Source organism: Streptomyces sp. 17_S59, from assembly GCF_056930295.1.
In genome coordinates this window covers 1-54,438 of the sequence record NZ_JBXOWD010000002.1, presented here as the reverse complement: position 1 = coordinate 54,438, position 54,438 = coordinate 1, and the positions used below count along the sequence as shown (strand labels likewise).

Annotated in this window: 61 protein-coding genes (1 of these 61 only partly in view); 17 read left to right on the top strand and 44 right to left on the bottom strand. The window is 71.1% G+C overall.

The features are described from left to right. The 7 genes in view from AC1Z4A_RS32730 to AC1Z4A_RS32700 are tightly spaced (at most 46 nt apart) and all read right to left on the bottom strand, a layout consistent with a single transcriptional unit that may run on beyond the window. Positions 1-765, bottom strand: the 5' portion of a protein-coding gene (locus AC1Z4A_RS32730) for an NAD(P)/FAD-dependent oxidoreductase (protein WP_483683864.1). 687 nt of this gene lie to the left of the window's left edge; 765 of the gene's 1,452 nt are visible here — the first part of the coding sequence; the start codon lies at positions 763-765; its stop codon lies beyond the left edge, outside the window. After that, positions 762-1,415, bottom strand: coding sequence for a hypothetical protein (locus AC1Z4A_RS32725; RefSeq protein WP_483683863.1), 654 nt, complete (start codon positions 1,413-1,415; stop codon positions 762-764). Before AC1Z4A_RS32725 ends, AC1Z4A_RS32730 begins: the two co-directional genes overlap by 4 nt. Then, complete coding sequence (locus tag AC1Z4A_RS32720) at positions 1,412-2,638, bottom strand: aminotransferase class I/II-fold pyridoxal phosphate-dependent enzyme (protein WP_483683862.1); 1,227 nt, start codon at positions 2,636-2,638, stop codon at positions 1,412-1,414. Before AC1Z4A_RS32720 ends, AC1Z4A_RS32725 begins: the two co-directional genes overlap by 4 nt. Positions 2,639-2,684: 46 nt before the next feature. Further along, positions 2,685-3,800, bottom strand: coding sequence for a Gfo/Idh/MocA family protein (locus AC1Z4A_RS32715; protein ID WP_483683861.1), 1,116 nt, complete (start codon positions 3,798-3,800; stop codon positions 2,685-2,687). Beyond that, positions 3,797-5,041, bottom strand: a complete 1,245-nt coding sequence (aroA, locus tag AC1Z4A_RS32710; protein ID WP_483683860.1) for a 3-phosphoshikimate 1-carboxyvinyltransferase — start codon at positions 5,039-5,041, stop codon at positions 3,797-3,799. The genes AC1Z4A_RS32715 and aroA overlap by 4 nt, the downstream gene beginning before the upstream one ends. Position 5,042: 1 nt before the next feature. Next, on the bottom strand, positions 5,043-5,795 hold the full coding sequence (locus tag AC1Z4A_RS32705; RefSeq protein ID WP_483683859.1) for an HAD family hydrolase: 753 nt from the start codon (positions 5,793-5,795) through the stop codon (positions 5,043-5,045). Then, entirely contained in the window at positions 5,792-6,625 is an 834-nt protein-coding gene (locus AC1Z4A_RS32700) for an ROK family protein (RefSeq protein ID WP_483683858.1), read from the bottom strand. The genes AC1Z4A_RS32705 and AC1Z4A_RS32700 overlap by 4 nt, the downstream gene beginning before the upstream one ends. A 227-nt stretch (positions 6,626-6,852) precedes the next feature. On the opposite strand from AC1Z4A_RS32700, the gene AC1Z4A_RS32695 reads away from it, so the two are divergent. Beyond that, positions 6,853-8,280 (top strand): NsdA family TPR-like regulatory protein, encoded by a 1,428-nt coding sequence (locus tag AC1Z4A_RS32695; protein WP_483683857.1) that lies wholly within the window; start codon positions 6,853-6,855, stop codon positions 8,278-8,280. Positions 8,281-8,383: 103 nt separating this feature from the next. Here AC1Z4A_RS32695 and AC1Z4A_RS32690 read toward each other — a convergent pair whose 3' ends face one another. From AC1Z4A_RS32690 to AC1Z4A_RS32545, 30 genes are all read right to left on the bottom strand, one after another. After that, entirely contained in the window at positions 8,384-9,289 is a 906-nt protein-coding gene (locus AC1Z4A_RS32690; protein ID WP_483683856.1) for a ParB/RepB/Spo0J family partition protein, read from the bottom strand. Beyond that, positions 9,290-10,057 (bottom strand): ParA family protein, encoded by a 768-nt coding sequence (locus tag AC1Z4A_RS32685; protein ID WP_483683855.1) that lies wholly within the window; start codon positions 10,055-10,057, stop codon positions 9,290-9,292. It lies immediately after the preceding gene. A 406-nt stretch (positions 10,058-10,463) separates the two neighbouring features. After that, positions 10,464-10,793: a hypothetical protein gene (locus tag AC1Z4A_RS32680; protein WP_483683854.1), complete on the bottom strand. Its 330-nt coding sequence runs from the start codon at positions 10,791-10,793 to the stop codon at positions 10,464-10,466. A 266-nt stretch (positions 10,794-11,059) separates the two neighbouring features. After that, entirely contained in the window at positions 11,060-11,284 is a 225-nt protein-coding gene (locus AC1Z4A_RS32675; protein WP_483683853.1) for a hypothetical protein, read from the bottom strand. Then, entirely contained in the window at positions 11,281-11,718 is a 438-nt protein-coding gene (locus tag AC1Z4A_RS32670; RefSeq protein WP_483683852.1) for an ASCH domain-containing protein, read from the bottom strand. Before AC1Z4A_RS32670 ends, AC1Z4A_RS32675 begins: the two co-directional genes overlap by 4 nt. Then, a complete protein-coding gene (locus AC1Z4A_RS32665) occupies positions 11,715-12,392 on the bottom strand; it encodes a GGDEF domain-containing protein (protein WP_483683851.1) in 678 nt (225 codons plus the stop codon). Before AC1Z4A_RS32665 ends, AC1Z4A_RS32670 begins: the two co-directional genes overlap by 4 nt. Before the next feature lie 91 nt (positions 12,393-12,483). Further along, positions 12,484-12,789, bottom strand: coding sequence for a hypothetical protein (locus AC1Z4A_RS32660; protein WP_483683850.1), 306 nt, complete (start codon positions 12,787-12,789; stop codon positions 12,484-12,486). A gap of 88 nt (positions 12,790-12,877) precedes the next feature. Then, positions 12,878-13,324: a hypothetical protein gene (locus AC1Z4A_RS32655; RefSeq protein ID WP_483683849.1), complete on the bottom strand. Its 447-nt coding sequence runs from the start codon at positions 13,322-13,324 to the stop codon at positions 12,878-12,880. A gap of 99 nt (positions 13,325-13,423) precedes the next feature. Beyond that, positions 13,424-14,188: a hypothetical protein gene (locus tag AC1Z4A_RS32650; RefSeq protein WP_483683848.1), complete on the bottom strand. Its 765-nt coding sequence runs from the start codon at positions 14,186-14,188 to the stop codon at positions 13,424-13,426. A 40-nt stretch (positions 14,189-14,228) separates the two neighbouring features. Further along, a complete protein-coding gene (locus AC1Z4A_RS32645; protein ID WP_483683847.1) occupies positions 14,229-14,432 on the bottom strand; it encodes a hypothetical protein in 204 nt (67 codons plus the stop codon). Beyond that, complete coding sequence (locus AC1Z4A_RS32640) at positions 14,429-15,100, bottom strand: 2'-5' RNA ligase family protein (protein WP_483683846.1); 672 nt, start codon at positions 15,098-15,100, stop codon at positions 14,429-14,431. Before AC1Z4A_RS32640 ends, AC1Z4A_RS32645 begins: the two co-directional genes overlap by 4 nt. Further along, positions 15,097-15,591, bottom strand: coding sequence for an AAA family ATPase (locus AC1Z4A_RS32635; protein ID WP_483683845.1), 495 nt, complete (start codon positions 15,589-15,591; stop codon positions 15,097-15,099). Before AC1Z4A_RS32635 ends, AC1Z4A_RS32640 begins: the two co-directional genes overlap by 4 nt. An 83-nt stretch (positions 15,592-15,674) precedes the next feature. Next, positions 15,675-15,995 (bottom strand): hypothetical protein, encoded by a 321-nt coding sequence (locus tag AC1Z4A_RS32630; protein WP_483683844.1) that lies wholly within the window; start codon positions 15,993-15,995, stop codon positions 15,675-15,677. A gap of 83 nt (positions 15,996-16,078) precedes the next feature. Further along, a complete protein-coding gene (locus AC1Z4A_RS32625) occupies positions 16,079-16,699 on the bottom strand; it encodes a hypothetical protein (RefSeq protein WP_483683843.1) in 621 nt (206 codons plus the stop codon). Positions 16,700-16,787: 88 nt separating this feature from the next. Further along, positions 16,788-17,468: a hypothetical protein gene (locus tag AC1Z4A_RS32620; protein WP_483683842.1), complete on the bottom strand. Its 681-nt coding sequence runs from the start codon at positions 17,466-17,468 to the stop codon at positions 16,788-16,790. Positions 17,469-17,565: 97 nt separating this feature from the next. Then, positions 17,566-17,949, bottom strand: a complete 384-nt coding sequence (locus tag AC1Z4A_RS32615) for a hypothetical protein (RefSeq protein WP_483683841.1) — start codon at positions 17,947-17,949, stop codon at positions 17,566-17,568. Positions 17,950-18,058: 109 nt separating this feature from the next. After that, positions 18,059-18,628: a hypothetical protein gene (locus AC1Z4A_RS32610; RefSeq protein ID WP_483683840.1), complete on the bottom strand. Its 570-nt coding sequence runs from the start codon at positions 18,626-18,628 to the stop codon at positions 18,059-18,061. 110 nt (positions 18,629-18,738) lie between these two features. Further along, a complete protein-coding gene (locus AC1Z4A_RS32605) occupies positions 18,739-19,203 on the bottom strand; it encodes a Pycsar system effector family protein (protein WP_483683839.1) in 465 nt (154 codons plus the stop codon). 99 nt (positions 19,204-19,302) lie between these two features. Beyond that, complete coding sequence (locus AC1Z4A_RS32600; RefSeq protein ID WP_483683838.1) at positions 19,303-19,959, bottom strand: hypothetical protein; 657 nt, start codon at positions 19,957-19,959, stop codon at positions 19,303-19,305. Between the two features lie 15 nt (positions 19,960-19,974). Next, entirely contained in the window at positions 19,975-20,574 is a 600-nt protein-coding gene (locus tag AC1Z4A_RS32595) for a hypothetical protein (protein ID WP_483683837.1), read from the bottom strand. 148 nt (positions 20,575-20,722) lie between these two features. Then, positions 20,723-21,154, bottom strand: a complete 432-nt coding sequence (locus tag AC1Z4A_RS32590; protein WP_483683836.1) for an RRQRL motif-containing zinc-binding protein — start codon at positions 21,152-21,154, stop codon at positions 20,723-20,725. Next, a complete protein-coding gene (locus AC1Z4A_RS32585) occupies positions 21,138-21,641 on the bottom strand; it encodes a hypothetical protein (RefSeq protein ID WP_483683835.1) in 504 nt (167 codons plus the stop codon). Before AC1Z4A_RS32585 ends, AC1Z4A_RS32590 begins: the two co-directional genes overlap by 17 nt. Before the next feature lie 140 nt (positions 21,642-21,781). Then, positions 21,782-21,952, bottom strand: a complete 171-nt coding sequence (locus tag AC1Z4A_RS32580; RefSeq protein ID WP_483683834.1) for a hypothetical protein — start codon at positions 21,950-21,952, stop codon at positions 21,782-21,784. Next, positions 21,949-23,415 carry a hypothetical protein gene (locus AC1Z4A_RS32575; RefSeq protein WP_483683833.1) on the bottom strand — a complete coding sequence of 489 codons (1,467 nt, stop codon included), beginning with the start codon at positions 23,413-23,415 and terminating at the stop codon, positions 21,949-21,951. The genes AC1Z4A_RS32580 and AC1Z4A_RS32575 overlap by 4 nt, the downstream gene beginning before the upstream one ends. Before the next feature lie 164 nt (positions 23,416-23,579). Next, complete coding sequence (locus tag AC1Z4A_RS32570; protein ID WP_483683832.1) at positions 23,580-25,721, bottom strand: hypothetical protein; 2,142 nt, start codon at positions 25,719-25,721, stop codon at positions 23,580-23,582. Positions 25,722-25,723: 2 nt separating this feature from the next. Next, positions 25,724-26,176 (bottom strand): hypothetical protein, encoded by a 453-nt coding sequence (locus AC1Z4A_RS32565; RefSeq protein ID WP_483683831.1) that lies wholly within the window; start codon positions 26,174-26,176, stop codon positions 25,724-25,726. A gap of 108 nt (positions 26,177-26,284) precedes the next feature. After that, positions 26,285-26,491 carry a hypothetical protein gene (locus AC1Z4A_RS32560; protein WP_483683830.1) on the bottom strand — a complete coding sequence of 69 codons (207 nt, stop codon included), beginning with the start codon at positions 26,489-26,491 and terminating at the stop codon, positions 26,285-26,287. 262 nt (positions 26,492-26,753) lie between these two features. Further along, the gene (locus AC1Z4A_RS32555; protein WP_483683829.1) at positions 26,754-27,011 is read right to left on the bottom strand and encodes a WhiB family transcriptional regulator; all 258 of its coding nucleotides are present in this window, start codon (positions 27,009-27,011) and stop codon (positions 26,754-26,756) included. A gap of 51 nt (positions 27,012-27,062) precedes the next feature. Then, the gene (locus AC1Z4A_RS32550; protein ID WP_483683828.1) at positions 27,063-27,272 is read right to left on the bottom strand and encodes a DUF5999 family protein; all 210 of its coding nucleotides are present in this window, start codon (positions 27,270-27,272) and stop codon (positions 27,063-27,065) included. A gap of 595 nt (positions 27,273-27,867) precedes the next feature. After that, entirely contained in the window at positions 27,868-28,326 is a 459-nt protein-coding gene (locus tag AC1Z4A_RS32545; protein ID WP_483683827.1) for a hypothetical protein, read from the bottom strand. Positions 28,327-28,593: 267 nt separating this feature from the next. Here AC1Z4A_RS32545 and AC1Z4A_RS32540 point away from each other — a divergent pair, with 267 nt between their 5' ends. The 3 genes from AC1Z4A_RS32540 to AC1Z4A_RS32530 all read left to right on the top strand — a co-directional run bounded on the left by AC1Z4A_RS32540 (position 28,594) and on the right by AC1Z4A_RS32530 (position 31,479). Continuing rightward, entirely contained in the window at positions 28,594-29,352 is a 759-nt protein-coding gene (locus AC1Z4A_RS32540) for a GntR family transcriptional regulator (protein WP_483683826.1), read from the top strand. A 505-nt stretch (positions 29,353-29,857) separates the two neighbouring features. Beyond that, a complete protein-coding gene (locus tag AC1Z4A_RS32535) occupies positions 29,858-30,910 on the top strand; it encodes an AAA family ATPase (protein WP_483683825.1) in 1,053 nt (350 codons plus the stop codon). Continuing rightward, positions 30,907-31,479 (top strand): phosphotransferase-like protein, encoded by a 573-nt coding sequence (locus tag AC1Z4A_RS32530; protein ID WP_483683824.1) that lies wholly within the window; start codon positions 30,907-30,909, stop codon positions 31,477-31,479. Before AC1Z4A_RS32535 ends, AC1Z4A_RS32530 begins: the two co-directional genes overlap by 4 nt. 7 nt (positions 31,480-31,486) lie before the next feature. Here AC1Z4A_RS32530 and AC1Z4A_RS32525 read toward each other — a convergent pair whose 3' ends face one another. Next, positions 31,487-32,326, bottom strand: coding sequence for an NAD(P)-dependent oxidoreductase (locus AC1Z4A_RS32525; RefSeq protein ID WP_483683823.1), 840 nt, complete (start codon positions 32,324-32,326; stop codon positions 31,487-31,489). Between the two features lie 4 nt (positions 32,327-32,330). Next, positions 32,331-32,981 carry an HAD family hydrolase gene (locus AC1Z4A_RS32520; protein ID WP_483683822.1) on the bottom strand — a complete coding sequence of 217 codons (651 nt, stop codon included), beginning with the start codon at positions 32,979-32,981 and terminating at the stop codon, positions 32,331-32,333. A gap of 609 nt (positions 32,982-33,590) precedes the next feature. On the opposite strand from AC1Z4A_RS32520, the gene AC1Z4A_RS32515 reads away from it, so the two are divergent. The 6 genes from AC1Z4A_RS32515 to AC1Z4A_RS32490 all read left to right on the top strand — a co-directional run bounded on the left by AC1Z4A_RS32515 (position 33,591) and on the right by AC1Z4A_RS32490 (position 40,806). Then, positions 33,591-33,827 (top strand): hypothetical protein, encoded by a 237-nt coding sequence (locus AC1Z4A_RS32515; protein WP_483683821.1) that lies wholly within the window; start codon positions 33,591-33,593, stop codon positions 33,825-33,827. A 714-nt stretch (positions 33,828-34,541) separates the two neighbouring features. Further along, positions 34,542-36,755: a hypothetical protein gene (locus AC1Z4A_RS32510; RefSeq protein ID WP_483683820.1), complete on the top strand. Its 2,214-nt coding sequence runs from the start codon at positions 34,542-34,544 to the stop codon at positions 36,753-36,755. Then, on the top strand, positions 36,752-37,552 hold the full coding sequence (locus AC1Z4A_RS32505) for a DciA family protein (RefSeq protein WP_483683819.1): 801 nt from the start codon (positions 36,752-36,754) through the stop codon (positions 37,550-37,552). Before AC1Z4A_RS32510 ends, AC1Z4A_RS32505 begins: the two co-directional genes overlap by 4 nt. A gap of 118 nt (positions 37,553-37,670) precedes the next feature. After that, a complete protein-coding gene (locus tag AC1Z4A_RS32500) occupies positions 37,671-38,597 on the top strand; it encodes a DnaB-like helicase C-terminal domain-containing protein (protein WP_483683818.1) in 927 nt (308 codons plus the stop codon). Between the two features lie 96 nt (positions 38,598-38,693). Next, positions 38,694-39,842 (top strand): Fic family protein, encoded by a 1,149-nt coding sequence (locus tag AC1Z4A_RS32495; protein ID WP_483683817.1) that lies wholly within the window; start codon positions 38,694-38,696, stop codon positions 39,840-39,842. 76 nt (positions 39,843-39,918) lie between these two features. After that, a complete protein-coding gene (locus AC1Z4A_RS32490) occupies positions 39,919-40,806 on the top strand; it encodes a M48 family metalloprotease (protein ID WP_483683816.1) in 888 nt (295 codons plus the stop codon). Positions 40,807-40,842: 36 nt separating this feature from the next. On the opposite strand, the gene AC1Z4A_RS32485 is transcribed toward AC1Z4A_RS32490, so the two are convergent. Next, the gene (locus AC1Z4A_RS32485; RefSeq protein WP_483683815.1) at positions 40,843-43,506 is read right to left on the bottom strand and encodes an ATP/GTP-binding protein; all 2,664 of its coding nucleotides are present in this window, start codon (positions 43,504-43,506) and stop codon (positions 40,843-40,845) included. Between the two features lie 188 nt (positions 43,507-43,694). Here AC1Z4A_RS32485 and AC1Z4A_RS32480 point away from each other — a divergent pair, with 188 nt between their 5' ends. Further along, entirely contained in the window at positions 43,695-43,958 is a 264-nt protein-coding gene (locus AC1Z4A_RS32480; protein WP_483683814.1) for a hypothetical protein, read from the top strand. On the opposite strand, the gene AC1Z4A_RS32475 is transcribed toward AC1Z4A_RS32480, so the two are convergent. Together AC1Z4A_RS32475 and AC1Z4A_RS32470 are read right to left on the bottom strand one after the other, a co-directional pair. Continuing rightward, positions 43,922-45,775 carry a zeta toxin family protein gene (locus tag AC1Z4A_RS32475; protein WP_483683813.1) on the bottom strand — a complete coding sequence of 618 codons (1,854 nt, stop codon included), beginning with the start codon at positions 45,773-45,775 and terminating at the stop codon, positions 43,922-43,924. The two genes, AC1Z4A_RS32480 and AC1Z4A_RS32475, sit on opposite strands and share 37 nt — an antisense overlap. A 194-nt stretch (positions 45,776-45,969) precedes the next feature. Next, a complete protein-coding gene (locus AC1Z4A_RS32470) occupies positions 45,970-46,617 on the bottom strand; it encodes a hypothetical protein (RefSeq protein ID WP_483683812.1) in 648 nt (215 codons plus the stop codon). Between the two features lie 261 nt (positions 46,618-46,878). On the opposite strand from AC1Z4A_RS32470, the gene AC1Z4A_RS32465 reads away from it, so the two are divergent. The 6 genes from AC1Z4A_RS32465 (at position 46,879) to AC1Z4A_RS32440 (ending at position 51,789) form a co-directional block, all read left to right on the top strand. Continuing rightward, the gene (locus AC1Z4A_RS32465) at positions 46,879-48,378 is read left to right on the top strand and encodes a hypothetical protein (RefSeq protein ID WP_483683811.1); all 1,500 of its coding nucleotides are present in this window, start codon (positions 46,879-46,881) and stop codon (positions 48,376-48,378) included. A gap of 572 nt (positions 48,379-48,950) precedes the next feature. Then, on the top strand, positions 48,951-49,436 hold the full coding sequence (locus AC1Z4A_RS32460; RefSeq protein ID WP_483683810.1) for a hypothetical protein: 486 nt from the start codon (positions 48,951-48,953) through the stop codon (positions 49,434-49,436). 338 nt (positions 49,437-49,774) lie between these two features. Continuing rightward, positions 49,775-50,212: a hypothetical protein gene (locus AC1Z4A_RS32455; RefSeq protein ID WP_483683809.1), complete on the top strand. Its 438-nt coding sequence runs from the start codon at positions 49,775-49,777 to the stop codon at positions 50,210-50,212. Positions 50,213-50,750: 538 nt separating this feature from the next. Further along, entirely contained in the window at positions 50,751-50,984 is a 234-nt protein-coding gene (locus AC1Z4A_RS32450) for a hypothetical protein (protein ID WP_483683808.1), read from the top strand. Beyond that, positions 50,984-51,256 (top strand): hypothetical protein, encoded by a 273-nt coding sequence (locus AC1Z4A_RS32445; protein ID WP_483683807.1) that lies wholly within the window; start codon positions 50,984-50,986, stop codon positions 51,254-51,256. Before AC1Z4A_RS32450 ends, AC1Z4A_RS32445 begins: the two co-directional genes overlap by 1 nt. A 17-nt stretch (positions 51,257-51,273) precedes the next feature. Continuing rightward, positions 51,274-51,789: a hypothetical protein gene (locus AC1Z4A_RS32440; RefSeq protein WP_483683806.1), complete on the top strand. Its 516-nt coding sequence runs from the start codon at positions 51,274-51,276 to the stop codon at positions 51,787-51,789. Between the two features lie 468 nt (positions 51,790-52,257). Here AC1Z4A_RS32440 and AC1Z4A_RS32435 read toward each other — a convergent pair whose 3' ends face one another. Further along, positions 52,258-52,677: a helix-turn-helix domain-containing protein gene (locus AC1Z4A_RS32435; RefSeq protein WP_483683805.1), complete on the bottom strand. Its 420-nt coding sequence runs from the start codon at positions 52,675-52,677 to the stop codon at positions 52,258-52,260. A 55-nt stretch (positions 52,678-52,732) separates the two neighbouring features. After that, a complete protein-coding gene (locus tag AC1Z4A_RS32430; RefSeq protein ID WP_483683804.1) occupies positions 52,733-53,353 on the bottom strand; it encodes a hypothetical protein in 621 nt (206 codons plus the stop codon). Positions 53,354-54,438 lie beyond the last annotated feature (1,085 nt).

Here is a 54,438-nt window from a genome sequence, read left to right as displayed (position 1 = left end):
GTCGGCGAAGACGTAGGAGGTTCCGCGGCCGGGCAGGAGGCAGGGGATGACGCCGTGCAGGGCGTCGCCGATGTCGTCGAGCAGGGCCTGGGTGGCGCAGCCGGCGGCGAGGACGACGTGCTCGCAGTGCACGGTGGTGCCGTCGTGCAGTGTCGCCCCGGTGGCGCGGGTCTGGGTGTGGTGGATGTGGCGGACGGCGTGGGGGAGGTGGCGCACGCGCGGGTGGGTGGTCAGGGCGGTGTGGAGGGCGGGCAGCAGGATGGTGGTGTCGATGTGGCCCTCGTCCGGCAGCCACAGGGCGTCGGTCGTCTCGTGTCCGGGGGCCGGGGCGAGGTAGGGGACGTCGGCGGGGTCGATGGGGTGGGCGGGCAGGTCCAGGCGCTCGGCGGCGGCCTTGATGGCGCGGAGGTTGGGCCGGTCGCCGGGTTGGGAGGCGCTGGCGATCACGGTGGTGCCGTAGTGGATCGGCACGGGGGTGCCGGCGGCGTGCGCGAGGTGCTCGGCCCAGGCGGGCCAGGCTTGTGCGGCGCGGTGGCGCAGGCGCAGTGCGTGGTCGTCGAGGGAGTCGGGGGCGGGGTCGTCGTCGGTGGTGACCTCGCCGAGGACGCCGAGCATGGCGCCGGCCGCGCTGGAGGCGGTGCCGAGGGTCGCTGCCTGCTCGCCGGTGCACAGGACGTCCAGGCCGTGGTCGGCCAGGGCCAGGGCGCACGCGGCGCCGATGATGCCGGTACCGGCGACGAGGACGTCGCAGTGGATCGTGGTCACAGCAGGCTCTCCTTCACGTTGGCGGTGCCGGTGGGCAGGGGCAGGTGGTCGGAGGGGCCCCATCGGTCGTTCTGGGGCCGGGGCGGAACCCACATCAGGCGTGAGCCGGCCGCGTGGGCGGCGGCCCGGCCGCTGCGGGTGCCCGTCGGGATGAGGGCGAGCGCCGTGGCGGAGTGGTCCCACCCGGCCAGGAGTCGCACGGCCGCACCGACGTGCCCGGGGAGGGGGGCCGGGTAGGCAATCTTGATGAGGGGGGCGCCGAGACCGGCGAGCTGGTCGGCGAGGCGGGCGAGTTCACCGTCGGCCGGAGGGTGGTCGAGGTGGCGGGCGGGCAGCGGCACCAGGCCCTGGTCCCGGGCCAGCGCCGCGATGGTGCGGGCGGACCGGTCGCTGGTGGCCTCGAACTGCAGGTGCGTCAGGTGCCGGGTGCGGTCGCGCGCGAGGAGCACGGCGATCGGCTCCGCCTGGTGGTGGCGGGTCATGGCGCTCACCCGCGCCCCGGTGGCCGCAGGGGGCAGGTCCTGCTGGAGGCCGTCCACGGTGATGTGGTCCAGGTCGACCTCGAACCACTGCCACGGCGGTACGGCGTGGCCGCAGTGCGGGATCTCCAGAACCATCCGGGCGGCGTCGAACACCGGCGGCGGGGTCATGCCGGATCCGAGGGGGGCGGCATGTGCTGGTCCTGCCAGGCCGTCAGGCCGTCGGCCGCGGCGACGGTCTTGGCGAGCGCGGCGGTGATCTGCTCGGGGGCGTGGGGGTCCAGCAGGACGTGGTGCGGGACAGCGACCACGCCCGTTGCGGCCTGGGCGGCCGTCGGGGTGTGGGCGGCGCGGGCGCGGTCGTTGGCCTGGTAGGCGGGGGTGGACTGCCACGGTGGGAAGAGCGGCTTCGCCGGAATCCCTTCCGCGCTCAGGGCCTGGGCGAGGGTGCCGGCGGTGATGCCGCGCTCGGCCGGGTGTCCGGGGACGCGCAGCAGGGCGGCGTAGTGGTCGTGGACGGTGGCCTGCGGCACCGGGCCGACGAGAAGGTCCTTCTCGACCTGCTCGTCCAGGGCGGCGCCGAGGGCCTGGTGGTGGTGGGCGCGGGTCTGCTGGGCCTGCGGGTACCAGGGGGTCTGGGCCATGACCAGGGCGGCGGCGAGCGGGTGGATCCGCGCGTTGGTTCCGGTCAGGGCGTGGTCGTAGGAGCCGCTGCCGCGTTCGCGCCCGCAGTTGGCCAGCATCCGTACCCGCCGCGCGGTGTCCTCGTCGCGGAGGATGACGGCCCCGCCGTCCCCGCCCGACAGCAGCTTCGCCGCCTGGAACGAGAGCACCGTGGCATCGGAGAAGGTGCCGATGCGGATGCCGTCCCAGGCTGCGGTCAGGGCGTGGGCGGCGTCTTCGACCACGGCCAGGCGGTGGCGTTCGGCGAGGTGGCGGATGCCGGTCAGGTCGGCGGGGTGGCCGGCCAGGTGGACCGGGATGACCGCGCGGGTGCGGGAGGTGAGGGCCGCGGTGGCGGCCTTGAGGTCGAGGGTGAGGCTGTTGGCGGTGACGTCGACCGGCACCGGCTGGGCACCGACGCGGCTGACGGCCGTGGCGGAGGAGATGAAGGTCGTGGCGGCGACCAGGACCTCGTCGCCGCGGCCGATGCCGAGCGCCGCGAGCGCGAGTTCCAGCGCCGTGGTGCCGCTGGAGACGGCCACCGCCGGGTGTCCGAACTCGCTGGCCAGCCACGTCTCCAGGGGTTCGGCCGCGCTGTTGCCGTCCTGCCACCAGACGCCGCTGTCGTGTGCGGTGACGAGGGCCTTGCGGGTGGCGGTCGAAGGTGAGGGCCAGGATGCGTACGGGCGGGTGCGTACGGGCGGGCCGCCGCACAGGGCAAGAGGAACCACGGAGTTCACATCCTTTGAGGGTGAAGAGGATCAGGGCGCGCGTCGGTCAGACGGCGGTGGTGAAGGGCTGCGCGGTGCCGGACAGGGCGGTGTCCATGGCGTGCAGCAGCGCGGTACTCGCGCAGGCGGCCCGCAGGTGCCGTGCGGCCTCGGCCCGGGGCGCGGGGCCGGTGAGGGCGGCGAAGGCGGCATCGAGCTGGGCGGTGTACTCGTGGCGCGCGTCGCGCGGCTGAGCGTCGACGAGGACGTGGTGCTGGCCGTCGAGCACGGTCCAGGCCGTCGGCGTGGGGGCGGTGGCGCGGTCCGGGCTCCAGCCCAGGACCGTGCGCCAGTGGGCCGATCCTTTCTCGGCTTCCACGTCGATGCGGACCTGGTCGTGGGCGGTCCCCGGCGCCGCCCACGACGCTTCCACCTCGAGCCGCCGGGCGGGCCCGGCGGGTGAGGAGGGATCCAGGTCCGCGGTGCCGCTGACCCCGTACCAGCGCGGCCGGGCGGGCTCGTTGCCGCTGCCCGGGTCCGTGGCGGTATGCCAGGCGGCGGTTGCCCGGCCGACGGTGGCCGGGTGCTGGTGGCGGGCGGTCGCGGTGCCGGTGACGTCACTCCAGCCGGCCAGGTGGAGGGCGAGGTCGGCCAGGTGAGGACCGAGATCCCACAGCACCCCGGCCGCCCGGCCTCCCTGCGTCGCGGGCACCCCCATGCGGCGCTTCCACACCGCCCGCACCCGTGTGACGTCGCCGAGCTCGGCCACCGCCTCCCGCAGGACGTCGACTTCGGGACGGTGGCGGCTCGTGTAGAGGGGGTACACCCCACGCCCGGACGCGGCCGCGGCCTTCCAGATGGCCGCGGCGTCGCTGGTGGTGAGGGCGAGGGGCTTCTCCACGATGGCCTGCGCGCCCGCCGCCAGGGCGCGCAGGACCAGGGCGGCGTGGCTGCTGGGCGGGGTGGCCACGAGCACCAGGTCGGCCCGAGCCTCCTCCACCGGCCCGGTGTGCACCCGGGCGCCGAACTCCCGCGCCGCCGCCTCGGCCCGTACCGGGTCGGTGTCGGCGACCAGCAGTTCGCCGAGTGCGCCGGCCCGCCGTGCGGTGGCCAGGTACGGCAGGTGCACGCGGTGGGCGATCCACCCGGCCCCGACCACCAGTACCCGGCCTATGCCCGTCATGACGCCGGCTCCTTTTCCCACTGGGCGGTCAGGTCGGCCAGGAGCTGGTGGAAGGTCGGGCAGGTCTTGATCACGCAGCCCGGGTCGTCCAGCTCGATACCGGGTGCGCGCAGACCGAGCACCGAGAACGCCATCGCGATCCGGTGATCGCGCATCGTGGCGATGGGGGCGGCGCTCGGCTGGGCGGGCTGGATCTCGATCCAGTCCTCCCCGGTGGCCACCGGAACCCCCAGCGCCCGCAGCCCGGTCGCGCACGTCTCCAGGCGGTCGCACTCCTTGACCCGGACGTTGGCGATGTTCTCGATGCGCACCGGGCCGGTGGCCAGCGGGGCGATGGCGGCGAGGGTGGGCATGGTGTCGGACAGGTGGTGCAGATCCGCCGTCACCCCGGCCAGCCGGTCCGGTCCGGTGACGGTGACCGAGCGCGGCTGAAGGTCCACGGCGGCGCCCATGTCGGCCAGCACACGGGCGAAGCCGAGGTCGCCCTGGGCGGAGTCGGTGCCCAGACCGGGGACGGTCACCGTCCGGCCCGGGCTGGCGGCGGCCGCCGCGAGGAAGTACGAGGCGGTGGAGGCGTCCGGCTCGACGGTCACCTCGCCGGGGCTGGTGTAGCCGCCGGGCTCGACGCGGAAGACGTCGCCGGTGCGCTCGGCGCGGGCGCCGAAGAGGCGCATGAGCTTGAGGGTGACGTCGATGTACGGGGCGGACACCAGCTGGGTGACGTGCAGGGTGAGGCCCGTGCGGGTGAGCGGGCCGGCCATCAGCAGTGCGGTCAGGTACTGGCTGGAGACGCCGGCGTCCACGACCAGCCGACCGCCGTTCAGGCCGTTGGCGCGCAGCGTGTAGGGGAGGGTGTCGTTGTCGATGTCCGCGCCGAGGGTGCGCAGGGCGTCCAGCAGCGGGGTGATGGGGCGGCGGCGCATCTGCTCGCTGGCGGTGAAGTGGAAGGTGCCGCGGCCGGCGGCGGCCAGGCCGGGCAGGAACCGGGCGCCGGTCGCGCCGTCGCGCGTGTTCACCGACGCCTCCGCGGCCGCCGGGCCTTCGGGTCGGCCGGTGACCGTCCACCGCTCGGGGCTGGTGATGTCGATGTCGTAGCCGAGGGCGGCCAGGGCCCGGGCGCACGCCTCGGTGTCGTCCGCCACCAGCGGCCGGTGCAGCACCGTACGGCCGTCGGCGGCCGCGGCGAGGAACAGCAGCCGGTTCGTCTCGGACTTCGAACCGGGAATCACAACGTCAGCCATGTCACATCTCCTGGTAGTTCGGTTGAGCGGCCCCCAGCGGCGCGACAGTCCGCGCGGGCCGGGACGGGGCGGATTGTGCCGCCCCCGGGGGATCCGGTGCCGCCGGGTTTCCGGCGGTCAGGGCGTCGAGCAGCACGGTCAGCTGTGCGGGCTGCTCGACGATGCGCCACGGCCGGTGCGCGGCCAGAACCTCGCGTCGGCCGGTTCCCCACAGCACCGCGATGGTGTGCGCCCCGGCCGCCTGCCCGGCCTGCATATCGGCGACCGCGTCCCCGACCAGCAGCGTGTGCCGCGCATCGACGCGGAATTGGTCGCACAGCCACAGCACGCCGTCCGGCGCCGGCTTCGGGGCGGGCGGGTCGCTCGGGGTGACCACCGCGCCGATCAGATCGGTGACGCCGAGGCGCTTGAGCAGCACAGTTGTGCGTGAGCGTTCCTTGCCGGTGATCACTCCAACGGGCACATGGCGCGTGCGCAGCATGGTCAGCCAGGTCAGTGCCCCGGCGAACAGGCGTGCCCGGTCAGCGAGGGTGGCGGCTTCCTGCCGGTAGAACTCGGCGAGACGTGCGGGCAGCTGCAGGTGGGCGAGGATGGTCTCCAGCGGCTGGCCGGACATCCCGAGGAACCGGTCGACCGGCGCCGGGCCGGACTGTCCCGCGCGACCCCAGGCTCCCTGCAGCGCGGCGACGGTGATCGCCTCGGTGTCGGCCAGGGTGCCGTCCAGGTCGAAGAGCACCGCCTGTACCGCGCTCATGCGGCAGGCTCCAGGACCGTAGCCCCCAGCAGGCTCGACTGCCCGGGATGCTCGGGCACCAGGGGAACCAGACCGAGCGCGTTCAACCGGGCGACGGTCTCGAAGCGCAGGACCGGGCGCTCCATCAGCCCGCCGGTCAGCACGACCTGCACGTCCATCAGCCGGGCCAGGTCGGCGACGAAATCGATCAGGCGCTTGCCGTCCGGCCAGGCCGACAGCCGCGGCCCCAGACCGCCGTCGGGCGGCAGCGACCGCAGGGCCGTCTGCGCACAACCCGTCCCTCCACACGCGCACCCGCCGCCGTCCAGGATGCGCACATGCCCCAGCGTGCGAGGGTCACGCCGTGCCCCGGGCCGGAGCTGGCCGTTGACGATGACCGCTCCGCCGATCCCGGTCCCCAGCACGACGACCATCACGTCCGGGCGCCCGAACGCGATGCCTCGCCGGCACTCCCCCAGCGCCGCGGCCTCGCCGTCGTCGCAGATGGTGACCGCGTCGGCGAGCTGGCACAGCTCCTTGCCCAGCGGAAAGCCGTCCCACGCCGGCCGGTTGGGCCACGAGGTCACCCGGTCGTTACTGTCCATCCCGCCCGGGAAGGCCACACCCAGCCCGTCCATGCGGCGCGGAAGCTGCGTCCGCAGCCACGGCATCAGGCCCTCGGGCGACGAAGGCGTCGCCGTCGTCGCCCGGACCTGCACCCCGGTTCCGGTCAGCGTCCCCACGGCGACCTTCGTCGCCCCGATGTCCAGGCCCCACACCACCGGCTGCTGCCGCGCGGCGCTCCTCTTCGCGGGACGGCACCCCTGCGGGTACTGCACAACCTCACCCATCACCCCTCCCAAACATGCAGGCAGACGGCACATCGCTCCCCAGCCAGAAGCCGGTTGGGGAAGTGCTGCCACCTTCCTCCGCGTCACGGGAGTGCCACTAGACGTGGGAGTGGTAGGTGTTGTGGGAACGCCCGGTCAGTTGGTGGGAAGCGGTGGGATTCCCACCACCGGCGCCCTAGAGTCGGTCCACACCCCCCTCACGCCGCGACCGGAAGAAGCACCTCGCCATGCCGGGGACCCACACCACCGCACCTCGCGAGAACGAACTCCTCGCCCACCTCCTGCACCTGGCAGGGCTGAGCCCGGAGAAACTCGCGCACAAGGTCAACGCCGTCCTCGCCGAACTCCCGGACAGCGGCACACGGCCCATCCACGAGAAAACCCCGTACGGCTGGCTGAACGGGCAGACCCCCCGTGAACCGGTCCCCGACGCGGTCGCCCTCGTCCTCGCCGAGAAGCTCGGCCAGCCCGTCGACGTCAAAGCGCTCTTCCCCGCCCGACGATGTCCGGCCCGGCCGTTATGGCTTCCGGCCGACCACGGCATGGCCCTAGCCTGGGACCGCTCGGGCCTGCTGGCGATCCTCGACGGATGGACGGAACAGCACATGCTGGGACGGCGTACCTTCGCCGCCATCACCGGCGCGGCACTGACCACACCCGCCTGGAAACTCCTCGACACCCCCGCCCCCGACCTGGCCACCTCCCACGCGACCGGGCGCGTCCGCGAACCCGTCGTCCGGTTCGTCGAGGAGACCGTGGCCTACGCCCAGCAGATCGACGACCAGCAGGGCAGCGCGCTGTCCTTCGTCGCCGACCAGTTCCACGCCGTCGCCGGCATCCTGCGCCGCGACAGCTACGACACCCCCATCGGCCGCCGTCTCGCCGCGGCCGCCGCACAGTTAGCCCAGACCGCCGGGTTCATGGCGTACGAGAGCAAACGCGACGGAGAGGCCCAGCGCTGGTACCTCACCGGCCTGCGCGCCGCCCACGCCGCTGCCGACCGTCCCCTGGCCGCCAGCATCCTCAGCCTGATGAGCAACCAGGCCGCCACCCTCGGCAAACACGGTGACGCCCTCCAGTTGGCCGACGCCGCCCAGGAAGCAGCCGCCGACGCCCCCGCCACCGTCCAGGCCCTCATCCACGCCCGCAGTGGGCTCGCCCACGCCGCCGCAGGCGATGTCGGTGGTTTCCGCCGCACCCGCGACCACGCCCTCGCCCAGCTCGACACCCTCGCGCGGCACCCGACCGAACCCGGGCCCCGCTGGGCCTACTACGCCAGCCCCACCGAGCTCGACGCCATCGCCGGCCGAAGCCTGGTCGTCCTCGCCCGCCGCGTCCCCGCCCGCCAGGACCGGCTCCTCGCCGAGGCGGAAGACCTCCTGCGCGCCCGGGCCCTGGAAGATGACCCTGCTTTCCAGCGCTCAGCCCTGCGCCACAGCGCCTGGCTCGCCCTCGCCCACACCCAGCGCGGCCAGATCGAACAGGCCATCACCTGCGGCGAGCGCGCCCTCGACCGCCTCCCCGCCGTCACCTCCTTCCGCGCCACCGGCCTCCTGTGGAGACTGCGCCAAGACCTCGAAGGCCCTGCCTCACGCGCCCCCGCCGCCCGGCCCTTCGTCGCCCGGCTCGAACGACAGCTCCGCGCCACCCAGTAGGAACGTTGCTCACCCTGGAGCCAATGGCCCGCGTCACGCCGTCCGAGACGAGCGAAGCCCCACCCGCCGAAGAAGGCAAGTGGGGCTTCATCACTGAGCGCACTCAGATCAGCTCAACGGCCTCTTTGACAAGGCGTTCGAAGTCGGATGAGCTCATGTGTTCGCGGAGAATGTTGAGCACCGCCGTGGGGTTGTGCCACGGGATCGCGGCGGGAGATCCCTCATCGAGCGGCTGCACTTCCTTCTTCTTCGGCGCCGGCTTGACCTTGGCCTCGCGCTTGCGCTCCTGCTTCTGAGTCTTCCGCTCTTCAGCCGCTTCCTGGCGCTTCTGTTGCTCCTGCGCCCACCAAGCGCTCTGCTCCTCAGCCGACCACTCGTTGTCTCGGGCGAGTTTGCCGAGGTTGCGCGCCACCTCCACCGGCATGGTGCGCTGCCTCACCTGATCCTGGAGGACAGGCACGAGGTGGGTCAGGAGGCGGCGCTGGGTTACCCAACCGTCAGCGCGCTCGAAGTGCTGAGCCACTGCCCGGCCCGTGCCGAACTCTGCGACGAGGGCTTCGATGGCGTATGCCTCTTCGATGGGGTCGAAGTTCTGCCGGTCGACGTTTTCGGAGACCACGGCCTCGATGAACGTCTTGCGCGATTCGGCTACGTCGTCGTTGATGACGCAGTCCAGGGACGGCATGGCCACGGCCTTGGCCGCCCTGTATCGCCGCTCGCCGCTCACGATCACGACATCGACGTTGCCGATCTTCTCGGCGTTCTCGGGCCAGAGCTTCAGGTAGGCGGCACGCGTGACCACCAGTACCGCCTGGACCTGGCGCCGCTGCAAGCTCTTACCGAGGTCCTGCAGTTCCTCCTCGGTGCCGAAGTTGGTGCGCGGGTTGACCAGGTTGGGGGCGATGCGGGCCACGGGGACGCGCAGCAGCCGGCCGTCGGCTCGGGTGTCGACGGCTGGGGTGTCATCGTCATCGCCGAAGAAGTCGTCGAACTCATCGTGCTTGGTCATCTATCGGACTCCTGCGTACTTCTGGCGGCGGAGCTGGTGCTCCAGAGCAAGAGACACGAAGTCCTGCTTGGCCTTGGTGGCGATGTGGTTGGACTCGTACTGGGTGCAGAATCGCCCGTTGGTGATGCCGCGGGTGTGCGGCTTGTAGTGACGGACGGTGGCGTTGTACAGCTCCCAGCCTCTGCGTTGGACGAGACTGATCGTGCGGTCCCTGTCCGCGGTCCCGTCTCTGGGGTCCCAGTTGTTGACGACGACGCCGTAGGGGATCTGGCGGGGGACAAGGACTCGCTCGACGGTGACCCTGGTCGGGGTGAAGGCACTTCCCTCGGCTTCGAGAGGGACGATGACGTCGTCAGCAACATCGAGGACGGCTCGCAGCGCGTCCCCGGTGGTTCCGTCGCCCAGGGGGTCGATTGACTCGTCTTCGTCGTCTTCCGCCTTCAGCGGCATGAAGCCCGGGGTGTCGACGATGATGATGTCGGCCTTGGCGCGCCGAAGGCGACGCAGCTTGTCTAGGCTCTGGCTTGCGTCGACTACGCGGAAGGGGACTGGCCTGCCGGCCTTCCTGACCTTCTCGGCATGTTCGATGCTGGTGCCCTGGGGGTCTATTGAGACGACCGCTACGGACGGGCCGTCACCTGCGGTTGCGTCTTCGGCGTCGACGGCACCGCAGCCGAGGATTTCGGCGTAGACCGCAGCGAGGTTGACCGACAAGAGTGACTTGCCGACCCCGCCCTTACGGTTCAAGAGCACGGTGATGTAGGGCATGTACTGCTCTCCGACTACTTCCCGGGAATCCGGTACTTCGGATGGACGGGAAGCATCCTCTCAGATGATCAGGGGGAGGCCAGGCAGGGCGTGCGAGTGCCGGGGTTTTACGGCCGTAAAGCCGAGCGAGTCATGAGGCTCGCAGCGCCCGGGTCGACCCCCGCCCCCGAGCTCCGGTTTTACGGCCGTAAAACCGGAGCCGGGCAGCCCTGACGATCACTACGCCAGTACGTCGAGTTTTACGGCCGTAAAACCCCCACCCAGCAACCCGGGCGGCAGGGGCATGAGGAGTCGACCCCGTGCCGTCTCGACGTACCGCCCCGAGCCGTGCTCGGCATGACGCCCCAGCCACGTCTCAAAACACAAAAGGCCCGGTTCCCGCGCATCGCGGGAACCGGGCCTTCGGTCAGTCTTGCGTGCCGGTCATGGCCTGGGCGTAGGCGGTGGCCCGCTCGGCCTTGGCGGGGTCGAGGGCAGCCAGGTCCCGCAGGAGCTCGGCGACGACGAGGGCGTTGCGCTCGGGGAGGACGACGGCTCCATCCGGTGCCCGGACGACGCCGGCGGCGGGGTTACCGGGGGCTGCCGTGGCGGTCCGGCGGCCCTGAACGATGGTGATGTCGGTGAAGTCTGCTCCTTGGATGACGGGGCCGGATATGCGGGCGCCGGGGGCGATGTGGTTGCTGACGTTGGCCATGGAGTCCTCCTGGGTGGGTTGTGCGGGGAGCGTACTGATCAAGGTGTGCAGGTTGATGGGGGAGCGGTTCAGGTGTGGCCGCTGCTACTCGGGCTGGCCGATGACGCGGTCGTTGTTCTCGTCCCAGGTGGTGCAGTGGTTCGTGGTGCGGCCGTCGTCCCACTGGACGGTGATGGACCACCAGCGGTCGTCTGTCTTCGGCGGCGCGACGGTTCGGGTGCGTGCCGGTCAGGTGCGCGGCGGGGAGGGGATGCGCGGGTCCGGCTCGAGCATTGTGAGCGGTTGGGGGGTTCCGGTCCTGTCCCCGCTCACCAGTCCTCCCCGGACAGCGAGCGGGTGGGGTTGATGGCGCGCAGGAGTGCCCGCCGGGCCCCTACTCGGGTGTAGGCGCGGGGGACGGCGATGCCGCAGGACCAGCATGTCTGCGACGGCCCCGCCCAGGTGACCTCGCAGCCGGTGCACAGCCGGTGCGCGTCGGTGTGTTGGCCCCTCAGGCGGGGGGCCGCAGCTGCCGTGGTAGTGAAGGTGGTCATGGGGCGGCCTCCGGATCGGTGAGTGTGGGGAGCTGGAGGAGGGCCTGGCTCAGAACGGCGGACGTGGGCTTCCACAGGCCGAGGGCGCCGGTGCACGGCACGGGCAGCGGGAGGGCCTGGATGTCGGCGAGGACCAGGTGATGGTGGCCGGGTTCGGACCATGGGGTGCACGGGCCGTCGTCGTCGTGACCGCCGATCAGGCGGGCCACGGCGATGACGGCGCCGGTCTCCAGCGGGTGGCCCTGTACTGCGGTGGCGACCAGCGGCCTGCGCAGGGCCGCCCGTTCGACCGTGAGACTGGTGTGGATCAGCAGGGGGCCGCGCCATGACCAGGGCTGGGTGCGGTTTTCGATGCGCTTCGAGCCGTAGGCGATGCATGTGGCCCACGGCTGCCGGATGGTCAGGCCCCGCACGGTCTCGGGGTTCCAGATCATGCCGCCCTGCCCAGGGTGTGGGTGCCGCGGCGGCCGAGGCGGCGGCCGTTGATGCTCGGTGCCTGGGTGTGCTGGGGGCCGGCCTGGACGGCGCGCCCGCTGTGCTTGCCCGCGTACATCGCGGTGTCGGCGGCGCGCAGCAGCTGGGACAGCGTGCGGGTACCGGTGGCGTCCGGCGCGGCTACGCCGATCGAGGCGGCGACGTCGACGGCCTGGTCGTCGTCGATGGCCACCGGCTCTCGCAGGACGTCGGCCAGTTGGTCGAGCCGGATGGTGCGGCGGCTGCGGCCGATCCGGGTGGCGACGACGAATTCGTCCCCGCCGAGGCGGCCGACAACGCCGCGGCTGCCTGCCCAGGCGGAGAGCCGGGCGCCGGTGGCTGCCAGCACCAGGTCGCCGACGGTGTGCCCGTGGCGGTCGTTGATCTCCTTGAAGTGGTCGACGTCAACCAGGCCGACCACGACGCCGTCGCCGTACCGGTCGAGGAGGTGCTGCGTGCGCAGGGTCCAGCCGTCGCGGCGCAGGGCGCCGGTGAGCGGGTCTCGCTGGGCGGCGGTCAGGCGGCGGTGCCAGACGACGCTGTGGATGGTCCACCCGGCGGCCGGGATGGCGGCCGCCGTGAGGATGGCGCCAATGTGTCCGGTCGGGGCCGGGAGACGCACGATGGAGGCCATACTGGTTTCTCCCTCTCGTGTCGTGATGCGGGATGGGTGGCCCGGGGCAGCCGTCGAAGCCGGCAAGCAGAGCGGCTGTCCCGGGGCGAATTCAGAACTCGGGCGGCGTGCTCAGCAAGTTGCCGGGGTTGACCCAGCGCTTGGCCTTCGCCGCCGACCAGTCGATCTCCCAGCCGGGCCGCAGCCCGCGAACGCCCCAGTTGCTGGAGCCCGAGGTGCTGGGGATCTCTCGCCCCGCCCTGTGCAGCAGCAGCGCCTTGTCGTAGGCGTCGCGCGCGGCTCGGAGGGCATGGCTGGGGCTGTCGGCCTGTCCGGTGAAGATGTGGATGCCGACGGACCGGCCCGTGTCGGTGATGTGCTGGATGGGGACGTCCACCTCCCACATGGGCCAAGGCATGACGTCCACCTCCTTTCTGGTACTTGAGGGGTCACCGCAGCCGCCCCGGCCCCGTCAGAGAGTCGGGGCGGCACGGTGGTCCGTCAGGTCACCAGGTCACGGGGCCGCGTTCGTCGTCGCAGTCGTAGAGGCGGCCGTCCGCGGCCATGACCGCGCTGCCGACGTGCTGCAGGTGCTCGCGCGCCGTGCGCAGGTCCCGGATCACCGGGTCGGACTCGGGGGCCTGGCTGGTCGTCACCTGCTCGGTGGTGAACCGGATCTCGAGCTCGAGCAGCAGCTGATCGACGGTCTTCAGCACGCGGGCACCGACGAAGGCGTGGACCGTCTCGGCCGCTGTCGGGCTGCGCTGGATGTCGTGCTGGAGCGCGTAGAGGGAGTGCAGCAGCCCGAAGTACGGGTCGTTGTAGGGGAGCGGGACCGCCTCGGTGTCGCCCAACCGCACGGCGGGGGCGACGGGCTTGGTCTCGGCGGAGCGGCTGCGGCGGATCCACCGCAGCCGCTGACGGACAGCGGAAAGGAAGGCAGGGGCGGGCACGGGTCTCCTTCGCGGAAGCGTGTCCAGCCGTCCGTGCTGCCGGGCGGGCAGGCCGCGGCAGCACGGAGGCGGTGCAGGGCGGGTGTCGGACTTGCGTTCCTACGCGGTCGCGTTGACCGGGCGGTTGTCGAGGTCGATGCCGCGCAGGGTGTCGAGCACGTACGCGCTCCAGCGGTCCTGGAGTTGGACAGCGTGGACGAGGTCGCCGGCACGGTGGCAGGCGTAGCTGATTGCCGCTTGGCCGATGCCGGTGTCGGCGAGAGCCTTCTCCGCGGCGGCGGAGGCGAGGCGCCCGCCCCAGTCCAGAGCGGCCGTCTCACGCCGTGCGCGGGCGGCGTCAGTGATCAGGGACCGTGCCCGAAGCCCGCTGGTGCACAGACGCCAGGTCTCCCGGCGCTCGCGCATGCCCTCCGGGTCGGCCGTCCAGTCGGCGGCCCACTGCGCGGCCCGCTCGGGGATCTGCTGCTCGATGATCTCCAGGACCTCGCGGCCGTGGCGGCCGAGAGCCTGCCAGGCGTCGGTCTCTTCCACCACCCGTACCCGGTGCGCCAGGAGCCGGTACGGGTAGTGCTTCTCGCCCCAGTTGCCGGTGTCGCCGACCGGCTCCACGATCCACAGCCGGACCGGCCAGGTCACGGGCCAGATCCCGGTGTCCTCCAGGGCCTCGCCGACACGCTTGACCATGCGGAAGTAGGAGAACTCCGATTCGTCGTACCACTTGTTCTTGCAGGGGTTCGGGTGGTCGATGACCGAGCCTCCGGCGTCGGCGAGGCTGACCGGTGTCCCGGCGTCGCGGCTGTGCTGGACGGTCCCGTCGGCCGGAGTGGCCATGTACCAGACGACGGGTTTCGTGCTGGGTGCCATGCGGTCCTCCGAAGGGGAGTCGAGCGGCCTGAGTGGCCGCTCAGTGCTGGAGGTGGACGGTGATCGGGATGCGCGGGTCGCCCGTGCTGGTGTGCACGGTGCGGCGGTGCGCGGCGAGGCCGGCGGCTCCGCCCTGGATGGGGAGATGGCAGTCCGGGCAGCCGTGCGCCCACTGGTCGCCGGGCGGCAGGTCGGCCGGGGTGAGCGGGTGGGGGTGCGTGCCGGAGGCGGGTGGCTTCTTCATGCTGGGCGGCCGCCTGTCGTGCGGCCGCCCACACCGAGCGGTACTTCGGCGATCGGCGTCCACGTGATGTGTCGCCGGTCGTGGAACTGAGCGACCAGACTCAAGCGCTCGGCGCGCAGTACGACCGGCTCGCCCGGGTGGTCCGACAGCGCGGCCTTCAGCGCGCGGCGCTCGGGGCGGTGCAGGGCTGCGGTTCCATATGCGAGCGAGAGGTGCGGGTAGTAGTGGATGGCGGGGATCCGGGGGAAGCGGGCACCGGTGATCTCAGCGTCGGCCTGGGCCGTCAGTTCCCATAGCTGACGGGCGGGTTCACCGGGACGGGCCGCGCATTCGATGGCAACGGTGCCGACAGTGGGCCGGTCGAAGGCGAGGTCGAACGGGTCGAGGTTTTGGCACTCCTTGGCGACTCGCTCGGTGATCGCGGTGAGTTCTCCGTCGCGGTACTGGTCGACGGGTCCGGCGTGCAGCACCGTGCAGTGCACCCACGGTGCCGAAACCGGCGCCAGCCCGGGGCGGTGGGTTATCGCCCGGTAGGGCTTCACCAGCGTCTCGTTGACGATCGTTTCCGTGAAGAGCAGATGCCAGTGCAGGTCGGCGCGGCCTGCCGGCCACGCGTGCTGGCGCGACTCGACGGCCTCGAAGAAGTCCGTGACGAACGGCCCGCTCATCGCAGGGCTCCCACGGCTTCGGTGAGCTCGGAGGCGAGGTGGACCGTGCGGAAGCCCTCGCTGCGCAGTTGCGCGGCGGTGGGGAGCTGCCGGTGCAGGTCGCGCACCACGTGGGTCGGCACGACGCGGTCGCGGGCCGCGTTCTGCGCCTCCACCATGTGCAGCGGCATGTCGAACAGGACCGCCACGGCGGGCCGCTGCCAGTAGCGGGCGCGGGCCAGCAGCCCCGCCCTCACATGCGAGAAGACGTTGGTGGAGTCCACCAACGTGATCAATCCTCGGGAGAGCCGTGCGTCCAGGAGCAGGTTCTGGATCTCGGCGGCCACCGGCGTGGCCGACTGATCGGCCTCCGAGTCGGTGGCGAGCTCGCGGTAGATATCCAGGCACACGCGCCAGGTGTGCGGGTAACGGGCGGCGAAGGTGGACTTGCCGCTACCGGGGGGACCGATCAAAGCGCACAGAGCGCCGGCGGGAAGGGTCAGCAGGTCCATCAGATCCTTTCGTGGGAAACGAAAGCGGCCCCGGCCAGAGTGGCCAGGGCCGTGGGGGCGGGACGTGCGTAAGGAGGGGATGCTCAGGCGGCGGGCGCGTCGTCCTGCGCGGCGGATGCTCCGGCCTCGGACAGGTCGTACGGGGCGGTGATCCGGTCCAGCAGGCCGCGGATCCGGTCGGCTCCGGCCCGGACGTCGGCCGCGTGCCGGGCCAGGTCGGGCTGGCCACCGCTGGTACGGATCTCGGTGTACGGGCCGTCGGCGCTCCTAGTGGCGCGCGCAAGGTGAGCGGCGGCCGCAGCCATCTCGGTGATGAGCGCCGTCTCCACCAGGTCGATGTTGCCGACGAGGTTGCAGCCGGGGCGCTGGTTCTTCGGACGGCGCGGCGTCTTGGGACGGGGCATGGTTCCTCCTGCGGATCGTGACGGCGGGCTGACGTGCCCCCGAGCCGCCCCGGCCAGCGGGGTCGGGGCGGCTCGGCGGTGCGTCAGGCGGCGTCTCGGAGCTCGTGGGCGGCTTGGGCCTCGGCCTGCCGGTTCTGCCGGATGACTTTGCCGACGATCTGGTGGGTGACCTTCTCGGCCTCGGCTTCCAGCTCGGCCTCGATCTGGTACAGGTGCCGGGCCTTGTGCTTGGGCAGGACGTGGGTGCCCATCTCGTGCCTGGTCAGGGCGATGCGGCGCTCGAGGGCGCCTTTGCGGCACAGTTGGTCGACTTCCACGAAGGCGAACACGAGGGTGGCGCCGATCTCGCGGGACCGCCGGTGCAGCCGTTTGGCGTTGAGCAGGACCTGGATGGTGTTCTTCGGGGCGATCACGGTGGCGGAGTACAGGTCGTTCGGCTTGGTGGTGAAGCTGAGGACCTTGTTCATGCAGACCTCGGTGGGGACGCCCGCGGCCGCGCCCTGCGCGATGGCGGCCAGGCGGGCGAGACGGTTGGTGGAGGTGACCACCAGCTCGACGGCGGTGAGCGGGCGCCGCCCGAAGTGTTCCCTGACCAGTTCCTGAGCGGTGGGTGCGGTGTCGGCGATGTCGGCGGCCAGGCGGCGCGAGGTGAACAGGCCGTCGCGGACGATGGACAGCCGGCCGTTCTTCTGGGGCTTGCGCATGTTCGGGGCCTTCCGGGGCGGGTGGGAGGGCTGGTTGACCACCGCGCCGTCCCGGCCTGGGGTGGGCCGGGGCGGCACGGGCAGTCCGTCAGACCGCGTGCAGGCCGGTGAGGTCGTCGACCGCGTCGTCGTCGGCCTCCGGCTTCGTGGACCCTTGGGCGACCGGGTAGCCGGCGGCGTGAGCGGCGAGGTGGTGGCGGATCTGCTCCACGCTGGTGATGGCCACCGGCTGCTCGGTGTCACCGGTCAGCAGCGTGAAGTGGTGGTTGCGGCTGCTGTACTTGCCCTGCGTGCTGCGGTGGTGGAGGACCATGCCGGGGGCGAGGTAGAAGGTGGCCTCGCCGTCCTCGTAGCCGCGCCAGCGGGCCTCGTCCCGCAGGAAGTTCTCGCCCTGGTCGATCCGGAAGGCAGCCGAAGCAGCGCGGTGGGCGGCGTCGTCTTCGGTGGCCGCGGCGGCCTGCGCCAGGGCCGCGTCCAGCGTGAGCGGGGCCGGCGGGGCGGTGTGGCCGGTGCTGGTGCGGCGGGCCTTGTTGAGCATGCGGCGCACCGGGACGAGGATGACGTCGGCGAGGCCGTTGATGGCGACGGCGCCGATGACCGCGACTGCCCCGGTGAAGGCCAGCCGCCAGTCGCCCGACCAGGTCTCGGGGTAGTAGGTGTAGCCCGCCCAGGCACCGATAGCGCTGCCGAGCAGGACCGTGGTCATGTCGACGCCTTCGGTCAGGGCGTCGGCGACGATGAGGGCGGCGCGGCGTGCGGCTTGGTTCATGATGGTGTGGCTCCTTCGTCTGTCAGTTGCGCTGGAGAGGGAGGGGTTGGTGTTCCGGGGCGGCCGGGTTCGCATGCCTGCGGCCGCCCCGGGCGCCTCACCGGCCGGCGGTGTGGACGGCGGCCGTGGTGCGGACGGTGTCGGCGAGCAGCACGGTCAGTTCGTGGCCGTGGTCGACGGTGTCCTCCAGGCGCTCGATGAGCTCCGGCGAGAGGCCCCGGTTGCGGGCGCCGGCCAGCAGGCCCTCGAGGTAGAGGACGTCGGCCAGGACGCGGCCGCGGACGCCCAGGACGCCGGGCTGCACGGCGAGCACGCTGGTGTTCTTCGCGGTGGCCAGGGCCGTGTGGTCGGCGGCCTCGGTGTAGGCGGTCTCGGTCTGCTCGGTGAGCACGGCGTCGACCTGGGTGGTCTCGCCGTAGGCACGGCGCCAGCCGAAGCGGGCAGCGGCGATGTCCATCAGGGAGCGGCGAGTGAGGGGCACGGTGACCTCCAGTGGGAGGGTCGGTCGCCGGGCCGGGGTGGCCGGGCGGACACCGCACGGTCCCGGCCGCCGGCGCGCGGCGGGCGGGGCCGTACGGAGAGCGGCCCGGTCAGTTCGGCTTGCCCAGGAGGGTGAACTCGGTGCTGGAGCTGTACTCGCTGGGCTTGGCCGACAGGAGGTTGGGGTGCTCAGCGGCGAGGCCCTGCAGTTCCTTCTCGATCCACGCGTTCGTGCGCTGGAGTTTCAGGCGCTCCTCGTCGAAGTCGTAGAGGTGGAGAGTGAGCGACCCGACCCGCCGCGGTATGCCGAGCACCCACGTGTGCAGCAGGTTGCGGGCGGCGTCGTCGTCCGGCCGGGCCGGGATGTCGCGAGGCAGCGCCCGACAGGCGGAGGCGTGGTCGTTGGCGGCCTTGGCCGCGGCCTGCAGCGTGTAGCGGGCGTTGTAGGTGCGGTCGTTGTCCCGGCTGGCCAGGTGGTGGCAGCCGAGGCAGGCGATCACGTGGTGGTAGCCGTCGCGGTCGGCGCTGTAGACGAGGACGACCGCGCCGGCCAGGTTCGCGTAGCGCTCGGCGACGGTGACGCCCTCGGGCTTCCAGGTCTCACCGGTCTCCGGCCACGGCTCGAAGGCCGGCGGCTCGACGGGCTCGGGGCGGGGGCGGGTGAACAGCGAGATGGCCATGGGCTACCGCTCCTTGTCGTGGTCGGGGGTGCGGCCCGGGTGGGCACGGCGGGTGACGATGACGGCTGCGATGGCGGTGAGAGCAAGGGCGACGGCGTACGGCCAGGTGGTCATGCGAGGACGGCCAGGGCGGCGGCCAGCAGCAGGGCCAGCGCGGCGAGGATCGTGTCGACCGCGTAGGTCAGGCGCTTGTATTTGCCCACGGTGATGGTGGCGAGCGACTTGATCCGCGTGGCGCGCGTGTCCTGGTGCATGGCGGCGACCAGGTCGTCCTCGTGTAACTGGGCCCAGTGCGGGAAGCCTTCGCGGACGACGCGCCCCTTGCCCCCGAGGTTGGGCCGCACGACCAGGAGCAGCAGCACGGCGGCGGCCACGAACGCGAGGACCGCGGTGCCGCCGATGATCTGGGCGGGCAGCGGCAGTTTCTTGTCGGCGAGGCTGGCGAGTCCGGCGAGGACCGCGCCGTCGAAGGCCAGCAGCAGCGATGCCTTGCTGTCGGTGCGGGCGATCTCGTTGGAGACCGTGGCAGCTGCGGTGTCCAGGTTGGTGCTGGTGAGGTCGGTGGCGGTGGTCACGGGCGACTCCTGGTTGAAGCGGGCCGGGCTGTCCGGCTCCCCGTCACCACCCGGCCCGCGCGCGGCGGTACGGGTGGATCAGGCAGCCGCCAGGACCGGTCAGGCCGTGGCCTGGACGGGCAGCGCGACGGCCCGGCACTTCTCCGCGTGCTTCTGCGCCAAGTGCTTGAGCCTGCCGCACGGGTAGTCGCTGTTCACGAACTGCGTGCGGTACTCAGGGCAGTCGGAGGTCTCGCGGGTCACGTCCTCGGTGTAGCCGCAGCCGACGCACAGCACGACGAGCTGCAGCTCCACCTGCGGGTAGCCGGAGCCGAGGTCCTTGACGTACAAGGTGAGGTCGACCGGGGCGCCGACCAGGTTCTGAAAGCGTGCGACGATGCCCTCCGGGTTCGGTACCGGGTTGGCGGCCAGCTTGGCCTTCAGCCGCTCGATCTCTCCCTTGAGCTCCCGGACCTTTTCGTCGGCCAGGCGCTCGATGCGGTTCGCCCGCTCCTGTGCATGGCTGAGCATCTGCTCGCCGAGCCGCGCGGAGCGTCCGGCCGTGGCGAAGCGGTCCTCGTACGCGCGCGCGGTGGCCTCCTGCTCCTGCTGAAACTGCGCCTGGGCCTCGGAGAGTTCGCGCACCAAGCCCTGGGCGCGGCGGCGTTCGGCCTCCAGGTCGTTCTCCAGGCCGTCGCACTTGCTCCGGACATCGGGGAAGGCGCTGGCGAGGTTGTCCAGCTCAGCAAGGCGGGACGCGGTGATGATCCGGAGCATGGCGGCGTCGTCCTTTCAGCGGGTGGGGTGGTTGTGGATGTAGATCAGCGGGCGCAGGGACAGGCCGCGCAGCGCGAAGAGGGAGCCGATGGTCCAGGCGAGGACGGCCAGGGCGGCGGCGACGGGGCGGCCGGTCGCGGGGGAGGCGTTCCAGACCATGAAAACGGTGGCCGCGCCGTGCACGGTCCAGGTCAGCCGGGCGCCGGCGGCGCGGGTGATCCAGGACAGGGCGAGGGAGATGGCGCCGACGCCCTGCCAGATGGCGAACGCGCTGGAGGCCGTCAGCGGGAGACCGGTGGTGTGCGCGGCGAGGTAGTGGTGGACGGGGTTGGCGATGGTCGCGGTGCACTGGGTGGCCCAGTGCCAGTCCTGGTGGTGATACCAGTCGATGGCCTTCGGAACGCCCCAGGTCAGGGCGAAGATCACGGCGATGATGCCGAGGAGGGCGCCGACGGCGATGGCGCCGGGCGGGATGTCGTCGCGGGTTCGTATCGGGGCGGGGTAGGACGGCGCCGTGGGGGTCTTGCGGGGTGGCGGCTGACGGTCGTTGTCGGCGATGGTCTCCAGCGGCGGGATGGGCGGTTCGGGCTCGCGGGGTTCGGTGGGCTCGCTCACCGGGGCGTCTCCTTCGTGGTGTTCGACGGCGACACGGACGAGGTGCTTGTGCGCGGGGCGGACGGGCTGTCCGGCTCCCTGTCACCACCCGGCCCAGCGAGGGCGGTACGGGTGGATCAGGCAGCCGCCAGGACCGGTCAGGCGGGGCTCAGGCAGGGGGCACGGCGTGCGGCGGTGTGTAGGTGTTGCGCGGGGCCGGGGTGCCGTCGTGGCACTCGAGGCAGCTGCCGAGGGTGCGCAGCGGGAGGCAGTGGACGTAGCGTCGGCGGCACTGGGGGCACCGCTGCCGGGCTTCCATCGCTTTGTCGAGCGCTTCCTCCTTGGCGAAGGTCATCGGGCGTATCGGTTTGGCCTTGGCGATCTCGTACAGCCAGGCCGTGCGCTTGCCGCCGCGGCATGCGATGACGGCGACCGGGTCCTGGCCGCCGGGCCGGAGGCGGCGTTCCCGCAGTTGGCGTCTGGTGGCCAGGCCGGGTGGGGCCTGGCGCCAGCGGTAGACGGGGAGGGTGCCGGAGGCGGTGGCGTAGACGTCGATGTCCCGGACGGCCGGCGGGGACGTGGGTTCAGCGGCGGCGGCCACGGTTGTGTCCGCGCCCGGTGTGGATCTGCACCTTGGCGCGGCCGCGGGCTTGGACGTTGACGTGGGTGCCGCCGCCGGAGCCGGTGCTGAGCATCTTCAGCAGCACGATGCCGCCGAGGCCCGCGAGGGCGATGAGCCCGAGCGTGATGAGGGCGTGGACCAGCTGCGCCAGGGCGGTGGCCAGGAACCAGATGCCGAGGCCGCCGACGCCGAGGATGAACGCGACCAGGGCGGCCTTCACCAGGATCGGGGAGACGAGCGGCTGCGGGGCCGGGGCGGGGGGCGGGGTGTAGTAGGCGGTCTGCTGCCCGGCCGGGCCGGGGACGACGACCACGCCCTCGATGCCGGCGGTCGGCGGGTAGACGACCGTGCCCGGGGGGAGCGGGACGACGTGCTGTCCCTGGTGCGCAGCGGGCACCTGCCCGTAGGGGGGCGGCAGCGGTACCGGGTGGTAGAGGGGCTGGGGCTGCTCGCCGTGGGACGGCATGATGGTGATCCTCCTCGTGATGGGGAGCTCGGGCGTGTCATGTGGCGTGAGATCGCCCGGGGAGGCTTCGGCCTCTTCACCGGCCCCCGAGGTGCTTTCCTCATCTCGGGGGCCAGTGGAGCCGTCGAAGCGCTGGCGGTTCAGTCGAGCGGCTGGTAGCGGACCGGCATCAGCGGTTCGTTGCGGGCCAGGATCATCGGCGGGTGCGCGGGGCCGGCCGCGTGCAGCAGCTCGATCGGCTCCTGCTGCTGCTCGGTGAAGTCGAACGTGAACTCCACGGTGTTCTTCTCCTCTTCGGGTTCGTGGCTCATGCCGCGCCTGCCGCATCGTCTGCTGCGTCGTCGGTGAAGCCGTCCAGCGCGTCCTCGATCACCGAGGACTCGAATCCGTCCTCCTCCGCGAGGCGTTGCTTTGCGGTGCGGACACGGTCTCCGACCCACGTCTCGCCCTTGCCGTAGTTCTGCGCGAGCCCCTCGAGGTCGGGCGTGAGGCCGGACAAGAAGCACTTCGCGATGTACCGCTCGGCTTCGTCACGCTGCTTCGCGCGCACTTCGCGAGGGACGCGTCCCTCGCTCTCCGAGGCGGTCAGGGCCGGGACCGCGACGAGCGCAGCCCCGTTTTCCGAGTCGTTTTCCGAGGCACGGCCCGCAGAAATCGAGGCGCGGCCGCCGCCGTTGCGCCCTCCGTTTTCCGAGGCGGTGCGGCCCTTCGCGGCAGCCCGCTCCAGGGCGCGCTGCCGCTTGATCTTTTCGGCTTCCTCCAGGGCGCGGGCCTCGGCCTCGGCCTGGATCCGCCTGGCCTCCGCGTCGGCCTCGGCCTGCTTGCGCAGGGCCTCTGCCTGGGCTTGGGCCTGGGTGATCTCGGCCTGTCGGGCGGCTTCCCGGTCGCGGTCGGCCTGCTCCAGCTCCCACTGCTCGCGGCGCTGTTTGGCCTCGATCTCCGCCGCCGCGCGACGGCGCTGGGCCTCGATTTCTGCGGTGCGCTCGGCCAGGTGGACCCGCTCGCGCTCCGCCTCGATTTCTGCCCGGCGGGCCTGCTCGGCTGCCTCGTTTTCTGCTGCGCGGCGCTCGCGTTCGAGCCTCGCGTTTTCCTCGCGTTCTGCGCGCTGAGCCGCTCGCTGTTCGCGTTCCCGCTCGCGTTCTGCGGCCTCGCGTTCCTTCGCGCGGCGTTCGTCGCGCTCGCGTTGTGCCGCGAGATCCTGCTGCCGCTTGTAGTCCTCGACGATCTTCTCGTTCTTCGCGAGGCGCTTGACGAAGTGGTGGCCGCGGTATTTGGTCGCCGCTTCGGCGAACAGGATCAGCAGCAGGGGAGCGATGGAGTGCAGCAGGATGCCGCCGGCGTCCGGGTGCTGCGGGATCAGGTGGAAGTGGCCGTCCGGGTAGAGCGACGTCCAGCAGTTCATGATCCAGGTGCCCATGCCCGCGGTCCAGCGGAGCAGGAACGGCCACATCCCGGGCCTGTAGTCGGCGTCCGTGGCGAGGATGCCGTCGACGTACAGGACCGTGACCAGGGCCAGTGAGGCCAGCGGGTCCAGCATCCAGGCGACGAACCAGGGGACGTCGTGCCTCATCGCGAAGCGGGTCACATTCACACAGGTGAATGTCAGGGCGCCCAGTCCGAGGGTCACCAGGATGGTGGTGAGCCGGCCGTTGAGCTCCTTGATTTTCTCGATGTCCGCCTGGGCGGCGTCGCGTTCGGCCCGGGTGACGGTCCGGGGAGCGGGCTTGGCGGGCGGGTCGGCCGTCGTCGGTCGGGGGACGGTCGGGGCACTCATTTTGACTACCTTCCGTAAGGTGCGCGCAGGTGCGGCGCGCACCGTGCGCGAGGGACAAACAGGTATGCATCGGACGGTGCGCGCGAAGGTGCGAGGTCTCTACCTGGGGAAGGGGCGGGTGCGCACGGTGCACGATGCGGCGCACCGTGCGCACCCGATTTTGACTACTCTCCGTTGTTTCCGGAGAGGGGGGAGCGGAGGATGTCGTACTTGCCGAAGCCCTCCTCGGACTCGTCCTCGGAGATCACCCCGGCCTCGACGAGGCGGTCGCGCTCACGGTAGAACCAGCGCTTGGAGTCGCGGAGTTCGAGCTGGAGGAGGATGTCGGTGACCTCCTTGGGGGCGAAGGAGTGTTTGCCTTCGCGTACCCACTGGTCGAGCCGGTCGTAGAGGGCCTGGCGGCCCTGCTCGCTGGTGAGCTTCTCGCCGTCGCCGCCCAGCTCGAAGACCGGCTGGTCGTCGGCGGGGGGCTCGACCTCGTCCTCGATGCGCAGGTGGTCGTACGCGCCGGGCTCGGGGTCCTCCTCGAGCACGTTCTGCAGCATCTCGTTGAGCTCCTCGACTTCGCGCGCCATGGTGTCCGCGTCCACGTCCTCGATCTCCTCGATGTCGGGCGGCCCGGAGTAGACCGGCACCGTCGGGGCGGCCGGGGCGGCCTCCACGGCGGTGGGGGCCGGGGCCGCCTGCTGCGGGGTGCTGTCGTCTCCCTCCTCCTTGGGCAGCAGGGGGGCGTCGTACGTGGTGCGGTTCGTGTACAGGTCGCCGAACGCGGCGGCCGTGATCGCGTCCAGTGGGGTGCGGACCGAGGCGCCCGCGGTGATGGCATCGGCCATGTCGTGCTTGCTGGCCAGTTCGGTGCGGGCGGTGACGTGCCACCGGTCCTCCGGGATGCCCAGGCCCGCGGCGTAGTGGTAGCCGGGCTTGCGGTTGCCCCACTGCGGCCAGGCGCCGGCGTCGATCGCCTCGTCCGGCAGGCAGTACTGGGCGTCCGCGCCGTCGCGCAGGCCGAAGCACAGCCCGGCGGGGCTGTTGGCGCGGGAGTCGGTGTCCATGTTGTTGTGGGTGGCGCGCTGAATGGACGTCAGGATCCAGATGCCGGCGGCGCGCGCCGTGCGCAGGATCTTCTGGTAGTGCTCGTTGTCGGCGGCGAAGTCCGCGGCCTCCTCACCGATGACGACGAGGAAGTTCAGGCCGCAGCCGGGTTCCCACTTCGACAGGCCCTTGGCGGCGAGGAAGTCGGTGCGCTTCTCGATCGCGTTGGGCAACACCTTGAAGAACCGGCGGGCGGCGTCCTTCTTGTCGATCGGCCACTCGATGCCGTGCCGGACGTGCCCGAAGTCCTGCTGGAACTTCGAGCAGTCGATCACGATCACGGACACCTCGGTGCGCGTCGCGCACTCGGTGACGATGAGCTGGTTGCCCTGGGTCTTCCCGGCACCGTTCACGCCCATCGCGATGGCGTGCTCGACGTTGCCGTTGGACAGCGGGCCCGGGTCGCGCAGCTGGCCGGTGAGGTTGAGCAGGAGGTCCTCGCCGTCCTCGTAGCGGCCGGTGCGGATCGGGACGTCGCCGATGGACGCGCCGAACGCGGACGGTCCACGCCAGGGGAAGCCCTCCTTGAGGAGGTCGGCGACCTGGACGCGCATGGTGACCAGGGAGGAGTCGTCATCGTCCACGGTGTGGGTGATGCGTCCCTTGCCGATCTTCATGGCGGCCGCCATGGCGGGGATCCTGCGGGCCAGGTCCTCGGCGGTCGCGCCGTCCTTGGCCTCCACCGTGGCGATCACGGTGCCCTTGCCGTTGGACTGGGCTTCCCTCAGCTCGTGCTTGGCCAGGCCGATCTCCGTCTCCAGCTTCTCCCACCGGGAGGCGCCCTTCTCGGAGCTCTTCTTGTGGAAGCTGCTCCAGAGGTTGTTGGCCAGCGACAGGCCGATGCCGCCGAGCGCCCAGGCACTGGCGGTCTGCACGGTGCCGAGCCCGGTGATGGTGCCCAGCGTCGCCGCGGCCGTCACCGCGACCGTGTTGACCTGGTGGAGGCGGACGGTGTCCTTGTCCCGCTTGGCCTTGGCGTCCAGGTGGGTCAGGAACTTGCACAGCGCGGTGCCGGTGCCCGCGATGCCCAGGGTGGCCAGGGCGAGGGCGGCCGGGTTCCCGGCGGTGGCCAGGTGGGCGCCTTCCACCAGGACGGGTCCGAGGGCGGTGACTGCCCAGGGCCCGGCGTAGCGGAGACGCCGGGCCCTGTCCTGCTGCTGCTCTTCCTCGGTGCGGGTGTCGATCGTCTTCGACTTCGAGATGCGGCGTGCCATGGTCAGGCGGCCTTTCCTGCTTCGCCGGGCTTGCCGGCGCTGTCCGACGGCTTGTCACCGATGGAGAACCCGGGCTTCTTCGCCCCCTTGCCCTTGCGGGCCTGGGCTTCGGCCTCCTGTTCGGGCTTGATGAAGTGCTTGACGAAGGAGGCGTACATCTTCACGCCGGACAGGCCCAGGACCTTCGCGGCGGTGGACCCGGCCCGCAGGTGGCCGCTGACGAGCTTCGCGCGGATCTTGCTCTGGGCGCCGAACGTGTACCACTTGCCCTTGTACTGGGACAGGATCGCGCTGACCATGTCGGCGTCCATCCCGATCCGCATGTACAGCTCGAAGCCGATGGCGCGCAGGATGCGGGCGTAGTTGTAGAGGTCGCGGTCGGTGCGGAACTCGATGGCGTCCAGCTGCTTGATGAGCTGGCCGAGGTTCGAGCCGACCGTGTCGCCGTCGCTCATGAACGTGGTGTCCTTCCTCGAAGAGGGCGAGGGGGTGGTGCGGGCGGGGGCTCTGTCACCTCCCCGCGAGTCCCGGGCCGGGGCCCGGGGCCACGGGCAGGCGGCGGGTCACCTGGTGCTGGCCTGGCCGTTTCCGGCGTGCTGCACCGCGGAGGCGACGCCGGTGCCGATGTTGTTCAGCGCCCCGGCGAGCGGGGAGGACGCCAGGGCGTAGCCGCAGACCAGCGCGGCGAGCAGGATTCCGGCGCGCATGTCGGCCCGCCAGAACAACCAGAGGGCGCCGCCGGCGAGCAGGAAGAGGGGCAGGGCGATCACGGGTCCTCCAAGGACGGGGAGTCGGGGAAGGTGCTCTCCAGCCGCGAGGGCCGAGGCGAGCGGGGAAGAGGGCTTCCTTCGCTCTCCACCGCCACCGGACGGCTCGAAGGCGGGCCGGTGGCGACTGGGCAACGCAGGAAGTGCCGGGGGAGCAGGGCTCGTTCAGCGGGTCAGCAGGACCGCGGCGAGCACGACGAGCGGGCTGGACATGCCGAGCAGGTAGACGCAGCGCACGGTGTCTCCTTCCGAGAGCTGTCCGGGTTCAGGCGGTCGCGTTGCGCGCCCGGTTGCGGGCGGCGCGGCGCTTCATCGCGCGCCGCTCGCCCTCGGACAGACCGCCCCAGACGCCGGAGTCCTGCCCGGACTCCAGGGCCCACTGCAGGCACTGCTCCATGACGGGGCAGCGGCGGCAGACGGCCTTGGCCTCTTCGATCTGCAGCAACGCCGGGCCGGTGTCTCCGATGGGGAAGAACAGTTCGGGGTCCTCTTCGCGGCAGACCGCGTTGTGGCGCCAGTCCATTCGGACTCCTTCCAGGGCATGAGTGGCCGACGGGCCGGGGTGGGCGAAAGCTCAGGCGGCCGCGGCGATGTGCTCGCTGGTCAGCGGCCGGTGCGGGGCGATGATCTGGCCGTTGGGGAGCAGCTCGCCGGTGTCCTCGAAGAGCACGACGGCGTTGCACAGCAGGCTCCAGCCCTGCTCGGGGTGGCTCGCCACGACGTGGGCGGCCTCGCGGTCCGGGCTGTCCGCGGACGGGCACGGCGGTTGGTGCTGACAGGCCATGGGACGGTCCTCCTCATCGAGGTGGAAGCGGTGAGCCGATCCGGCGGGTCGCGCCTGTGCGCCGTTCGGCCAGAGCGGTGGGTCCTGCGCGCTCTCCACCGTCACCGGACCGCTCGCGGCGGGCCGGTGACGACTGGGCAGCGCGAGGGCTGCAAGTACTTGGGGTGCGCGGCACCCCGGTGTGCGGGGTGCCGGATCTCGTCGAGACGCGGACCGCGGGCCCTCCGGGAGATCCGTCCGGGCGGGCAAGGGCGGTGCAAGGTATGCCGCGTCGTTCTTTAACGTCGCGAGGGTGTCGACCCTCCGCGCTCTCCCGCAGCAATGAGCCCTGCGGTGTCGGTGCACGTGTCGGCTGCCACCACCAGCGGTAATGGCGCCTCGCGACGGGTTTCCACTCACCCCGGCCGGTGTGGTCACGGGCGGTACTGCGGTGGTGGATCACGCTGTTGAGTTCTCAAGGAACGGCCGCTTCCTGCCTCCCGCGATCGCGTTCGCGTTCGGCCGGGCGGTATCAGGTGCCGAAGGTCCGGCTCCCACAGCCGGCACCGCTGATGGCGGTTCCGGGTGAAGGAGCCGGGTCCGAAGACCCGGCAGGTCAGGCGGCGAGCGGCATCAGCTCGGAGTCAGGGGTGGAGGAGGTGGGGGCCGGGCGGAGGAGCTGCGCACCGACGGAGCAGGCCGCGCCCATCAGCTCCTGGCGGATCCACGCGGCGATCGAGGGCTCCAGGGCCTCCAGCAGGCGCTCGCGGACCCGTTCGGTGATCGACGGGTCGGCCGCGACGATGTCCCGGGCCGCGGCCTTCCGCGCGGCGAACTCGGCGACGACCTCGTCCTGCGCCCCGGTGCGGCCGCCCCTCGGACCGGCCGCAGCCTCGAAGCGGGCCAACTCTCCCGGGGTGACGAACTCGTACATCTCCAGCGGCGTGCCGAACACGACGTCCAGGTCCACGTCGCCGAACTCCGGGAGGTCCACCTCGATGGCGTCCAGGAGAGCAAGGGTCTCGGCATCGAAGGTCTCGGAGAGGCCGTCGGCAGGGGCAGAGATCGCGGTCATGAGGTGGTGCTCCTCTCGGAAGTGAAGATCTCGGGAGGCGTCCCGATAGCGGTTGGGCAGGGCGAAGCAGCACCTTTTCGGCGCCTCTGCACTCACCTCGTTAACGAGGTTCGGTGCATCATCAGTACAGCGATCCTCGTTAGCGATGTCAAGGGCTACGTTAACGAGGTACGCTCGGCCGGTGGCGACTCCCGCTCGGATCAAGGCGCCCTTACCTGTGCCTCGATAGCCAGCGGCCGTAGGATCGCTAACGAGGTAGGGAGACGTATGGCGAGTGACACGGGTACGAAGCGACCCAAATACCAGCGCATCGCTGATGACCTGCGGGCAGCAATCGCATCCGGTGAGTACGGGCCCGGTGATCGTCTGCCCGGGGAGAGTGCGCTCGCCGCGCAGTACGAGGTCGCCGTCCTGACTGCCCGTCAGGCATTGAAGATCCTGCGTACCGAGGGCTTGGTAGAGACAAGGAAGGGAGCCGGCGCTCGCGTCGTCACGTTCCGCCCGATCCGCCGCCGCGGCATTCCCCGACTGGCCCGCGCTCAATGGGGGAGCGGCAAGGCGATATGGGAGGCCGATGACGACCGCGCACCAGACGTTGACCAGGTCACCGTCACGCAGGGCGCCATCCCACCTCAGCACATCGCCCACGTGTTGGGACTCGGAGCCGACGACCCTGTCTGCGTACGCAGCCGCCGATATGTGATGGAGGGTCGGCCGGTCATGCTCGCCGCGTCCTACCTCCCGCAAGCCCTTGTGGAAGGATCCGCTATCGCGGAGGCCGACCCCGGTCCCGGCGGGATCTACGCCCGACTCGCCGACCTCGGACACGCCCCCACACGGTTCCGCGAGGAGATCCGCGTGCGGATGCCCTCCACCGAGGAGGCGACCCGGCTGTCCATCCCGACCGATCGTGCTGTGATCAAGCTGGCGCGCACTGCGCTCGACGCCGAGGGACGAGCGGTCGAGGTCAATGAGATGACGATGGACTCGGCCGCGTACGTTCTGGACTACGAATTCGAAGCCTGACGATGCGATCTGCCGACCATGCAGCGTCCCCCAGTTCCTCGACCGCGGGCTCGAGGTCGTGCCGTGCCACGAAGTCGCGAACCAGGGCGACCCGTAGGGCGAGTTCAGTGGCTGTGATGAGCGACAGCGCATGGAAGACCCCCCTTCGAGCTGCGGTTTTGGGTGCGACAACTCAATCGGGGTTCGAGATGCGGAGGTATCACGATGCGCATCGGGTCTGCTTCAACCCGGTTTTCACGCGGTGGTGTTGCTCATTGAAATCGCGTGTGGGGACAGAAGAAGCAGCTGATGGCGGGACGGCATCAGCTGTAGGGCCAGGTCAGGAGCCCAAGCCGCCCTCGCGCACCACCACGGCGCCGCCTCGGCTGCGGCCTGAACTGACGGATTCCCCCTCTATGCTGCACTTCACTCAAGGGCATCAGTGCAGCTCAGGACACGTTTTCAACGAACTCTTCAACTCGGCAGTGATACCGACATCCCGCGAGGCAGCCCTAGCCTCCGGGACATGGAGACGATCGGCGGACAGGAAGTGGCAAAGGAACACCCTGGCTGGGTGCCGGGAGCACTCCAGAAACACCGTAAGGCGCACGGCCTGACGCTGGAGGCCGCCGGCGAACAGTTGCGGAGCATCGCTGAGGTGGCGAAGATCCGGACCAGCACCGGCGCGCTGCTCCAGGCGAACTTCCAGACGATCTCCAACCACGAAGCGGGGAAGGCGTACCCCAACCCGCACTACCAGCGGGCGTACTGCTTGCTCTTCAACGCGACGCCGTGGGAGCTGGGGTTCCGCAATCGGCTGCCACACGAGGAGCAGCCGCAGCTGCCTGGCCTGACGCCGCAGAACGACACGGTGACGGGGGCTCACGTCCTGGCGGTGGAGTCGGCCCTGCTGCAGATCGCACCAGGCGGGCAGGTCGACCACCACGGCCTGCGTCACCGGATCCTGGACGCGTGGCGCCGACGGCACACTGGCGGTGATCCGCATCGGCCCCACCTCGTGCTGGTCGGCGGGTACGCGGGCAGCGGGAAGTCGGAGCTCGCGGATTTCCTCTCGTATCTGACCGGGTGGCCGCGGCTGGACAAGGACAGCCTCACCCGGCCGCTGGTGGAAGCTCTGCTGATCGCGCACGGCGGCGACCCGCACGACCGGCACACCCCCTTGTACTTGGAGAGGGCGCGGGATGCGGAGTACCAGTGCCTGATGGAGTCGGCGTTCGACAACATCAAGGCCGGGATCTCCACGGTGTTGGACGCGCCGTTCCTGCGCGAGTTCTCCGACGTTGCCTGGCTCCAGCGGATGACCAACCGGTGCCGGTCGTTCGGTGCGGAGATGGTCGTGATCTGGGTGAAGTGCGATCACGACAGCATGAAGGAGTACATCACCTTCCGCAGCGCGGCCAGGGATTCGTGGAAGCTGGCGAACTGGGACGAGTACGTCAAGGGCGTCGATCCCGACTTCGCGCCGAAGGCCGACCACTTCGTCGTTGACAACCGGCTGGGCTCTGCAGTGAGCCTGACCGACCAGGCCAAACTCGCCCTCGGAAGGATGTACGCATGACCACTCCGCCTACCGGCGTGATCCTGTACGGCCCGCCCGCCGCCGGCAAGGACACCGTCACCCGCGCCCTGGCCCAAGCCGACGGCCGCTACGCCCTGTTCCAGCGCCTGAAGGTGGGCTCCGGGAAGACCACCGGCTACCGGATGGGCACGGTCCAGCAGCTGGCCGACCTCGAGGCGGCAGGCGACGTCATCTACGCGAACTCGAGGTACGGCAACACGTACGTCATCGACCGGCCGGGCATGGACGCCGCATTCGCGGCCGGGATCCCGGTGGTACATCTCGGGCAAATAGACGGCATCCGCGCGCTCGTCGACGGCTACGCGGCCGACTGGGCGGTGGTGCTGTTGTGGTGCCCGCAGGAGGTGACCGCACAGCGGTCTGCGGGCCGGGGGGACACCGACACCGCAACGCGTCTGGCGGCGTGGGAGGCAACCCGCGAGGACCTGGACGCGCACCCGGACATGGTCTGGGACCTCACCGTGGACACGACGGCGGCGGCGCCGACGGAGTCGGCCCGGCTCATCGACCAGTTGCTGGCCCGGCGGGCGGGAGCAGCGACGGCATGAACGCGGGCTACGGCTGGGCGAGCCGGTCCAGGGCGTCCGTGAGCGTGAGCTCGTGGGCGTCCTTGGCGTCGTCCCACCGTGCCAACGTGGCCGCGGCCGCGCTCAGCATCTCCGGCGGTAGGCCAGCGGCCGCGAGCGCATCGGCGGCCTCCTCCAGCTCTGGTCCCCAGCGCCAGGCGCGCGCGGCGGTCTTGGTGACGTACTGCGGCTCGGAGAGGTACGAGTCGGTCCGTCGGGAGGCGACCTTGATGAGCTCCTGGTCGACGCCGTGCTCACGGGCCATCCCGATCGCGAGTGCCACCAGCACTCGGCTGGTCTTCTGGAACGACGCGTACGCCAGCTTCAGCGCGGACGCCTTTCCGACCTCCGTGCCCAGCACTGCCGTCCGCGTAGCAGTGCCCGCGAACAACGCCTCGATGCGCTCGGTCGCGGCGACCGCACCGGACAGGTACAGGGTCGGCGTCTTGCCTCCGATGGGCGGGGAGCCGACGACGCCGCCGTCCACGACGGTCGCGTCCGGTTCGAGCAGTGCGGCGATCCGCTGCGCCCGCTCGGGGCTGATGGCGTTCGCCTCGACGTACACCCCGGCGAAGCCGTGCCCGGCGACGTCGCGGGCCAAGTCCTCTGCGGCGGCCGGCGGGCAGAGGCTGATGACGATGTCGCTTCGGTCCGCCAGTTCGGACAGCGTGGCCACAGCCGTCAGGCCGAACTGCGCGGCGCGCGCCGCGGACGCTGGGCTGCGCCCGGCCTCACACCACACGATCGAGGCCGCATTGGTGGCGGCGCAGGCGGCGATGGCGGCGCCCATGCTGCCGGGGTGGAGGATGCCGACGGTGGGCTGGTCCACGGTGCTACTCCGGGGTCTCGTTGAGCAGGATGGCGATGGCGTCGGTGACGTCGTCGACGGTGTGGTGCGCGGCGGGAAGGTTGTCGGGCCAGGGGCGACCGCGGAGCCAGATGGTGCGCAGGCCGGCCTCGTGGCCGCCGCCGATGTCACCGACTGGATTGTCCCCGGTCATCCAGCCGCCGTCGGCGAGGCTTCGGCCGCAGCGGTCGGCCGCGAGTTCGTACAGGCGCCGGTCCGGTTTGCGGATCTCCAGGTCGCCAGAGGCCGCGACGCCGTGGACCAGGTCGGCGATGCCGACCGTGGTGAGCTTGGCGCGCTGGATGTCGCTGGCGCCGTTGGTGACGATGCCGATCGTCCATGCGGCCGCGCGCAGTTGCGCCAGGCCCTCAAGGACCTCTGGTCGGCAGGTGACGGAGGCGGCCATCAGGTCGACGTATTCCTGCCACAGCTGGGCGGCGGGCTCCTGCAGGTTGAAGGTGGCGCGCAGCTGGGCGAAGTCGGTGGGGTTCGCGCGGTCGGTCAGCTCGGTGCGCAGCCACTGCTCGATGCCGGGGTCGAGGCCGTGCGTGCGGCACAGGGCGGCGACGGCATCACTCACGGCGGTCTGCCGGTCGACGAGCGTGTCGTCCAGGTCGAAGAGGGCGAGTCGGGCCACGGGCAGGAACCGTACTTGGTCCGGCGCGCCCGCGGGTACGCGGTCTCGTACTCGGTCAGCTCGGGGGAGGGGAAGGGTGACCAGACCACAGCGGTGTCCGGAGCCAATCTCGCTGTCGGAGCGGGAGATCCGGTTGCTGTCGGAGATTCCGCACGGCTCGGCGTCGTTCGAGACGGAGTTGCAGTGCGAGTTGGAGGCCGGGCACCAGGGGCCACACGCCGTGCTTGGGGATTTCTCGCGACCGGTGGGCGCCGGCCGACTGGCCACCGGCGAGGCCGTGACTTGGTGGGTCCGGTGGGACAGCCCGGCCGGTCGTCGCGACGTTGTGCCGCAGGCGACCTGTCCTGCGGAGACCGAAGCAGGCGCGGTCGACTCCGAGGTGTGCACCTTGTTCTCCGGGCACCCAGGTCGGCACGACTTCGAGTGGGCGGTCCCGGACTACTTCCGATGAGGGGCTGTCATCTGCCGGGCACTTCCCCGTATGTGGCCCACCTCCGCGGCGACTATCCCCTCATTCCTCACATTTCCTTGGGCATTCCGGGCGTCTCGGGCGCGTTGCGTTTCCGCCTACCCTCCGAGTCATCACTCGGGGTTAGGGTGATCGCAGACTTGACCGACGACAGCAAAGAGCCCCCCAGGGCCGGGCGTGGCCACACGGGGGGCTCGTGGACGGGAATCCCCGCCCGCACGATGCACCTGATGGGAGGTGATCGCGAGATGCAGCGTACCCGCGTTCGGGAACTTCACCGCGCATCCTCGCCGTTGATCGGCATGATCACGCCGTCCTATCCGGTTTTCGGGCATGCCGACACCGGCCTCGGATTCAAGGGGGTCGGGGTGACGTAACGCCACCGGCCGCGCGCGCCACACATGCGGACTGACAATCCGCTCGGCCTCGCGCGGCCCTTCACTCCGATCGGGCTTGACACCCCGGATCGGTTACTCAGTCCCGGTTGACACCCGGTCCTGAGCCTCGGCTCATCGAGCCATCTCTCTGTAAAGCACCACCAGCAACAACCCGTCTGACAAGCGGGTTTGGCCCCTGACAAGGGCCACCAGCAAGACCCGGCCGCTGACAACGGTCGGCCCAGCTACCCACCGAGCAGTGCCCGGCAGTACCCACCCGATCGCGGGGCCCCTTGACAAGGGCCCTGCGATCACCAGAACGCCCGTTCGAGAGAGAGGAGAAATCTCCCCCCGGCCCGTCTGGGCGTCCGCGCCTGTCCGCTCCTCCCGGAGGGGGCGTGGCGCGGTGTTGATGTCTCCCATCCACTCGCTGGCCCGTCCCGCGTCTGCGGGGTGGTCCGGCTCGCATATGGAAGGTGGTGTCCCCGCCATAGTGCACGATCGTGTGTCCCCCTGTCAGCTTGACGACGTCCGATTCACACCGGTTCGGACCCCCCGAGCTCTCTCCGTGTCGGGATTCGCACACCCTGTTTGTGCAGTTCACGGCATTAATCACGAAGATTCTTGGGGTGCGAGTGTCACACCGCGCCCCTCCCGCGACACCTTTCATAAAGGGGAGCTCTATCTCCTTCCGGCGGTCGTCGGGGGTGCCCGATGAGCGCCATCGCGGCGAGTGCGGCCGCCTCTCTGATGCACTCCCTCGGGGAGTTCGTCGACAACTCCGTCGACGAGGACCTGGTCCGGCGCGCCCGGCGTCGGCTGGAGTCAGTTCCCACGCAGGCCGGTTCGGTGCCGGTTCGCGGGCCGGGTCACCCGCTGGCGCTGGGGCGCGATGCCCGCGCCCGGCTGGGCAATGCGGTGCGCGCGCTGCTGGACGTGGCCAGCCTGGTCGGTGCGTCGGACGCGGTGCGGCTGGCGGTGGTGGTGCTGGCGGCGCGGACGCCGTCGGAGTCGGGTGTGGTGGAGATCCGCACCGGTGAGCTGGGCCGCTGGCTCGGCCTGTCGGCGTCGTACGTCGCCTCCGAGGTGCTGCCGGTGCTGCGCCGGTCGGGCGTGGTGTCCGTGGAGACGGCGGAGGGCGAGTTCGGTCAGGACGACGGTCTGGCGTGCCGGGTGCTGCCGCTGTGGACGGCGCAGGGCGTGGTCGGGCATCCGCTGGCGCTGGCGAAGAAGGAGTTCGCGACGCTGCTGCGGCTGTTGGAGGCCGTGATGGCGCCGGGCTGGACGCACCGGGACGGCCGGGTGACTCCGGCCGGGCTGATCGGTACGCGTACCGGTCGGGGTGCGGCGACGGACCGGCTGGCGCTGCTGTTGCTGGTGCTGGAGGCGCGGGAGACGGGCCGGGTGCGGCAGTGCGGCGGCGCGGTGGACACCAAGCGCGGCCGGGCGGCGGCGACGGTGGCCCGTCTGCTGGGTTGCACGGCGTCGGCGGGGGAGCGGGTGCTGGAGCGCCTGGAGGACCGGGACCTGGTGCGCCGGGTCCGGCTGCAGACAGGCTCCGGGCTGGCGAACCGTTCGCGGCTGATGGTGCCGGCGGTCGCCGCCGCGCACGGCCGTATCAGTGCCGACGGTGCCCGGGAGAACCGCCGTACGCAGGGCCTGGAGCCCGTGTTTTCAGAGCCCGACGTTGCGGCAGGGGCTATTGAGGAGCCGGACCGGGAGGCAGAACAGCAGGTCAGCGACGTTCTGGTGTCGGATGAGGCCGATGTGGCAGAGCCCGACGTTGCGGCAACCCTTCACACTGATCACCCTCCCGTGGTTACTCCCGTCTCTCCCCTCTCGCTCTCTGGTGGTTTTTCCGGCGAAGGCCGTGGTGGGGACTGTGGTCTGCCGGACCGCGCGTGCGTGCGCGAGGACGGCCCGCTGCGCGGGGAACAGCCGAAGAAGTCCCCGGTCGTCGAAGGCGGGAAGGGCCGCTGCGGGCCGGTGGCCGACGCCTCAGCGCGGGCGGTCGCTGGTGCGGGGCAGGGCAGGCAGCCGCGCAGGCGGGTGCCGCTGCCGCCGGAGGATCTGCGGACCGTCCTGGCTCCGGTGGAGTCGTTGTGGGCGCGCCTGGAGCGCCGTTACGCCCGCCGCCTGGTCGAGAAGACCGCGCGCCGGGAGCTCGGCGCGGCGGCCGGGGTTGTGGGCCGGGCGGAGGCGCCCGGCGTGCTGGCGGACCGGCTGGTCCGTCGTCTGGCGGCCCAGGGCGGGCCGACGGCGGTCGAGGACCCGGTGGGCTGGCTGGTCGGCCGGGGCCTGCCGAAGCGTCAGTTGTGCGGCGACTTCCGGTGCGACGAGGGGCTGCGGATGGACACCGGCGGCCCGTGCGAGACCTGCACCTACCTGGTCGGTGACCGGCGCGCCCAGCGCCAGGCCATCGCGTCCGCGGTCGACGCGCAGATGCCCCGGGCCTCCGAGGCCGAGCGGCGCGCCGAGGCCGAGCGGCGGCTGCACCAGGCGGTGACGGCCGAGGGCTGGGCGAAGGCCCGGGAACGGCAGTGGTTGGAGGCGCAGCGGGCCGCGCTGCAGGCCCGCGCCCGCGAGACCGGGCCAGCATCCGCCGACCCGCCCATGCCGACCGCCGTGCCGGTGGCCGTTGTGCTGCCCGCGCCCCGTCCGGTCCAGGACGCACAGCTGCCCGAGCCGGAGCCCCAGGACGCGGGCGAGGGCCAGGCGCCGCTGGTGCTCGAGGAGCTGACCCGGCAGCAGGTCATCGACTGGCGGGCCCGCGCCGAGCGCGACCACCAGCTGGTGCTCGACCACATCGACGAGCACGGCGAGCTCTCCGCGAGGAGGCTGTTCACCAGCCGGTTCGTCGACCAGGTACTGCGCCTGGCGGGCGCCCGCAATCTGGTTCTTGGGCACACCACCTGGGGGCAGGCGTGAGGGGCGGCGAGGCGTCCGGGGTCGACCTGGCGCGGGTCGTGCTGCGGGCCGCGAGGGAGGCGGCGCGGAAGAACGGCGGCCGGACGGCGAAGTCGAAGCCGCGGCCGGTCCGTACGGTGCGGCGGGACGGGCGCGAGCCGATGGGGATCGGCGCGGCGCTCGGCGTGCTGGTCGCCGAGCGGGCGTGGGAGCTCCCGGCTGTCGGCGCGACGCTGCGTGAGCGGTGGGCGGCCATCGCCCCCGACCTCGCCGGGCACGTCGCGGCCGTCGGTTACGACGCGGGCTCCGGCCGGCTCACCGTGTGCCCGGAGTCGACGGCCTGGGCGACGAAGGTCCGCTTGGAACAAGCCCGCATCGTCGCGGCCGCCAACGCCTCGGCCGGCCGCACGGTCGTCCGCGCCTTACGGGTTCTGCCGCCCGGCAAGGCGTCCGTGTCCGAGTCGGCCGACGCCGATCCGGCACCCGCCGCCGCGCCCCGCGGTCCGGTGCGCACCCGGGAGACCGCCTGCGACGGCTACCGCCGCGCGCTCACCGCGCACCGGGAGGCAGCCCCGCCGCGCAGGGCGGACCCGGCCATCGCGGAGGCGGTGGGGCGGCAGGCCGCCGTGATGCGGGAGCTAAGCCGCCTCGCGTTCCCCGAGCCGGAGACGGAGGCGCCGGCCCCGATCGAACAGGCCCGCGCCCAGCGCCGCCGCCAGGCTGCGGCCACCGAGGCCGCCGCACTGCGCCGCGCCCGCGCAGAGCGTGCCAACAGGGGCCCTGCCCACAAGACCTCGGAGGAGCGCAAGTCGGCATGAGCAATACCGAGTGCGTGCCGGTGCGTACTGTCTCGAGCACGAGCAATCGGCTGCTGGGGCGGGCCTCATCAAGGACCGCTGGCCGCCATTTGTTCTACCTCTGTCGAAAGGAACGCATGTGACGTACGACTGCCCTGTGTGCCTGAAGCCGGTACATCCGGAGCTGGCGGGAATGCTCATCGTCGCCGGAGTGACCAAGGACCGCCCCGACAACTGGGTCTGGGGTCCGTATCCGGTTCACGAAGCGCCGTGCCGAGCGCGGCTCGCGGACCCGCGATACGACGGGCTCATAGGAACGGACGGTTACGCCAGCACCGAGGCCCGTCTGCCGGCTGATGCTCCGGAGACCCGGGAACTGTTGGCCCACTGGGAGGCGCTGATGAAGTCGCCCTTCATTGATCGCACCATGGTGCAGTACTGGTCCGGGGACCCCGATGAGCTGGACGGCCGCGAGATGACCCCGTGGCCGCAGATGGACGACGTCGTGCGGCTGGAGAGCGGACACCTCAGCTGTCTCGGCATACGTTCACGCAGCAGGGAGGCCCAGGCCGGGTACGACATCGCAGTCCATAACGCGGCCCGGGGGCTGCGCGTGGCGCTGTTCGCACCCGACCTGACGGCGCGTAATCCGGTGCCCAACCTCAGCATCGACCGGCACCGGCCGCTGACCACCGACTACATCCGCGACGTCCTGTCGCGCCGTGCGGCCACTGGCGACCGCGCCCACCTGGTGGTGATCGATCGCCTGCAGCTGATGACCACCGTGGGTGGCACGGATGCGGAGGGGATCGGGCTCCGTCTCAAGCAGCTCGCGATGACCGAGGACCAGCTCGGCTTGCCACCGGTCCTGCTGCTGGCCCGGCTGGAACGTCCGCGGCGTGCCGGCGTCCCGCTGGACATCGAAGATCTGGGCAGCGCGGCCGATCTTGAGTACCACGCGGACACCGTGGCGCTGCTGGACCGCACCGATCCTGCCCAAGTGAACGTTCTTGTTGCCAAGGACCGATCCGGCCCGGCACCCCGCCGGCTTACCGTCAGCTGGTAGGAGAGGGCACCCGCGGCCCCTTCAGGGTCTCTCTGGGCAGAGCGACGAGGAGCGTCGCGTCTTGACAGGATAATCCTGTCATGGTGGCATTAGGGCATGTTGTACAAGACCCCGGCCCTGGACGCCGATGACCACCGTGTGCTCGAAGAGATCGAGCAGATGCGGGTGCGCCTGCGTCACCAGCTGCGGGCGCAGCCTCGCTGGTCCGGTCAGCTGCGGCGCAACCTCACGGCCCGTGCGATCGCCGGGTCGAACACCATTGAGGGCTACGCTGCCACCGTCGATGACGTCGAGGCGCTGATGGCGGGGGAGGAGCCGCTGGAGACGGCGGAGCGGACCCGGGTGGAGCTGGAGGGCTACCAGCGGGCGATGACCTACATCCAGGCCCTCGCCGACGCCGGGGAGGGCTTCCGTTACGACGCCGGTCTGCTTAACGGGCTGCACTTCATGCTGCAGGGCCATCACCTCGACAAGCGCCCGGGCCGCTGGCGTGACGGCCCGGTGTTCGTCACCAGCCCCGACGACCCCTTGGTTCCCGCCTACAGGGCCCCGGACTTCGAGGACGTGCCCGCCTTGACGGGGGAGCTGATCGACTGGCTCAACACCGGTGACCTCGACGCCCCGGTCCACGTGCGGGCCTCCATGGCGCACTTGAACCTGGTGAACATTCACCCGTGGAAGGACGGCAACGGACGCATGTCCCGCGCCGTGTCCACGCTTGTCTTCGCCCGGGAATCGACGAGCCTGCTGCCGCCGGAGTTCTCCTCCATCGAGGAATGGCTCGGCCGCGCCCAGAACACCTACGCCTACTACCGCGTCCTGCAGCAGGTCGGCGGCCCCGCCTGGACCCCCGGCCGCGACACTCACCCGTGGATCCGCTTCTGCCTGGAAGCCCACCACCGCCAGGCCCAGCAGGCCCAGCGCCGCACCGACCTGCTCTCCCGCGCCTGGATCCACCTCGGCGAAGCCGCCGAGCACGACGGACTCGACGAGCGCGTGGTCTACGCGCTGCTGCCGGCCTTCTGGGGATCGAAGGTGCGCCGCACGGTCTACCAGGCCGACGCCGACCTGTCCGAGCAGCAGGCCCTCCGCGACGTCCGCGAACTGGTCCGCCTCGGCTGGCTCGAAGCCCAGGGCCAGGCACGGTCCCGCTACTACGCCCCGGGCCCCCGCATGGCCCGCGCGCAGGAGCAGATCCGGCAGGCCGTCGAGCCGTACGCCGACCCTTACGCGCCCCGCCCCTGACCAGCACGGGCGTACCGCGGCTCTCGCCGGGCCTTTCTGCAGTGCGACGGGGTGTCCACAGCTACCGTCATCCGTCATGGACATGAACACGCTGCTGTACCGGTACAGCGTGCAGGGCGCGACGGTGGCGTTGGGATGTGTGCTGGCGGCATTGCGCTGGTGGACGGAACCGCGCGCCGCTGGCGTGATCCTGCTTGCGGTCGTGGCCGGGGTACTGCGGGCATGGTCCGGGTTATCCGGGCTGGGCAACATGGTCTGGGCGGGTGCGGCCGGGCAGGACATGACCTGGCGCGCCTACCGCGACCCCGCGGCGGCGGTGACGAAGGACGGGACCCGCGACAAGGACTCCGAGTTCCTGATCAGCCAGATGCGCCAGGTCGAAGAACGGGTGGAGGCATTCGCTGGGGAGACCGGCATGGAGCGGATCTCGCTTTCGGTCGCTGGCGGGCGGATCGGCACGTGGAACGCGGCGTCCGCCGTGCGCTTCGGACGGCGCGGGCATGTCACCCTGGGGCATATCTGGCTGTGGCCCGAGCGCAATGCCGTGATGCCGTACACCCTGGAGCACGAGCTCGCCCATCTGCGGCGGCACGACTCCCACACCAGGCTTGCCGGCGTCGTCCTCGGGGTGGTGCTCATGGTGCTGTGTACGGGCCTGCTCTCACTGGACCGGGCCGCCGCCGTGCTGGCCGGGCTGGGTGTGCTGTGGGTGGCGTACCGGTGGTGGTCCGAGCTGGCCTGTGACCGGGCTGCGGCCCGCCGCTGCGGCCGTGAGATGGCGGTCGCGTCCTGGCAGCGGGAGCTGGAGGATGCCCGTCTTGTCCCGCCGGTTCGGCGCCTGTTCTTCGCGTTCTGGGCACTGCGGTCCCACCCGCCGCTGCGGCTTCGCCTGTGGTTGTCCCGTCTCGCCCCGCCTGCGGATCGTGACTGTGCCCTGCCCCTGGCCGGGGGAATCTGGCCCTGAGGACCCCACCCCCCGGACGGAGGGCGGCCCTGGTGGCTAGGACGGCGTGTTCAGGTGAGCCCGGCGGGCGGTGACGAGGGTGCGCCAGCGGTTGCGGGTGGTCTGCTCGCCGTCGAGCCACTGTGCCGGGGAGCCGGGCGTGGGAAGCGGGCGGCCGGCCATGAAGGCGGCGATGTCGGTGTAGTAGGCGTAATCGCCGTTGCGGCTGAGGTCGCCGAGCCGGGAGAGGACGGCGTCCAGGTCGTCGTGTGCGTCCAGGACGGCGTGGTGGAAGGCGAGGGCGAGCGCGAGGGTGGTCTGGACCGTGGGGAGCCCGGCGACGTCGATCTCGGTGCGCAGGACCTGGCCGCGGTCTTCGATGCTGGTGGTGCCGGCGTCGCGGAGGAGGGCGGCGATCTCGACGGTGAGGGCGGTGGCGCGCAGGTCGAGGCCGTCCAGGAGCTGGCGTGCGAGCGCGATCTCGTCGTCGGCCTGCTGGGGGTCGGCGAAGGCGGTGACGAAGGCGCGCTGGGCCTGGGCGATGGCGCGCTCGCCGACGAGGGAGTGCTCCTCGGCTTGGGCGCGGGCGGCTTCGTAGGCGGCGGCGGCGCGGTGGAGGTCGCCCTGGGGCCACCAGATGTCGCCGAGGACGCGGTGCTGACGCCCTTCCTCGCCGAGGGTGCGGGCGGCATCGAGGGCGGTGGGGAAGTCGCCGGCCATGCGGGCGAGGTGGGCCAGGCCGCGGCGTGCGTCGGGGGCGAGGCGTCCGCCGCCGTCGGCGACGCGCTGCATCCCGTCGCGGGAGGCGGCCGACCTGCCGAGGTCGCGGTCGGCCTTGGCCCGGTAGTACAGGGCCATCTCGGTCAGGTCGTCGGGTAGCAGGTCGGCATCGAGGACCGCGGTGAGGCGCTCGGTGGTGCGCCGGCGGTGTTCGCGCTGGCGGCGGGCGAGAGCGCTGAGCAGCTCGGTGAGGGCGTCGGCCGATGTCCCTATCCCGGCGCCGGCCGGTTCATCTGCGGTGGGTGGGGCGACGGGCTCCCAGAGGAAGTCGGCGGTGTAGGCCCAGGCGGCCTCGGTGAGCCAGCCCAGGTCAAGACGGTGGTCGCGGGCCAGGCGCAGGCCCTGGCGTAGGCATGCGACGAGCAGGGCGCGGTCGGGGAGGGAGTGGGCGGTCCATTGCTCGCCGAGGGCGGTGAGGGCGCGCTGGGCGGCCTGTTTCCAGTCGCCGGGGGTCCAGTGGTCGTCGGTCTGGCTGTCCGCGCTGCGGATGGTGGAGCGGATGACCCCGTGCAGGTGGTAGGGCCACAGGGCGAAGACGTCCTCGCGGATGAAGGGTCGCTCGAGCAGGCGGCGTACCGGGGCTTCGTGGGGCAGGCCGGCGGTGCGGACGGCCAGGGGTTCGTCGAAGGCGTCGAGCAGGGAGACCGCGCGGGCCGCGTGACGCTCTTCCGGGCTGAGGTCGCTGAGGGTGCGGGCGACGAGCGCCGGGAAGGGGTGATTGAAGTCGTCCGGCTGCGGGGCGCGGCCGGTGCGGCGGATCTCCAGGTAGCGCATGACCGACAGGTCGAGGTGGAGCGGCAGTCCGTGCGAGCAGCGGGTGATGACGGACCGGATGTCCGGGGTGATCAGCGGCTGGCCGTTGTGGGTCAGCCGGCGGGCGAGGTAGGTGTCGCAGTCCTCGGGGGAGAAGTCGCCAACCAGGATCTGCCGGCGGCCGCCGCTGGCCGCGGCGGTCCGCACGGTGCCGTCGGTGGCGAGGCCGGGCCAGGCGGTGGGGCCGGTGTAGTCGAGCTGGCCCTGCAGGGCGGCGTCGCCCCACCGGAGCCTGTTGCGGCCGGTGATGACGAAAAACGCGTTGGGCAGCAGCCACACCAGCCGCTGGACGAGGCGTTCGAAGTCGCGGCGGGGATCGGCGATGTCCTCGAAAGTGTCGAGCAGGATGACCGGGACGACCGACGTCTTCGCCGGGAGCTGCGAGATCTCCCAGGCCAGCAGGTGGGCGTAATAGGAGAGCGTGTCGATGTCGGGGTCGGCTTCCAGCAGGTCGGCCAGGCGGTGGCAGCCGGCCAGGGCCCGTACGGTCTGTCGTCGCTCGCGCAGCGCGCGGGCCAGGGTGGTGGCCACCTGGCCGACGGCCGAGCCGACGGCGCCGGGCATCGCGAGGGCGCTGGCGGCCTCGGCGAGCGCGGACTGCGTCTGCTGCGGGAGGCCCTTGGCGAACTTTGCGAGCAGCCCGCGGCGCAGGTACTCCTCCAGCGGTTCGCCGGGGTGCGCGGCGTCCCAGTACCTGCGCAAGGGGATGTCGAAGGCCGGCAACGGGCGGGCGAGCCCGGCCAGGGCGAGGCGAATGCTCAAGATGATGCGTTCGAAGTCGGTGCCACTCGAGCGGGCGAGGTCGATGCGTACGGGCAGCAGCCGCTGGTGGGGAAGAGCGAGTTCGCCCCATTGGGCGGGGCGCTGTTCGCTGCTGGTGAGCGATGCCTCCAGCACGCGGGAGAAAGTCGTCTTGCCGATGCCGCCGACGCCGTACAGGTTCACCACGTTCTCGCGCGGCGCCTCGAGGTCCTGGACGTCGAAGCCGGGCTCGGCGATGCGCTCGAGGTGCTCGGCGAGCGCGGAGGCGACCGTCTGCCACTGCAGCTGGCGGTTGGTGAACGCCTCGGCCGCGGCCAGCGTGTGGTCGTTAGTGCTGAACAGCGCGCGAAGGTCCCGGCCTGCCATCGAATCCCCCCAGGAATGATCACCTGGGCGTCAACCTACGCTCTTGCCGCCGCCGGTGGCAGGGCCCGGTGGCGGACCGTGCCTGTCCGGGGCCGGTTCTTGGCCAAGGTCGAGCCGCAGCTGATGTGCCCCTGCTCTGCCGGTCCGCGACAATGAGCCGTTGCTCCCACCACAAGGGCGGTTTTCCTGTGCACGACCCGACCTCCGGTATCCCGGACGCCTCCGCTGACGACGCCCTGGTTGCCGTGACCCGGGTGATCACCTGGTACACCCGGCAGATCCTGGCCGAGAAGCGGTCGCCGGTCCCGGACCACGCGCGTCTGGGGCAGTTGCAGGAGCAGCAGCGGGTGTGCGTGGCCGACCGGAACCGGCTGGCTGACGTCAGTGTGCAGGAGGTTGCCCGGCTGACGGCGTACTACGAGGCGCGTTGGCGGGAGCTGAACCCGTCGTAGTACGCGGCGCGGCGCGGCGCCGGGAGCGGCAATGCGGCCGGTGTCCCGGGTCGCGGCAGCCGGCGGGGCTGTAACTGTGGCGGGAAGAGGGGCTGAGCGAGTCTTGTGATCTGCTGCAGCTCGACCCGGTACTGCGGAAGCGCCGCGTGCAGACCCCGCTGGACGTCGATGAACCGGGCAGCCTCCTGGAGCGTGTACGGGCGCTGCTGTTCGAGGGCCAGGGCGTGCGCGGCACCGGATCGTCCCGCCTGGCGGCCCTCGGTGCCCCGGTGGCTGCGGTGGACGGCGGTCATGTCCTGGCGCAGGACCGTCACCGAGTCGGCCATGTTCTTCTGCTCGGCCGCGTGCACGGCGTCCGTGATCGCGGCGAAGCACTGGTCGTGACAGCCAGCGCTGGGGAAGGTGGCCGGGCCGCTGCGGACTGCCCTCGCGTAGCGGGCCGCGCTGCCCTGGCGGCTGTCCGCGGCCCGGGAGGCGAGCACCACCAGCTCGACCCGGTACCCGGCCTGACGGAATGCCGCCGCGCTGGTCAGGAACTCCCCGGCGCTCGCGGGGGACGTGGCGAGGATGAGGTTGCCGCACTGCTGGCGCACGTATGCCTCGGCCCGCACCTGCCATGCTGCGCAGTCCGCACGGATGCGCAGCATGGCTGCCCGTGGCTCCTCCTGCATCAGCTGCTGGTAGTCCGGGTGCATCGCCGCGAAGTGCTGGGGCGTCAGCCAGACGGGCCGGCCCGGCACGGCACGGTGGACCAGACGGACCGCGTCCATCGTGGCCACGCCCGGCGGTCCCATCACGTACACCACCACCGGGCGCTCCTGCGGCACGATGTCGGCGAGGTGGGAAGGGGCGAACAGCTCGTCGAAGATCCAGCGGTGCTCGGCCGCCGACAGCCGGTGATAGTCGACGCCCGGCGAGTCGGTCCGGGGCTGCGCGGTGCGTCGGAGCGGCTCGGCCCAGGCCGCGGCGCGCTCGGCGTCCCGCTGCACCGCCAGCCCCCAGTCCGCCGGCAACCGCGCACCATGGGCACGCCGGTCCGCCGCGGCCAGCTCCCGGCGGAACCTGCCGGTTTCCGCCGCGGACCACGGTCTCGACCGCTCGGTGACCACTGTCACCTGTGCCGCCGCCGGATGCCGCCAGGCGCCCGCGTCGTCGAGCTCGTTGGTGTAGAGCGCCTCCAGGCCGCGCCGCACGACCACGACCCGGTCGGCCAGGTGCTCGGCCTCGATGACGGCCAGGGTGCGCAGCATCCCCTCGGCGCACAGATCGTGGTTTTCCCAGGACACGAAACGGGCGCTGCCCGCCTCGGCGTGGCGCACGTAGCGGTCGAGCATGCCGAGCTGGCTGACCGCCTCGGAAACGGCCAGGGCAACGACCTCGACCCGGTAGCCGGCCTGCCGGTAGGCGGCCGCAGCCGCACGGAAGTCTTCCGGGTCGGCCAGCGCCGTCTCCACCACCACGTCGTATCCGTGGTCCCGGGCATGGGCCTCGACCTCGTTCTGCCAGCGCCGGGTATCCGGCCGTACCCGTACCCCTGCGGTCCTCACGTCCTCGGCCAGGAGCCGGATGTAGTCGTGGTGGACAGCCTTGTACAAGTCGCGGCCGATCTGGAGCGCCCCGCCACGCCGGTCCAGAACCGCGTGCAGGAGCTCGGCGAGCAAGGTCTTGCCGCTGCCGGGCTGACCCGCAATGAACACCACGACAGGACGGGCCTGGCTGATCACGCCCGCCGCCCAGGCAGGGAGGACCGCCGAGACGAGCGCCTCCTGATGCTGGTCTTCCGACAGCACCACCGGCACGACCTCGCGTTCCCTCACCAGCGCTCCTGGCCGTTCACGACTGCTCCTCGTTGCCGATCTGGTCGTACACACGTGTGGTCAGCCGCGCACGCCCGGCGAGGGAGGCTGCCATGTCCGGCTGGAAAGACGGTCAGGAGCGGCCCACGACGTGCGCCCGTCGGCCTCCGCCAGGCCACCGACACCAACAAGACCGGACGATGCCCCTTCACCGGTCACCCGTCGCCCCGGGCCATCCGCGCGACCTCCTCGGCCGCCTCGATGAAGGGCCTGTCCCGCTCGTAGACCGTGCGCAGGTCGACGAGGGCCGCCCAGACCGCCTTCTCCTGCACGCCGGCACCGCGTGACGAATAGCCGTCCGACTCCAGTTCCGCCACGGTGCCCAGCAGATGGTCGACCTGCCGCAGCAGCGGTTCGGCGGAGTCCACCACCCGCAGCGTGTTGGCCATCGCCTGGACCGATCCGTACAACTGGCCGAGCGGGGAGCGCTGAAGCTCCTCGGTGGGGAATGCCTCCTGGGCCACGCGCTTCGCGGCCTGACGAAGCGCGTCCTGGTGGTCGTCGTTGCGGGTGCCGGACTTGTGGTGCGGGCGGACGGTGACGAGTGGCCCCCCTCCCTGGAACTGGCGGTAGATCGTGGTGTGCTGCTGGCCGACAGCCAGCCCGATCGACGGCCAGGAAGCCCCGCTCTTCTGCGCGTCGGCGACCGCCCAGCGCAAGGCCCAGCCCGCATACGGCTGGACCAGCTGGGCGAGGATCTGCGCCCGGGTGAGCGGGTCCGAGACACTGAGCGCCCGCTCCACCTCATCCCGCAGCCGTTCGAGCATCTGCTGCCCGTAGTCCCGCTCAGGATCTTCAGCCATGAACTGATCACCTCCATCAGCACAGTAGCAGACGTGTATGACGCAGACGGTCTTTCCGTCTACGCAACGCTCCGCGTCCCGCCCCCGCGCCGACATCCTTCACGCCCATGCCCTGAAGCCAGAGGGCTCGGTAGCCAGGACCGTGGCACCGCGGCCGGGACAAGCCAGCCCCACCTGACACGCTCAAGCCGGACGACAGGTGGGTAGACCGCTGCTGGCCCGGCCGAACGCCAGCCATACGAGGCATGGAGGAACACCTGCATGAGCGTCACCACCACCTACCTGTCCAAGACTGAGGTCCAGAGCCTGCTCGGGGTCACGGCCTTCGGCTTATGGCGGATCACCAGGAAGTACGACGACTTCCCCACCCCCGAGAGCGACCCGGGCCCGTTCGCGACGAAGGACGAAGAGACCTGGGACGGCACCGAGGTCTACCGCTGGACCGCCAGGACCCCGGAATTCGAGCACCGCGGCGCGGCGCTGCTGCGCCCGCTCCCGGACGACCTCCCGCCGGGCAAGTGGGCTGGACACCAGGACACCCCGAAGGGGCCAGCGCTGGACTGGCACACCGCCCTGGGGACGATCCGCCTCGTCCACACCAGCAGGGACCAGGCCGCCTCCGCCGTCGCCGCCGACCTGGCGCAGCGCGGCAACCCGGACGGCGTGACCATCGTCTGCGCCCTGTACGGGGACGTGGGCTTCAGCGGTCCCGCGCTGGTCGCCGCCGACACCGCGCACCCGACGATCGAGTACGAGGCACAGTGGGGCGTCGTCGCCCGGCTTGCCGGGCAGGATCTGCCCTGGTGGCCCGGCCTGCTGCGGTCGGCCCAGTTCGTGCGCCAGTGGCGTCCCGGAGCGCCGGCACTCATCGCGGAGGTCCCCGCCAGCAGCAGGGAACGGACCCTGCGCCGGGCCGCGGAGAACACCGTCTTCGACGCCACCGCGCGGGCCGCGCTGACGGACATGGCCAACGACCTGCGCAACGACCGCGTACGCGACGCCGAGCACGACGTCGAGATCTTCGGCCGGTCCTTCGGGCCCACGCCCATCGTCATCGCCGCCCGGCCCGACACCAGCCAGCACCCTCTGCCCACCGTCGACGACCTCCAGGTCCTCGCGGCCGGCTGGAAGTCGATCGCCGCCAGCAGCCACCCGGACGCCGTCGCCGCCGTGGATCTCGCCCTGGCACGTGATCCCCGGCTGCTGCCCTTCGGCGCGCTCACCCGGACCTCCTTGCGCCCCGGCTCGATCGCCGAGCAGTGGGTCCGCCGGCTCACCTTGTGCGACCCGACCGCCACCCACGCAGCCCTCGCCGGCGACCGTCCCGTCGACGCCTTCTTCATCGACCCGCTGACCGATACTCCGGCCTTGCGGACCGTCCGGGACGGCAGCCCCGCCTTGCGGTTCTACGCGCCGCTGGCGCTGCCCGCGACCGGTGCCGAGCTCACATCGGTGGTCCTGGACGGCACCGTGTGGGTCAAGACCAGCGACGGCCAGGTGCACCCCGCCCCCTGCACACCGAACGAGCACCTGTGGTGGGGCGACGGCTGGGGCGACAAACCCAGCGAAGCCGCCACCGTCATCAACACGCTCCTGGACGACCTCGGCGCCACCATCAACCTCCGCGAGCACTGGAAGGCCCCGCGCGGCCTGACCGCACTGCTCGAGAAGCAGGAAAAACCCGGCCCGACCGAGATCGCACGCCACGCCTTGCTGCACGCACGTATGACGACGCCCCCGCCGTCGTCGTACGACGACTGAACACTGAGCGTCGGACCGCTTCCGCGGCCCGACGCTCTCAGGGCGGGCAGTGCCTCACTGCTCACCGCGGTCATCCGTTCCGGCGCCGCGTGCGTCGTCGGACGGCACAGCTCGTGGGGCCCGGGCAGTACGGGCCGCCCTGACCCCAGGCGGCGAGAAGGAGTTGAGGCAGGTGGCGGCGGTCGCGTCCGTACGGCTCGACGACGCGATCCTGGGGGCGCAAGTGCCGTTCCGCGCCGGTCCCAGCGCGGGTTCGAGTGAATTAATTCCTCAGAAAGGAGGCGTATTTTGCCGAATTCGACAGCCTCAACCATGGCCGCGAGTCGTTTTCACACATCAATGTCCTCGTTCTGAACACGCTGAATTCGTAGCCTGCTATAACCCTGAGGGACGGCCCATTGACAGCGCTCTGACCACAGGCCACGTCCCTTTCCCATGCTGAATGCGAGGCATAGATGAGCACCCCCGCGCCCCGGCGCCCGCGCCGTGTCCCCTCACCTGGCGCTGCCCCTCGGAAGCCGGTCGACTGGGCGAAGGTCGGCCGCAGCTCGGTCCGTCGGCGTGCCCGGGGCATGACGCACCCCGAGGTCCTGGCTGCGCTCGAGGAGGCCCGCTTCGACGCGCGGCTCGACTCCCGCCACGAGGAGCTCGCCGGGGATGAGCGTGGTCCGGCCGAGCTCGCGGAGTGGGAGCGCATCGCGCAGCTGCTCGCCGGCACCTCCGTGGCGTACGACCCGGACGCCGACGCGTACGTCCAGGACGAGCTCGCCGCCGAAGCCGAGCGTGAGCGCCAGGAGCAGCTCGCCGCCGAGCAGCGCCGCCAGGAGGAAGAGCGCGAGATCGCCCGCCGGGCCGCCCTCGCCCCGGACGTCGTCCGCCACGCCCTGCTGCGCACTCTCACCACCACCGGACTCCTGGAGGGTCTGCGCGAGGACGAACGGCACGCGGTCGAACGCCTGCCGTACGCGGACCCGGAGGCCGCCCTCGCGTTCAACGCGCTGCTCGCCCGCGCCTACTCGGCAGGGCAGAGCATCGGGCGGGAGGCAGGGCGGGTATGACCAACGGTGACGCCCCCGGTGCAACACGATGCGCAACGCACCCCTCCGAGAAGTGCAACACGGCCTGCAACACACCTCCGCGTTGCAGCCCTGACCTCGGAAAACGACGCAACGATCCCTCCTGCTTAGCCCCGTGTTGCGCGTTGCGCCTGAGGGCGTGGCGCGCTGACCGGCCACCAGGCATCTCACAGGAAGTGACCGCTGGCCGCCCCTGCCCGGTGCCACGGAATCTTGACCGTTGAACTTTGGCTGGTGGCTGCCGGTTGCCCAGAGACGGACGGGCGCTCTCGCGGCGAGTGCCCCCGCGTGTTCCAGGCATGGGCCTACCGTGTGGTGCCATGGACATCGAGCTGACTGATGATGAACACCTGCGGGCATTAGCCGCGCTGGAAGCCGTCGTCGGAAACAACGACGACGGCTTGGCGGTCCTGGCTGGCGGCGCTGGTGAGCGCCCGCTGCCGGTGCTGCTGGCCGCCTACGGGCAGCACACGCTCCACCGCATCCTGATCGCCGCATTCGGCATCGACGCCGCCATGGATTACGACGAAACGGGCCGGCTGGTCGCGGAGATCAACAGTGATCCGATGGCCCGCGTGGTCTTCGGCCTGACCGATGCCTTGCACAATCAGGCCGCTCTCGCGGGCGACAGCCCCGCCACCGCGAAGCTGATCGCCCGCTCCATCCTGCTGGCGATCCACGCGTTCACCGACGCCGACAACCACGACGCCCTGACCCTGCTGCGCGCACTGCGCAACGAGGTCCTCCGGGTTGACTGAACGACGTCCGATCAAAGTTCAGTGGCAAACGGTCAAGATTCCGTGCCACCGACAGCCCCGCCGCAGGGCCGGAATCGGTGTCCGCTGACGGAACGTAGCTGTCACGCTCCCTCGGCCACGCACCCCGCGAAGTGTCACACCCGCTTCAACATGTCCGCATTTGCTCGCATTTTGAGTCCGTGAGGGCTCCCCAAGGGGCCCTTCGCGGGGTGGAGCGTGACACGGGTGATCTGACTTCGCGCGCACTTGCGGGTATCACGGAGCGTTAACCGCGCGTCGCCCCACAGCAGTTCAGCACCGTGCCCCGGGCCGGACCCAGGTTCGACCCAGGCCCGGGGCAATGTCCGATATGCCCTGGGTCCCTGGGTCCTGGGATACCCGTTTTCCCAGGTGAAGGCGTTCCGGCAGCAACCTGGGTCCTGGGTCCGGACCACGCCGTTCGACGACGGAGCGCACCGCTTCTTCATACCGGGGGTGCGGCACGCGGTCCCGGCGATACCGTGGTGGGACACGCCAGTTCTGCCCTCTGGAGCCCTCAATGAGCGAACAGCCGGCCTCCGACGCCGCCGCCCGGCAGCAGCTGGAGCCCGCGGCCGCCGACGCGGTGCGCGCGTACGCCGCCCGCACCCGGGCCAACGCCGACCGGCTCGCCGGCGTCCTGGAGGACATCGCGGAGAACGGGCTGCCCGACCCGGAGCAGTGCACGCCCTGGGAGGAACTGCGCGAGGCCCACCTCACCCGCCTCACTGCCCAGCGCCCGGCCGTCGCCTGATGGCCCCACAGCACGGCCCGCGCCGCGCCCGTATCACCTTCTCCGACTCCGCCGCCAAGCAGTTGGAAAGCCTGACCAGCGAGGCGGAGATCCACGCCCTCGACCGCGCCCTGGTCGTCATCTCCGTCGACCCGGACGTCGGCGAGCCGATCCCCGGCGACACCGCCGGCCCCCAGCTGCGCCAGTACGCCGACGACGTCGAGGCCGTCCGGGTCCTGTACTTCGTCACCGCGCTGCGCACCGTCGTGGTCGTCGCGTACATCGAGGTCTAGCCGCCGAAGGAGCCCAGGTGCCAACCAGCTTCGCTCAGCTCAGTGCCAACCGGGAGCTCACCGCCCTGCGCCGGCCGCTGCCCTGCCAGGGCACGGCGGCCGTGCTCCGGCAGGGACCGGCCACCCAGCCGGGCGAGGCGCCGGCCTGGCTGCTGTTCCTGTGCCCCGAGCACGCCGAGGACCTGCCGGACTGGAACGGCACCGTGGCCGACATCGAGGACCCGCCGACCCTGAACTGTGGGGCTGCGCTGGACTACCGCACCACCGAGCAGGTCCTCCAGTCCCACGCCGACCTGTGGCTGACACCGTTGACCGGAGTTGACCCGGCGACGCACACCGGTACCTGGCCCGAGGTCCTGGACCAAGCGCACCGCATCCTCGCCTCGCGCCTGACCGAGGCCGACGGCGAGAACGAGACGCTGGAAAGCGTCACGCTGATGCTGCGCATGGCAGCCGAGAACGCGGCGGCCGACAACCTCTACCAGGCACTGGTCCCCCTCGGGCACGGCGAAACGCTCTCGCGCACCTTGTAGCCGCTACTGCCCGGCTGCACCCGACGAGCACGGCGCTGCTCCCGGTGCTGCTCGCCCTCCTGGGCTTGCTGCATATCGGCTGCACCATGGGGCTGACATGCAGTGCAGCATCCGCACGGCCCTGTCCGCACACGGGTGCTGCTCGTGCAGCGGCCCCGCCCCGGGGCGAGCAGCGGACAGGAGCCGACGCTGTGCTGCTGCCCGCGGCCGACGCCACCGTGCCGCAGCAGCGGGTCACCGTTCGTTCTGCTCTGCTGCAACAAACCGGTTCACCTGGTGCTACCGGGCTACTGCCCTCCGCTGCACGGCGCCAGCCTCGGCAGCGCCCGCTGCTCGTTCTGCTCCTCCAGAACAACCCGGTTTACCTAGTGCTACCGGCATGTGGGGCTGGGCACGAAGAAGGCGCTGCACCCAAGGTGCAGCGCCGTGGTGCGCTTCGCGGTGCCAGGAGCGCCCTGGAGGGCCCCGTCAGCCGGTGGGGGCCAGGTTCGCGACCTGAGCGGCGTACCGGGCCCTTCGCTGCGCGGTGAAGCGGGCGGGGTCTGCAGCCTTGATCTCCGGGACGGGCATGACGGGCGAGGAGACCGCGCCGCCGGTCAGCAGCGGATGGAGCTGGTAGAGGCCATCCTCCAGGCGCCAGGCGAGTCCGCACTCGCGCAGCTCCGTAAAGCCGCGGTTCACAGTCGGCTTGCTCGCACCCAGCTCGGCGCGCATCTCGTTCTGGCTGATCTCGGCGGTGCCGGTGTCCGGATCGCTCAGGGCGAGCAGGACGTCCAGGACACGGCGGCCGGCGTTGGAGATGTCGACCAGGGCCAGGAGCCGCAGGACCTCGCGCGGGATGGCTACGGGTTCCTCGGCCGGAGGGCCAGGGACGTAAGAGCTGCTCACGGAGCCTCACACTTCCGATCGGTCGACGCTGTCAACGAGGATATGCGCGGCGAGGTCATGCGCTCGCCTTCGCGGCCGGCCGACGGCGCCGCAGCGCGACGACCTTCTCCTTGCGGCGGGCTGCCTCGGCGGCCTTCTTCTCCGCCGCCCGTACCTCGCGCCACTCGGTCGGGTATTCCGGGTGCGGGATGATGCAGGCTGGGCCCTTGGCGTCATTCCAGAGCTTCTGCCACTTCTCCTGCTCGCCGGAGGTACCGGCCACCGTCAGCCACGGGTTCAGCTGCAGGATGCCGCGCTTGGCGGTGCGCACCCAGCCGATGTGCGCGAAGAACTGGCTGGCCTCGTTGACGGAGGCCGCCGACAGGTTGCACCGGTCCTGGAGGTTCCGCTGCGTGATCCGGACGAAGCCGCGGGCGGCGACTCGAGTCTGGTCGTCAGCACGGTTGGCGTTCTGACTGGCCACCAGCTTGCACCAGACCTGGAACCAGGACCCGGGCATCTTGAGGCTGCCGAGCACGTCCATCAGCAGCCGGGCGTCCAACACGTAGCCGCTGCACTCCGCACTCGCAGCGAACTCCCGGCCCTTGATCTTCTCCACGCCCAGGATCAAGCCGCCCTTGCCGTCCGACCGCGCGACAACGCGCTCGCCGGGGCGGACGATCGGCAGCTGTTCCATCAGCACAGTCCTCCAGAGATGATCAACGTTTCGGGGAGCACGGTAGCACTAGGTAAACCGGTTTGTTCTGGAGGGGCAGAACAAACAGCGCCGCGACGACACCTGATGCTCCGTCAGAAGTAGGCGATGTTTGTTCTGAGGATCCAGAACACCCGGAGCGCGTTTGTTCTGGATCCTCAGAACAAACGGTTTCGTATCCCTGCAGGTCAGAGCCGGATTCAGCGCGGAACGCTCTTATGTGTCACTAGAGCTCCAACCAGCACCCCGACCCCGACTGACACACCGACGGAAGTCAGCGCCAAGCGCTCGGCAACGGCGGGCGTGTCGCTCGGAGGGCCACCGGTTCGACGTGGTCGCCCTCTGTGGCTGGGCTCGCTTCGCGTGCGCCGCCGCGCTCCTGTGCGGGGCCGTGGACAGCAACAGCGGTAGCTGAGTCTCGGGTGGTGCCGACCGTGACGAACAAACATCAGGAGGCGTGGCTGGGCACTGTGGTGGGTTTCGCCGCCCGGCCCGGGGGCCGTACGGCTCCGGTACCTCCGCACCTTGAATTCATACTCACTGAATTCGAGGGTACTGTTCTGCGGCTGAGGTCCGCAGGTTCTAAATTCGTAGCTCCTCGTGTAAATGGGGTGATTTAATAGCGGGGCTGAACAGTTATCAAAAACGCTCAAGTCGCCTCCGATCCCTGTAGGTGGGGGTGGTGTATCTCTCCATAAGGTAGCGGGTCTGACAGGATGACGCATGCTGCTTGTTGGGGGTGTTCTGGTCTGTTCGTTTCTGCTATCCTGGAACCCTTGCGGTGAACGCTTCCAGACACTTCCTGTTCGTACTCGATCCCAACGGCAGTCCGATAGCAGTCCGCTGATTCCCAGTCACCCGAGGCACCGCCACCCCTGTTCCCGCTAGCCAGCCCTAGGAACGCGCGGAGCGTGTTCCGTCAGGCCGGATCGCGGAGCGATCCGAGCCCGAGGCCAACGGAGTTGGCCTCCCGGGCCACGGAGTGGCCCGGATTCCCGGGACTCCGTCCCGGGCCATCACGGAGTGATGGCAATGGGGTTTCCGTCGCGTAGCGACGGCGCGTCGTG

Bases quoted from the DNA above. Each gene is read 5' to 3' on its own strand.
- AC1Z4A_RS32725 (WP_483683863.1), bottom strand. From the start codon at position 1,415: ATGACCCCGCCGCCGGTGTTCGACGCCGCCCGGATGGTTCTGGAGATC.
- AC1Z4A_RS32715 (WP_483683861.1), bottom strand. From the start codon at position 3,800: ATGACGGGCATAGGCCGGGTACTGGTGGTCGGGGCCGGGTGGATCGCC.
- aroA (WP_483683860.1), bottom strand. From the start codon at position 5,041: ATGGCTGACGTTGTGATTCCCGGTTCGAAGTCCGAGACGAACCGGCTG.
- AC1Z4A_RS32705 (WP_483683859.1), bottom strand. From the start codon at position 5,795: ATGAGCGCGGTACAGGCGGTGCTCTTCGACCTGGACGGCACCCTGGCC.
- AC1Z4A_RS32700 (WP_483683858.1), bottom strand. From the start codon at position 6,625: ATGGGTGAGGTTGTGCAGTACCCGCAGGGGTGCCGTCCCGCGAAGAGG.
- AC1Z4A_RS32695 (WP_483683857.1), top strand. From the start codon at position 6,853: ATGCCGGGGACCCACACCACCGCACCTCGCGAGAACGAACTCCTCGCC.
- AC1Z4A_RS32690 (WP_483683856.1), bottom strand. From the start codon at position 9,289: ATGACCAAGCACGATGAGTTCGACGACTTCTTCGGCGATGACGATGAC.
- AC1Z4A_RS32685 (WP_483683855.1), bottom strand. From the start codon at position 10,057: ATGCCCTACATCACCGTGCTCTTGAACCGTAAGGGCGGGGTCGGCAAG.
- AC1Z4A_RS32675 (WP_483683853.1), bottom strand. From the start codon at position 11,284: ATGACCACCTTCACTACCACGGCAGCTGCGGCCCCCCGCCTGAGGGGC.
- AC1Z4A_RS32670 (WP_483683852.1), bottom strand. From the start codon at position 11,718: ATGATCTGGAACCCCGAGACCGTGCGGGGCCTGACCATCCGGCAGCCG.
- AC1Z4A_RS32665 (WP_483683851.1), bottom strand. From the start codon at position 12,392: ATGGCCTCCATCGTGCGTCTCCCGGCCCCGACCGGACACATTGGCGCC.
- AC1Z4A_RS32660 (WP_483683850.1), bottom strand. From the start codon at position 12,789: ATGCCTTGGCCCATGTGGGAGGTGGACGTCCCCATCCAGCACATCACC.
- AC1Z4A_RS32650 (WP_483683848.1), bottom strand. From the start codon at position 14,188: ATGGCACCCAGCACGAAACCCGTCGTCTGGTACATGGCCACTCCGGCC.
- AC1Z4A_RS32645 (WP_483683847.1), bottom strand. From the start codon at position 14,432: ATGAAGAAGCCACCCGCCTCCGGCACGCACCCCCACCCGCTCACCCCG.
- AC1Z4A_RS32640 (WP_483683846.1), bottom strand. From the start codon at position 15,100: ATGAGCGGGCCGTTCGTCACGGACTTCTTCGAGGCCGTCGAGTCGCGC.
- AC1Z4A_RS32635 (WP_483683845.1), bottom strand. From the start codon at position 15,591: ATGGACCTGCTGACCCTTCCCGCCGGCGCTCTGTGCGCTTTGATCGGT.
- AC1Z4A_RS32630 (WP_483683844.1), bottom strand. From the start codon at position 15,995: ATGCCCCGTCCCAAGACGCCGCGCCGTCCGAAGAACCAGCGCCCCGGC.
- AC1Z4A_RS32625 (WP_483683843.1), bottom strand. From the start codon at position 16,699: ATGCGCAAGCCCCAGAAGAACGGCCGGCTGTCCATCGTCCGCGACGGC.
- AC1Z4A_RS32620 (WP_483683842.1), bottom strand. From the start codon at position 17,468: ATGAACCAAGCCGCACGCCGCGCCGCCCTCATCGTCGCCGACGCCCTG.
- AC1Z4A_RS32610 (WP_483683840.1), bottom strand. From the start codon at position 18,628: ATGGCCATCTCGCTGTTCACCCGCCCCCGCCCCGAGCCCGTCGAGCCG.
- AC1Z4A_RS32600 (WP_483683838.1), bottom strand. From the start codon at position 19,959: ATGCTCCGGATCATCACCGCGTCCCGCCTTGCTGAGCTGGACAACCTC.
- AC1Z4A_RS32585 (WP_483683835.1), bottom strand. From the start codon at position 21,641: ATGCCGTCCCACGGCGAGCAGCCCCAGCCCCTCTACCACCCGGTACCG.
- AC1Z4A_RS32580 (WP_483683834.1), bottom strand. From the start codon at position 21,952: ATGAGCCACGAACCCGAAGAGGAGAAGAACACCGTGGAGTTCACGTTC.
- AC1Z4A_RS32575 (WP_483683833.1), bottom strand. From the start codon at position 23,415: ATGAGTGCCCCGACCGTCCCCCGACCGACGACGGCCGACCCGCCCGCC.
- AC1Z4A_RS32570 (WP_483683832.1), bottom strand. From the start codon at position 25,721: ATGGCACGCCGCATCTCGAAGTCGAAGACGATCGACACCCGCACCGAG.
- AC1Z4A_RS32565 (WP_483683831.1), bottom strand. From the start codon at position 26,176: ATGAGCGACGGCGACACGGTCGGCTCGAACCTCGGCCAGCTCATCAAG.
- AC1Z4A_RS32555 (WP_483683829.1), bottom strand. From the start codon at position 27,011: ATGGACTGGCGCCACAACGCGGTCTGCCGCGAAGAGGACCCCGAACTG.
- AC1Z4A_RS32550 (WP_483683828.1), bottom strand. From the start codon at position 27,272: ATGGCCTGTCAGCACCAACCGCCGTGCCCGTCCGCGGACAGCCCGGAC.
- AC1Z4A_RS32545 (WP_483683827.1), bottom strand. From the start codon at position 28,326: ATGACCGCGATCTCTGCCCCTGCCGACGGCCTCTCCGAGACCTTCGAT.
- AC1Z4A_RS32540 (WP_483683826.1), top strand. From the start codon at position 28,594: ATGGCGAGTGACACGGGTACGAAGCGACCCAAATACCAGCGCATCGCT.
- AC1Z4A_RS32535 (WP_483683825.1), top strand. From the start codon at position 29,858: ATGGAGACGATCGGCGGACAGGAAGTGGCAAAGGAACACCCTGGCTGG.
- AC1Z4A_RS32530 (WP_483683824.1), top strand. From the start codon at position 30,907: ATGACCACTCCGCCTACCGGCGTGATCCTGTACGGCCCGCCCGCCGCC.
- AC1Z4A_RS32510 (WP_483683820.1), top strand. From the start codon at position 34,542: ATGAGCGCCATCGCGGCGAGTGCGGCCGCCTCTCTGATGCACTCCCTC.
- AC1Z4A_RS32495 (WP_483683817.1), top strand. From the start codon at position 38,694: ATGTTGTACAAGACCCCGGCCCTGGACGCCGATGACCACCGTGTGCTC.
- AC1Z4A_RS32490 (WP_483683816.1), top strand. From the start codon at position 39,919: ATGGACATGAACACGCTGCTGTACCGGTACAGCGTGCAGGGCGCGACG.
- AC1Z4A_RS32485 (WP_483683815.1), bottom strand. From the start codon at position 43,506: ATGGCAGGCCGGGACCTTCGCGCGCTGTTCAGCACTAACGACCACACG.
- AC1Z4A_RS32470 (WP_483683812.1), bottom strand. From the start codon at position 46,617: ATGGCTGAAGATCCTGAGCGGGACTACGGGCAGCAGATGCTCGAACGG.
- AC1Z4A_RS32465 (WP_483683811.1), top strand. From the start codon at position 46,879: ATGAGCGTCACCACCACCTACCTGTCCAAGACTGAGGTCCAGAGCCTG.
- AC1Z4A_RS32460 (WP_483683810.1), top strand. From the start codon at position 48,951: ATGACGCACCCCGAGGTCCTGGCTGCGCTCGAGGAGGCCCGCTTCGAC.
- AC1Z4A_RS32455 (WP_483683809.1), top strand. From the start codon at position 49,775: ATGGACATCGAGCTGACTGATGATGAACACCTGCGGGCATTAGCCGCG.
- AC1Z4A_RS32450 (WP_483683808.1), top strand. From the start codon at position 50,751: ATGAGCGAACAGCCGGCCTCCGACGCCGCCGCCCGGCAGCAGCTGGAG.
- AC1Z4A_RS32445 (WP_483683807.1), top strand. From the start codon at position 50,984: ATGGCCCCACAGCACGGCCCGCGCCGCGCCCGTATCACCTTCTCCGAC.
- AC1Z4A_RS32430 (WP_483683804.1), bottom strand. From the start codon at position 53,353: ATGGAACAGCTGCCGATCGTCCGCCCCGGCGAGCGCGTTGTCGCGCGG.